Raw genomic sequence first — 57,671 nt, 5'->3', positions numbered from 1 at the left:
TCGGCTTTTGATGCCGGAATGTGTATGGATGTCGGCAAAGACGACACTCTGTTCTGGTTCACGGATATGGGCTGGATGATGGGGCCTTTCCTCGTGTATGGCGGTCTCGTAAACGGAGCATCCATCGTCATGTTCGAAGGTACTCCGGACTACCCTGAGCCGGATCGTCTGTGGGAACTTGTGGAACGTTATAAAGTGACACATCTCGGCATTTCTCCGACGCTTGTAAGGGGAATGATGAAGCACGGAGAATCATGGATCGAGCGCCATGACCTCTCTTCCCTTGAAGTGATCGGCTCTACCGGTGAGCCGTGGAACCCCGAACCTTGGCATTGGCTATATAAGCACGTCGGCAAGAAAAGAGTACCGATCTTCAACTATTCGGGCGGTACGGAGACCTCGGGCGGTATGGTAGGAAACGTGCTCGTAAAACCGATTCAGCCCGTTACGTTCAACGCAGCCCTTCCCGGCATGGATGTGGACGTGCTTGATGACGAGGGGCATCCTGTCGTAAATGACGTAGGGGAACTCGTACTGAAGCAGCCCTGGGTAGGGATGACGAAAAGTTTCTACAAAGACGATGACCGCTACCATCGTACGTACTGGAACCGCTTCAAAGACATTTGGGTACACGGTGACTGGGCGACTGTGGATGAGAGAGGCTACTTTTTAATTTCAGGACGCTCCGACGATGTACTGAACGTAGCCGGAAAGCGCATAGGACCTTCCGAAATAGAGTCTGCACTCGTCGAACATGAAGAAGTGATTGAAGCCGGGGTGATCGGTGCCCCCCACGATATGAAAGGGGAGGAACCCGTGGCGTTCGTCGTTACGAAAGCGGGGGACTCGGAAACCCTTCTCGAAGAACTGCAGCAGCTTCTCACCGACAAGCTCGGAAAAGCTATTGCACCGAAAAAAATATATATCGTCAGTGATCTTCCGAAAACGAGAAATGCCAAAGTGATGAGACGTGCGATAAAATCAGCTTTCTTAAATCGGGATCAGGGAGATCTCAGTGCTCTTGAAAATCCTGAGACCGTGGAAGAAATCAAAAAAATAGGAGCCGCTGTCCATTAATTTCATACTTTTGCTGTGGGAGCATGACGAGAGTAAACAAAGAAAGCTGCCGGTTTTGAAACCGGCAGCTTTCTTATTTATTCGTCGTCTTTCGCTTTTCCGATGTTTTCCTGGACTTTTCCTTTAGCTTTATTCTTCTGCCCTTCCTGTTGAAGTTCAGAATCCTCTTTGGCATTGCCTATCTGATCTTTCGCTTCCCCTTTCACTTTATTGACAGCGCCTTTCACCTTATCACTCATACCTTTTTTATCTGCCATAATGCGCCTCCTGATAATAATTTATTACAATTCTTTTCCCACTAAACTATGAAGTAAAACTGCGACACTTTATTTTCCCATTCCAAAAGTATTTTCGATGTCTTCTTTATACGCATAGGTGAAAAGCAGGGAGACGAGGATACCTCCTCCTATAAGATTACCTATACTCGCAGGTATAAGATTGAAGAAAATATACTCATACCATGTGTACTGATCCATAGAAAGTATTCCCATACTGAAATACCCCATATTGGCCGCGCTGTGCTGGAAATTACCCGCTACGAATAATACGACCGGCAAAGTGGTCCCCAGTATTTTACCGGTTATGTCACGCGCTGACGTCGTCAAAAAGGCGGCCATACCTATCAGCCAGTTGGCCAGTACTCCTGAGACGAGAATTTCAAACCATCCCTTCACTCCGTAATCAAGAAACTTCATTTTCTTATCTACATATACGGCCAGTTCCGAATAGAAAGGGTCGGAAAGTGAACCGGACATCTGTATAAGAAGGCCTACCGCAAAGGCTCCAATCATATTACCGAGATAAGTCGCCAGCCAGAACTTATAAATATTGACTTTCATTAACCCTTTTTTGTTGAAAAGATAGGAGGGCAACAGGACGTTCACTTCTGTAAACAGAACCGCTCCTGAAATGAACACCATCGCATACCCGGCTGCAAATCCCAAGCCGGACATTAAATAGAAAAGCCCCTCCGCCTGGATATCGATCGCCAGCAGAATAGAAAAGACAGCTCCGAACGTCATGAACGACCCGGCCGTCAGAGCAAGCAGAAACTGCGCCCGCGGCTTTTTGTTCAGGTGATCTCTCCCCTTCTCCCCAAACTCATCAACGATTTGAGAAGGTATATAAAATTGCCGTCCCGGGCGGTCAATTTCCTCTTCGGAAGCGTTCGTCTGTCTGTTCTCTTTCTCTTCTTTCTCTTTAATGCTCTCATTCTCTTTCATCTTCCTTCACCCCCCGATGCCCGACTTTTCCCGTTTCCCGCTTTTATTAACCATATATCAAAAATAAAGACGATGGTGGAGCCCCTGACTTCCAATAGAAAAGCCTCCCTCTTTACTGTTATGAGAGGGAGGCTGAATATCTTTTTTCGTTACACGGGGTACACCCCATGTTTTCTTTCTGTGAAGACCGTGTTTTTCGATTCATACATATCGAACCTGGTCATGAGCTCGTTCCGGAGGTTATCCGGCTGCACAATATCATCGATCACCATCTCGGATGCAAGACGGTAAATATCGATATTCTCTTTATATTCTTCATGCTTCTCTTTAGTGAAGGCCGGGCGCTCTTCTTCCGGAAGTTCCGCAATTTTATTAGCATACACTGCATTCACAGCAGCTTCCGGACCCATTACTGCAATTTGTGCACTCGGCAGGGCCAGACACGCATCAGGTTCGAACGCCGGACCGGCCATTGCATACAGGCCGGCGCCGTAAGCTTTACGTACAATGACTGATATTTTAGGAACCGTAGCTTCGCTCATCGCCGCCAGCATTTTCGCTCCGTGACGGATAATACCGGCCTGTTCTACCCGAGTACCGATCATAAATCCCGGTATATCCGCAAGGAACAGGAGCGGAATGTTGAAAGCGTCACAAAGCTGCATAAATTTAGCCGCTTTGTCGGCGGAATCAGGGAAAAGCACGCCCCCTTTGGCCCTCGGCTGATTTGCTATAACGCCGACGGATTTTCCTCCGATGCGGGCCAGTCCCGTGATCAGTTCAGGTGCAAATTTTTTCTTAATTTCGAGGAAAGAGTCTTCATCAATCAGCCTGTCCACCAGCTGGTACATGTCAAACGGAGCATTCTGGTTCTCAGGAATCAGCTCGTTGATCGATTTTTCGAAAGAAGCCGGGTCAACACTATCTTTCACACCTGGTTTCTGTCTGAAATTGGAAGGGAAATAGCTCAAGTATTTCCGTGCGAATCGGATCGCTTCCTCTTCGCTCTCCGCCAGAACGTCTCCACACCCGGAGACGGAACAGTGCATGTTTGCACCACCCATTTCCTCGAGCGTCACTTTCTCTCCGATAACTTTTTCTGCCATCCGCGGAGAACCGAGATACATGGAAGCATTTTTATCCACCATTACTACGATATCGCAAAAGGCGGGTATGTAAGCTCCTCCGGCAGCGGACGGACCGAACAGCAGGCATATTTGCGGCACACGGCCGGACATTTTGATCTGATTATGAAAGATACGTCCCGCTCCTCTTCGATTCGGGAACATTTCCACCTGATCGGTAATTCTCGCCCCTGCGGAGTCCACGAGGTAAAGCATCGGCAGCTCAAGCTTCAGTGCCGTTTCCTGTATCCGGATGATTTTTTCTACGGTTCTCGCTCCCCATGATCCGGCTTTTACTGTGGAATCGTTAGCCATGACGCACACTTTTTCACCGTTAATACGACCGATACCGGTCACGACTCCGTCCGCCGGCAGCCCTTCGTCCTGATTGTTGGCGAAAAATGCGTCTTCCACGTCAATATTGTCATCAAACAGTTGTTCCAGACGTTCCCGTACGAACATTTTCCCTTTCTCTTTGTTCTTTTCGTGATATTTCTCCAGGCCGCCTGAGGCTATTTTTTCTTCCGCTTCTTTTAATCTCTGATCCATGGCCATACAAATTCCTCCTTATTCTCCTCGATACACAGGCTTTCTTTTCTCAGCGAAAGCTGTAAGTCCTTCCAGACGATCTTTCGTAGGAATCGTTTTTCTGTAGCTCTTCTGTTCAATATACAAGCCTGCTTCAAGATTCGTCTCCATTCCCCGGTCGATAGCTTTTTTTGCTTCCCGCACTGCCACCGGGCCGTTCCCCGCGATAGTCCTGGCAAGATCTTCCGCTTCTTCCATAAGGACGTCCGGGTCGTGAATATACTCTGCAATCCCGAGGGCGTAAGCCCGGTCCGCATCTACGGGCCTTGCGGTATATATGAGCGACTTAGCCTGCCCTTTTCCTATCAGACGGGAAAGACGCTGAGTTCCTCCGGCTCCGGGTATAATAGCGAGGGATGTTTCGGTCAGACCGACCCGGGCCGATGAACTGATCATTCGAAGATCACAGGCAAGAGCCATTTCAAGACCGCCGCCGAAAGCTGCCCCATTAAGTACTGCTATGACGGGTACCGGCAGTTCCTCGATCATCCGGACCGTTTCCCCTATCTTCTTGACCGTTCCTGTCACCTCTTCATCGCTCATCCCTTTTCTTTCTTTCAGATCAGCTCCCGCACAAAATGCTTTCGTACCATTTCCCGTCAACAGAACGACGCGAATATTATCATCTCTGTTCACTTTCCGAAGCGCACGCTGCAGTTCATCGAGAAGTTCTCGGGAGAGTGAATTGGCAGCCTCCGGACGATTCAGTGATAGCAGAGCTATATGGTCTTCAATACGCTCTATCGTTACGGTTTTATCCATCATTTCGCCCTCCTTGTCTGTTTCTGATCTGCATCTGATGGCTTGGCAGTTCTTTTGATATTCTGGACTGGATGAACGTCGCCGCCTCTGCCAGTTTCTCCTGATTAACCCCGGTCTCTATCCCCATCTCTTCAAGCATATGGACGAGGTCATCCGTTGCGAGATTTCCGCTGGCTCCATCTGCATAAGGACAGCCGCCAAGGCCTCCCAGTGCTGCGTCGAATTTCGTAATACCCCGTTCGAGCGATATAAGAACGTTGGCTAACGCCATTCCCGACGTATTATGGAAATGCATTGCTACTTTTGAAAAAGGAACATTTTCCTCCATCTGCTTAAGAAATTCATCCACCTGCTTCGGATTGGCGACACCGATTGTATCGCCGAGGGACAACTCATCAATGCCCATTTGAAATAACCGGGTGCTTACCTCAAAAACATGTGAAGGAGCGATCTTTCCTTCATACGGGCAGCCGAACACTGTCGAGACATAGCCCCGTACCGTTTTTCCGGCCGCCTTCGCTTCCGACACTACTTCTTCAAGAACCGGGTACGTTTCTTCGATCGTTTTATTTATGTTCTTTTTATTATGAGTTTCACTGGCAGACATAAACACACTGACCTCATCCACATCCGTATCAATCGCGTTTTCAAGTCCTTTTTTGTTCGGCACGAGAGCTGCATAGGTAATACCGGGAGTGCGGGTAATGCCTTCCGCTACTTCACGGGCATCCTTCAGCTGAGGAATCCATTTTGGATGTACAAATGAGGAAAATTCGATGTAATCAAGTCCTGATTGTGATAAAAGGTTGATCCAGTCAATTTTGTCTTCTGTAGCGATCTTTTCCTCTTCGTTCTGCAGGCCGTCTCTCGGCCCCACTTCCCTGATTGTTACTTTTTCGGGCATTTCAAACATCCAACCCCCCCCTATTCCAGTACCGCCAGCACGTCGCCTTCATTCACGAAGTCACCTTCCGCGACTTTGATTTCTTTCACTTTCCCGCCTTTTTCAGCCGGAATGGGAATTTCCATTTTCATAGATTCAAGGATTGCGACATCGTCTCCTTCGTTAACCTCTGCACCTTCTGCTACGTTCATTTTCCATACGTTTCCTGCCATTGAAGCTTTGATTTCCATGTTATTGTCCTCCTTTATAATATTTTTCAACAAATGCGGTCGTAGTATCTCCGGCTCTGTACCTTTCGTGCCGGACCACTTTTTGAAGCATAGGTATGTTCGTTTTGATTCCTTCGATCCGGAACTCATCCAGAGCGTCCGTCATTCTCTCTATCGCCTGCTCCCGGTCACGGCCTGTCGTGATCAGCTTGGCTATCAGAGGATCATAATAAGGTGTTACTTCCGATGAGCCATGAACGGCCGTCTCCAGGCGGACACCTTCCCCTTTCGGAAAGACGGCCGTAGTAATGGTACCCGGGGATGGGAAAAACCGTTCCGGATCTTCTGCATAAATACGTACTTCTATCGCATGACCGGAAATAGCCAGGTCGTTTTGTGAAACGGCAAGCTTCTCTCCGCTTGCTATCCTCAGCTGCTCTTCCACAAGATCAAGGCCGGTGATCTCTTCTGTAACCGGATGCTCCACCTGCAGACGTGTATTCATTTCAAGAAAGTAGAAATTCTCTTCCTCGTCCACGAGAAATTCGATAGTACCGGCATTTACATACCCGAGAGCCTGTACCGCTTTCAGACCGGCTTCCCCCATCTTCTGTCTGGTTTTTTCCGACAGGACCGGAGAGGGCGCTTCTTCCACCACTTTCTGATGCCGGCGCTGAATTGAGCATTCCCGTTCAAAAAGGTGCACAGCGTTCCCGTGGGCGTCAGCCAGCACCTGTATTTCCACGTGACGCGGTTCTTCGATCAGTTTTTCGATAAACATAGTACCGTTACCGAAAAATGTTGCAGCCCGCTTCTGATTCCCTTCAAAAGCTTTCTCGAGTTCTTCCGGAGAATGAGCAGCCTGCATGCCGATGCCTCCTCCACCTGCGGAAGCTTTCAGCATAACCGGATACCCGTACTCCCCGGCGGTCTTTTTCGCTTCCTCCGTGTCTTCCACAGCTTCTTCCGTGCCGGGGATAACGGGGACGCCCGCTTTCTTCATTTCCTTACGGGCAGCGATTTTATCGCCCATTTTCCCCATGACGTCAGCACCGGGGCCGATAAAGACGAGACCGGCTTCCTTCGTCTTGAGAGCGAAATCGGGATTTTCACTTAAAAGACCGTAGCCGGGGTGGATAGCTTCCGCCCCGCTGCTTTTTGCGACTTCGATAATCTTCTCCATATTCATGTAGGAATCCTTTACGGGAGGCTTGCCGATCTCATAAGCCTCATCTGCCTCTGCGACAAAATTTGCATCAGCATCAGCTTCCGAATAAACGGCCACTGTCGAAATTCCGAGCCGTTTACAGGTTCTTATTACACGCGAGGCGATCTCCCCCCGGTTGGCAACCAGTACTTTTTTGAACATCTCGAATCTCCTTTCTTCCTTAACGTCCGATCATATCGACGGCAGCTTCTCTCAGCTTGAATTTCTGTATTTTACCGCTCGCGGTCATCGGGTATTCGTCGGTGAAGTAGATATACGCCGGGATTTTATGTTTGGAAATTTCCCCTTCAAAGAAAGCCCTTATATCTTTCTCGGACACTTCCGAATCCTCTTTCGGAATAATCCAGGCCATGATTTCTTCGCCGTATGTCGCGTCCGGAATTCCCACAACCTGCACGTCGAGCACATCCGGATGCTGATAAAGGAACTCCTCGATTTCTCTCGGGTAAATATTTTCTCCCCCGCGGATAATCATATCCTTCATGCGTCCGGTGATTTCCACGTACCCGTTTTCATCCATTTCGGCTATGTCACCGGTATGGAGCCAGCCGTCCGGATCGATAGCTGTTTCCGTTGACTCTTCGTCTTTGTAGTAACCTTCCATCACGAGATAGCCTCTTGTACATAGCTCCCCGGGCATCCCGCGCTCCGCTTCTTCTCCGGTGGCAGGTTCGACGACTTTCACTTCCACGTTGGGGTGTGCCCTTCCTACACTTTTCACCCGCAAATCAATCGGATCGTCAGGTCTCGTCTGGGTTATGACCGGGGAAGACTCCGTCTGACCGTATGCAATAGTTATCTCTTCGACGCCCATTTCGTTAATGACACTCTTCATCACTTCCATCGGGCAGGTCGATCCGGCCATAATACCGGTACGCAGTGTATCCGGTTTCAGATTTTCGAACTCCGGATGGTTGAGCTCGGCGATGAACATCGTCGGTACACCGTGAAGAGCTGTGCACGCTTCGTCTTTCACTGCCTGAAGAACGAGTTTCGGTTCAAATTGTTCGATGACTATCATCGTCGCCCCTTTTGCGACAGTGGCCGTCGTCCCCATGACACAGCCAAAGCAGTGGAAAAACGGCACCGGGATACACAAACGGTCTTCGTCCGTCATGTTCATACAGTCTGCTACCTGATTGGCATTATTTACAATATTATAATGACTCAGCATAACCCCTTTCGGAAAACCGGTAGTTCCGGAAGTGTACTGCATATTGATTACATCTTTGTAAGAAAGAGTGGCCTCTCGTTCCCGAAGCTCCTCCTCTTTCACTTCTTCTCCTTTGGCAATGAGGTCCTCCCATGTGTAACAGCCGGGATATTCCTCATCTCCAAGCACAATTACATTCCGAAGAGCCGGAAGTTTCTCACTGTGAAGGTTACCTTTCTCCGAATGATCGAGTTCCGGGCAGATTTCCCTTAGAATGTCGACATAGGAAGTTCCTTTATACGACTCAGCCATGATCAGTGTTTCGGAATCAGACTGCTTCAGCAGGTATTCGAGTTCCTTCGCCTTATAACTCGTGTTCACTGTTACAAGCACGCCGCCCATTTTACCCGAAGCAAATTGGGAAGCCAGCCACTCCGGTTTGTTGTCGGACCATACCGCAAAGTGATCCCCCTTGCCGGTACCGAGAGCCATCAAGCCTTTAGCCACCTGATCGGTCCACTCATCCAGGTCTTTATAGGAACCCCTAAGCCCTCTTTCCGGAAAAACAAACGCTTCTTTTTGCGGCGTTTTGTTCGCTTTTTCTCTCAACAATTCACCCATAGTCACTTGCAGTAAGCTCATCCAATCCCTCCTTCGTTATATTCAGCAACCGAGCTGGCGAGCTATGACCATCCGCTGTATTTCAGAAGTACCTTCACCTATTTCGAGAAGTTTTGCATCACGCAGGAACCGTTCCACTTCAAACTCTCTCATGTAGCCGTATCCTCCGTGGATCTGTATCGCCTGGTTTGCAGAACGGAAGGCTGTCTCCGATGCAAACAGTTTTGCATAAGCGGATTCCTTCGTGAACGGCTTCCCTTCGTCTTTCAGCCACGCCGCTTTCAGTACCATGTTCCGGGCCAGTTCGACTTCCATCGCCATATCAGCCAGCTTGAACTGAATCGCCTGGAATTTTGAAATCGGCTCGCCGAACTGTTTCCTTTCCTTCGCATAAGCAAGCGCTCGATCAAGAGAAGCCTGTGCAATACCGACAGCAAGTGCAGCTATGGAAATACGGCCTCCGTCCAGTGTGTGAAGGAACTGACCAAATCCTTTTTTCGGGTCTCCGAGGATGTTCTCTTTCGGAACTTTTACATCTTCCAGTACAATCTCCGACGTGTTCGAGCCGCGCACGCCCATTTTGTCGTAATCGCTTCGAATCGTCATTCCGGGAGTATCTTTAGGAACGATGAATGCAGAAATAATATTTTTACCGTCTTCTCTTTTACCGGCCTGGGCTGTAATAGTTATGGATCTCGCATATTCAGCGTTCGTAATCCAGGACTTCTCCCCGTTCAGAACGTAGTGATCCCCTTCGAGAACCGCTTTCGTCTGTGTACCGCCCGCATCCGACCCGGCGTTCGGTTCAGTGAGACCGAAAGAAGCGAGCCCCTCACCTTTTGCAAGAGGGACCAGAAATTCCTGTTTCTGCTCTTCCGTACCGAAGTAGTACAGGGGACTGGCACCGAGAGATACAGCTGCCGCATAACTCAGACCGGTAGATCCGCACACACGTCCTATTTCTTCCACCGCCAGCGCATAAGTTACCGTGTCGCCGCCGCTTCCTCCGTATTCTTCGGGGAACGGGATGCCGAGCAGCCCAAGCTCTCCCATCTCTTTGAAGAGGTCCACCGGAAATTCGGAATTTTTATCAATATCTATTGCCCGGGGCGCTATCTTTTCTTCCGCAAAATCACGAACCATTTTCCTCGTCATTTCCTGTTCTTTCGTCAACTCAAAATTCATCAGCTTCCTCCTTTTATCTCCCAAGACCGACTGGTTGGTCTGTATAGGGTGCACCTTTATGAAATCGCTTACTTTTCACCGTAAAAAAAAGGGGGCCTCTGCTCCACCCCGGATACACCTTCGTGACCCGGCAGAAGAAAGTGAAGTACCAGATCCGTGAACACTTCAGCTATCTCTTCAATCGTATGGCTTCCCTCTCTCCGGTACCACTTATTCAGCCAGTTGACCATACCGAGAATAGCCATACCGGTGATTTCCGGAGGGAGTTCGTGACGGAATTCTCCTTCTTCCTGTCCTCTTTTTACAACGGCGATAACCTTATCCTTGAACTGGTCCCGTTTCCTGTTGATTTCGTCTTCAAAGGTTTCATCGACGTAGTTACTTTCCTGGTAGAATACTGTGATATGGGACTGGTATAAGTCAAACACGTGCACAAACGAACGGATAATTTCCTGTATCTGCTCCACAGGGGACTGGTGCGTTTCAGTAGCTGCTTCGGCTTCTTTCAGCACATATGTAATGAACGTGTCGTGAATGACGAACAGCAGCTCATCCTTGGATTGAAAATGGTGGTAGAAGCCGCCTTTGCTTGTTCCCGCCTCTTTTACAATCTGATTGACACTGACGCGGTGGAAGCCTTGAGCATCGAACAACTCAAGAGCTGTCTGAATGATTTCTTCCCTTAACTTCTGCATACACCATCCCCTTCGTAATGAATGTACGTTCATCTTATCATATAATTAGAAAATTACAAAATATGTGTAAAAACCTTTTTCTTTTGTACTTTACAGCCTTCCGCACAAGTAACGGCATCTATTTCATTGTTTCCTTCTACCGAATACAGGGAATGCTGCATTTTTAGAGGAGGAAAAATATGCAGAAACGAACACTTGGAAAGAGCAATGTAGAAGCCACCCGGATTGCCCTGGGTACGTGGGCAATCGGAGGTTCCGGCTGGGGAGGTACGGATGAACAGGAGTCCATCCGGACAATCAGAACAGCTATCGATAAAGGAATAACGATGATTGACACTGCCCCCGCTTATGGTGAAGGCCTTTCTGAAGAACTGGTCGGAAAAGCGGTCAGGGAATCCGGAAAAAGCCGGGAAGACCTCGTTATCGCCACCAAGGCGGGCATCAACTTCGAAGGCGGAGCTTCCCGCGACTCAAGGCCCGGAAACCTTGAGAATGAATTGAACCGAAGTCTTCAACTGCTGCAGACGGATTACATCGACGTTTATCAGATTCACTGGCCGGATACGGATGAACCGATTGAAAATACTGCGAAAAAAATGAAAGAATTTTTCGATGAAGGGAAAATCCGGGCAATCGGAGTCAGCAACTTCAGCCCCGAACAAATGGATGAGTGGCAGAAATATGCTCCTATCCATACGTCGCAGATGCACTTGAACATGTTACAAAGATACCTGATCGACTGGTTCGAGTATTGTAATAAACACGATATCGCAACGCTCTCATGGGGTTCACTTGCTCACGGTATGCTTACCGGCAAGTTTACAAAAGACGCCGAGTTTCCCGAAGGAGACCTGAGAAGCAACATCGAACTGTTCCAGGGAAACCGTTTCCCTGCGTTTCTCGATGCCGTGGAGGAACTGAGGGACTTTGCGGATGAGCGGAATCTTGACCTCATCCAGCTTGCCGTACGCTGGCTGATGGATCATGAACCCGGCGCTGATTTCGTTCTCTGGGGTGCAAGGAAACCTTCCCAGCTTGAAGGTGTACAAAAAGCGGATGAAGCAGAGCTGTCCAGTGAAGATCTGCAGGAGATTGATAACATTCTGTATAACCATGTCAGCGACCTGAACAATGGGAACCTGAATGAGTACGGACCGCCGCTTCGTTCCGAAAAATAATAATCAAATATGCGACAGGCTGTGCGAAATATCCGCACAGCCTGTTTTTTGTTTAACAAGAAAAGCTTCATTTTAAAATGGTTATTGCTTTTTATATCAGCTAATGATATATTTCATTTAACGATATATCATTAGCTGATATGAAAGGAGAAGAATATGGCCAGAAGAAAAAGTCTCAGTGATAGAGAATTAACGGATACCTCTTTTTTTATCCTTCTCTCCCTGACCGAACCGAAACATGGATATTTAATTATGCAGGAAATCGAAAAAATGACAGAAGGTGCTGTCAGTATCGGCCCCGCTTCTCTGTACACCACTATAAGGAAACTTTCGGAAGCAGGTCTGATCAGACCTGCACCCGGTGCCGAAACAAAAAAGAAAACGTATCTCATTACCACAGAAGGGAAAAATCTCCTGAACGAAGATATAGCCAGACGAGAAAGGATTATCCGGACTGCTAAAGATTATTTAAGTGAAAGGGAGGATGCAGAATGAAAAATAAAAAATACATCAGTTCAGGCGGCCTTGCTTTTGAGGAAGAAAAAGATATGCGTAAACTGGAGAAATACGCAGCTGAAGGATGGAAAGTCGAAGGTTTTTATCTGCTCGGTTATAAACTGAAAAAGAGTGAACCCGCCGAAAAAATTTATGCAATAGACTATTGCAACAAACCGGACGAAGAGTATTTTTCATACTTCAGAGAAGGCGGGTGGGAGTACGTCGCCAGTCAGTCCGATTATATTCACTTGTTTACGGCAGCTCACGGAACTACCCCTTTGTACACAGACAAAGCGACGGAAATTGATAAATATGAAGCTGAACAGCGGATGACCGGGAAAGCTGCCCTGCCGATGCTTATTATAGAAATGTTGTTACTGACGGGTGCTTTCGGCGATTTCAGCTTTATAGCCCCGTTTATGAGTAAAGTTTTTCTTGCATTATGTTTCATCCTGTCGGTGCCTCTCGTGTTCACGGGGCTGCCATGGTTCGGCTATACGTACAGATTGTTCAAATTACGGCATTCGAGATAACCGGCAACATTAAACAACCTCCTTCTGCAGCAGTAATTGTGCAGAAGGAGGTTGAGTTTATTCACTTCACTTCCATACCGAGAGCTATTTTAATATGGGCGAAGTGATGCTCTTCGTGCCAGGAAAGTTTTGCAACTTTGGTAGCTACCGTAATTTTACCGGTATCTTCATGTATGAAATAACGTTGCAGCTGATCTTCTGTGAGAGTGTGGCCAAGGGTTACGATCCGCTTATTCATCCCTTCAAGCATTCTTATGGAAGGCTCCACAGGAAGTGAATTGTCCGCAAGTTCCAGCCACTTCTCCTGATCGAATCCCGGTACTGTAGGGGCGTCATCAGTCAGTGCAAGTTTTAATCTCTGGTACATATTCAGCTGGGAATCCGCTATATGATGAACGAGCTGGCGGACGGTGAAACTCCCTTCGCGATACGTTTTCGAAAGTTCCTCCTCACTCAGATTGTCCACTGTGTCTCTCAGTCTGTCCGTATAGGTTTCGATCTCATTCAGCCACGTTCTTACATCTTCAAGTGTCACCTGATCCGGCACCTGCAATTCGCCGATCGGAAATTTTACATTCATGTTCATTCTCCTTTCTTTATACCGAAATCATTGTGTGAAAGCATACTACATCAATGACCGTTCATACACAACTTCCCCGCTTACGAGATTCACCGCATCCACACTCATTGTAAGCACTTCACCCGACTCCTCTTTTTTCGCTCCCCATAATCGTATATCACTGTTGAGATCGTCATCCTGATAAGTTATTTTCACGGTACGAATATCCCCGTCACTGCGCTGCTTCAACTGTATGATACATTCCTTGAAAAACAGCGTTTCTTTCTGTTGCGTGAGTATATAGTCATTAAGCATCTGTTCCAGTTCAGGAAAATCGATACCGTTATTTTGCAATCCTTCATTTTCGAATTCTTTCACATCTGTAAAATGATGCAACATTTTAGCTTCGTTTTCCACGCTACCCCTCCAGTATCTTCGAATTATACTACCTGTTTCCCTTTAAACGCCTCCGGAAAACGACGTTGCTTTTGAAAGTTCCGTCTTTCCTTGTAGTTTGTGCCTTCTCTTCAGGAGGAATATAATAATCAAGGAGGGGTTATCTTTGAACAATTCAATTCCAGAACTTACATTGCGGGATGGTATGACACTGCCGGCGTTGGGGTTCGGCACATACCGCCTGAACGGAAATGACGGAGCTGTCTCCATCCAAAGCGCTATTGACATGGGGTATCGCCTGATTGATACTGCATATAATTACGAGAACGAAGGAACGGTAGGAGAAGCAGTACGCCGGAGCAGCGTTCCAAGAGACGAACTCAGAATTACATCCAAACTTCCGGGGCGTTATCACGAGTACAATAAAGCTGTCGCTTCCATTCAGGAATCTCTTTACCGGGCCGGTCTTGAGTACTACGATCTCTACCTGATCCACTGGCCCAATCCGGAACAGAGAAAATACACGGAAGCATGGCAGGCGCTGATTGACGCTAAGAAGTGGGGGCTCGTGCGCTCCATTGGAGTCTGCAATTTTCTTCCGGATCACCTGGAGCAATTAATGCGGGAGACGGACGTCACTCCGTCCATTAACCAGATAGAACTTCATCCTTTTTTCAATCAGAGGGATCAGCTTGCCTATCATAAAGAAAAAGGTATCCAGACACAGTCCTGGAGCCCGCTCGCCCGTGTGACCAACATTCTGGGAAATGAGACGATACAATCCATTGCATCCCGTCATAAAAAAAGTGTGTCCCAGATTATTCTAAGGTGGCATTATCAGTTGGGGACACTCCCCATACCGAAATCCTCTTCCCCCGAAAGACAGCGTGAAAATATGAACATCTTTGATTTTGCGCTGGAGGAAGCGGAAATAAGAATTATGAATGAACTTACAAGAAGAGATGGCAGACTGAACGGGCAGAACCCTGCTGACTACGAAGAGTTTTTAAACAATTTCGAACCTTCATTTCCCTTGCACAACAGAGTTTCACAGCTCCCGGTACAGGGAAGCTGGATAGCATCAGGCCATCAGACGGAGGGTAACCATGGAAGAATTAACGGTTTCAATTATCATTCCTGCTTTTAACGAAGGAAATAATATAAACAGGATTCACAAAGAACTAAAAAAAGAATTTAGTTCTCTTCGGTATGATTTTGAGATAATATTCGTCGATGACGGCAGTAAAGATGATACACTTGCGAGAGTGCGTACGCTCGCATCGGAGTGTCCGGAGGTGAAATATCTTTCTTTCAGCCGGAACTTCGGTAAAGAGCCTGCTCTTATTGCCGGTCTTCAGCATGCCAAAGGGGGATCGGTCATTATTATGGACGCCGACCTTCAGCACCCCCCTTCCCTTATTCCCGAACTTATGGAAGGATTTGAGGAAGGCTTTCAGCAGGTCGTCGCCAGGCGGAACAGAGTAAAGGAATCCAAAGTACGTTCCTCCCTCAGTTCCCTTTACTATAAACTAGTCAATAAACTGGCCCAGGTGGACCTGGTTGACGGTGAAGGAGATTTTCGTCTTCTCGGCAGACAGGCAGTCGATGCCATTCTCGCTCTAAGTGAAGGGAATCGCTTTTCCAAGGGGTTGTTTTCCTGGATCGGTTTTGATAAAAAGGTAGTTAAATTCGATAACGTACAGCGTGATGAAGGGAATTCCACCTGGTCCCTCGTTGACCTGTTTGAATACGGTATAGAGGGAGTGCTGTCCTTTAACCAGCGGCCTCTCCGTCTCGTGTTTTACGCAGGGTTTTTCATCATGGGCCTGAGCCTTGTTTATATTCTGATCATGTTCGGCCTCATCCTCTCACGGGGGGTGGAAGTCCCCGGATACTTCACCACTATCTCCTCCATCCTGTTTCTCGGAGGGGTACAATTAATAAGTCTTGGGGTAATAGGGGAATATGTCGGAAGAATTTATATGGAAACGAAGAGACGTCCCCATTACCTGATCAAGGAAAGTAACACAGAAAGGGAGACCTATGAAGAAATGGAATAATGAATTCACCCGCTTCGTTCTCGTGGGCGGTCTGAACACAGCAAACTATTATATATTTTATCTGCTATTCTATAACGTACTGGAGCTTTATTATTTAATCTCCCACATACTCGCTTTTTTCATCAGTATGGTAATTTCTTTCTTCCTGAATGTGTATTTTACATACGGAGTAAAGCCGACCATTTCAAAGTTTTTACTGTTCCCTTTCACTCAGTTCGTTAACATGTCGGTTTCGTCACTTCTTGTTTTCGTGTTTGTCGACCTGTTCGGTTGGAATGGCAACATCGCACCTCTGGTTGCTGTGTTCTTTACAGTGCCGATCACATTCGTAGTAACCGGGAAAATTTTAAAAAGGTAGGTCAAAGGTAAGCATGACAAAAAAACAGCTGATCACGTTAGTAACCTTCAGTCTTGTCATTTCGGCACTGGCTCACGGCTTCTTTTTATATCAGTGGAGCGAAGGCCACTACATGGTAGGGCCGAATGACGGCCTGTCACAGATGGTCCCTTTTAAACAGATGCTTTACGAACAGTTCACCGGCGGGGATTTTTTCTACTCCTATCAATTCGGTCTGGGAGGAGATGTATACAGCCAGCTCGCTTATTATTTCAGCGTAAATCTTTTCTTCTATTTGACGGTGTCTGTTGTATTCCTGTTGGAAACATTTTCCGTCATCAGTGAACCGGACGTTTTGTTCTGGGCTCAGAGTGCCGTCTTTTTAAGTGTAATCAGAATGAGTTTCGTGATAATAACCACCACTTTTGTATTTCGTTACTTCACGGGCAAACTGGTTCCTTCTTTCGTGGGAGCTGTTTTTTTTGCCACTGCCGCGAAGTATTTTCAGCACGTCACATACTGGGAATTTTTCGGCGATGCTTTCCTCTGGCTCCCTCTGCTTATACTGGGGGCGGAGAAAGTCATCAGGGAAAACCGGCCCGGCTGGCTGATCACTGCGACAGCTGTATCCTTTTTCGACAATTTCTATTTCGCTTATATCAACGGGTTCTTTATAGTCATCTACATTCTTCTCAGGTGGCTGCTTCCTCTTCGTAAAAAAGAGTTGCCGAAATTCAGCCAGATCAAAGTCTACATAATGGCTGTGTTGCTCGGATTCGGCATAGGCTCTGCAGGTTTCGTTCCGGCAGTGAGGAGTTTTCTTCAAAACGTGCGTCCTCCCTATACCGATGAAATACCGCTGATTGAGAGCACTACGAATATTCTGTATGACAGCCTGTATTTAATGGTGCCTGCGTTATTTGTTCTAATGCTCGTATTAAGGCCCCTTTATAAAAATAAAAATTTCCGGTTCTTTGCGGTATTGGGTCTCATTATAATCGTCCTTCACTACATTCCGTATGCAGCCAGCTTCTTCAACGGTCTTTCTGCTCCGCAGCACCGCTATGAATATCTGGCCGCATTTGCAATCGGCGGGGCGATAGCCAGCGGTCTTCCCGAACTGCGGCGCATCAAAGGAAAGGAACTTCTTACAGGAGGGGCGTTTACAGCTGTATTATACGTGCTCTTTCTCGTAACGGATCACGGGCTTGCCTGGCCGGATGAATGGGCACTTCTTTTCCTGACGTGGGCAGGGTTTACTGTGCTTGCGGCTTTCGCAACGACCCGATATGGAAAAAAAGGATTCTTTTTTCTCATCATCGGGACGATTACATTTCAGCTGCTTTCCATGAATATGTATCAATGGGACAAACTATACACTGGAGGAGAAGTGTACAAGAGTTCAAAAGACTATATTACGAGCGAAGACTACAGAGGGAAAGAACAGCGGGAATTGATTGAACGGACGATGAAAGACGCCGGATTCTCCCGAATAAGCTGGATGGCAGACGGCAGGTACAACACACCGCTTATCCAGGATTTTTACGGGACGAGTGCATATTCAAGCATTTTGAACGGAAATTTATTGAATTACTATTATCATGATTTGGAAATTGATATGAAAAAAGAAAGCGTGAGCCGCTATGCCGGTTTCGGGGACCGGGCGAACCTGCACAGCCTGTGGCAGGGGGACTACTTTATGTACGAAAAAGATAGTGTGAAAAACGTTCCTTATGGTTTCAAGCCTGCTTCCGAGAGCGACAATTACATTATTTACAAAAACACGAACAGCCTTCCATTCGTACAGACTTCCGGAACTATTTACAGTGAAGAAGATCTCGAGGAAAGTCACCCTCTTGCGCGTGAAGCAGCAATGATCGATGGCATGGTAATAGAGGGAGCAAACAGCACTGCCGCCTCCCCTCCTGTCCGGAACAATTATATCGACAGTACGGAAATCACCACTTCAGGAGCCACTTACAACAATGACACACTTCACGTTCAGGAAAAAGAAGGCGGTATCGATTTAACTCTACCGGATTCCGTCATGAATTCCGATGCAGAAGATATTTACGTTTCTTTTTATCTTCTTAACAACGATGAAGAAGCGCCGTGGTTCGCCCTTTATGTGAACGACTTCCGGACGTCTCGCAAATCGGAGGATTCCATCTACAAAACGGACGTGAACGATATCACCATCCGTGTGCCAAAAGAAAAAGAAATATCGATTCGCATGCGCAAGGGAGAATATACTCTCAAAGACCTAGAAGTATACGCTGAAGATTATCAGAAACTGGAAGAAGCCGCAGCAAAAGAGAAGCCGGGGAATGTCGAAATAGACGATAACCATATCACTATAGACTCCCTGGACGTGGACGAAAAAGGCTATCTTTCCATCCCCGTCCCTTACGAGGAAGGGTGGTCCGTAAAAGTGGATGGAGAGAAAAGAGAAACCGTCCAGGCCAATTACGCCATGACCGGGACTGCTCTCAAACCGGGAGATGAGATAGTTGAATTCACTTATCGTCCCCCTTACTTCGATCTGCTGATTATCCTTTCCCTCATTTCTGCAGCAGCAAGCATAGGCTGGTTATTCATAAGAAGGAGAAAGATATAAGAACTCCCCGTTTAGTTTGAGCGGGGAGTTCTTTCGACTCTTTCCTTCCCTTCACAAGCTATTTTTGCTAACGAAGGGCACATTTTCCCCGTAAACGTGACCTTCATCGCAACTTTCCTGTCGTGAAGGTCAGGATAAGAGATTTCACCTTACCTTCAATCTGATCCGGCTTCCCTAAAGGAACGAAAAAAGGATACCGGTCAGAACGGCACACAATTCTTCCTGCTTCCAGCTAAAAATACAAAAAACCGGACTGGTAGGTCCGGTTCTTTCGTGTGCTATATTCTGCTTTTATTCGTTCCCGTTATTATCATTGGTCTCATCTTTCTTTTCTTTCTCCTGCTTTTCTTTCTTCTCGGCCCGTTCCTCCTTGAGCTGAAAATACGCTTCGGCCACGCGGGCACCGATGTGATAGTTCGGGGATACATCTGCCCCGGAATCAAGGTTAGGTACGATGACCGAAAAAGCGATCTCCGGATTCTCGGAGGGAGCGTATCCTACGAATGCTTTGTTCGTAAGCTCTACCCGGCGGGTGCCGTCCCCGGAGGAATTTTCCAGGTATTTGTCTGTCTCCGCGGTACCCGTCTTACCGGAGATGTCGTACTGTCTGTAACGGGCGCTGTTAAAAACGCTCGAAGCGGTACCTCCGGGAGTCTGCGTAACCATTTTGAACCCTTTCTGGACCCTTTCAATGTAGTCGGCATCCATGTGGAGACTGTTTTTGACATTCGGGGAGAAATCTTTGTAGATATCCCCGAGTTCTTTACCGGAACTTGTCGGTTCGTGGATGGAAGTGACGAAACGCGGCTGCATGCGGTATCCTCCATTAGCAATTGTGGAGACATACTGATTCAACTGCATCGCAGTATAACTGCTGTACTGTCCGATCGCTGAACGCATTACATCCGAGCCTGTAGGATCGCTGCCTTCAAGCCCCGTCGCTTCATAAGGAAAATCTATGCCGGTGGGCACACCGAGTCCAAACTGGTGGAAGTTGTATCGGATCAGCCGGTTCGCTTTCTCCTCATCCATCCTTAGCGGCTGGTTCGGCTTATAGTAGTAGTCTCCAAGACGCATAGCGATGTTATACATATAAACGTTGGATGAACGCTGCAGAGCCTGAAGATCATTCACGTTACCGAGTCTGGAATACGAACCCATATCTTCGGAATCAGGGAATTCGAGCGGCCGGTCCCGGATCGTCGTACCCGGGTCGATGACGCCTTCTTCGAGACCTGTGAGCACTGTGGCTCCCTTCACTACTGAACCGGGAAGATAAGCATTATAGACGCCCTGATGGGAAGAATCCGTGAATTTCTCTTCGTCTCCGGAAGGGCTTTTATTAACGGACTGCCCCGAAACCGCTAAAATCTCCCCTGTGTCCGGTTTCGATACTACAGCTACGGCATTTTCCAGATAAGAATTACCTGGTACAGCTTTCGCAAGCTCTTCTTTTACGATTTCATTTACACGCTTCTGGTATTCCATATCGATAGAAAGCACAAGATCTTTTCCGCTCTTTCCTTCGCGGATCACTTCGGTATCTACGACATTATTATTCCGGTCCGTCGTATGTCTTACTTTTTCTTTCACTCCCCGCAGTACTTCTTCATACTGCTGTTCAAGTCCTCTTGTACCTACGCGGTCATTACGGCTGTACCCGAGAGCGAGGAATTTTTCCAGTTTTTCACGAGGGACGCCCTGTTCACGGGTGGAAATGTTTCCAAGATAGCTTTTGAACACTTCTCCGTTCGGGTAACGGCGTTCCCAGTCCGAAGCCACGTTGATACCCGGGAGAGACGGGAGATGCTCTGCCACCCGGGAATATTCTTTTTCTGATATATTTTCATCTTTCACGACATGTGGTGCGAGAGCGTACGCTTTATTCAGTTCTTTATTGATGGCGATCACCTGCAGGGTTTCCCCTTTATAACTCTCCACATCCTCTTCCGTGATGGCTGCCAGCTGAGCCTGGTAGACCTCACCCGAGTCGAGACCCTCCATATCCTTATCCTCTATCCGCTCTTTAACCACGTCCGGGTTTTTCAGGAAAAAATATTCTTTCTTGTCTCTGAGGCGTATCCCTTTAGTATCAAGTTCGATATACTCGCTTAATTTTTTCGCCAGTTTCAGTTTGTCCTTTCCCTGAACCCCTTTTGGAGGAGTATATGTAATCGAATATTTGGAATCGTTCTCGACTACAATTTCCCCGTTTCTGTCGTACATCTCCCCGCGTGGCACCGGGGTATTGGTGGTTACGTTTTCCGTTCGGTCGATCTGATCCTGTGCCGATTCTCCGCTGAGAATCTGTATCACACCGAGCTGCAGGATAAGAACGGCGAACAGTGTAAAAACAACTAGAAATATGATGTTCAGACGGAATGATAAATGCTTTTTCTCTTTTTTACTCACGTATATATTTCCTTCTTTCCATGGGAGACTTTTTCCGTATCTGTATAGTACAGAAGGTCCGGCAGAAGCACTTCCCTGCTTCTGTTACCTGTTGTATCCACAACATATCTATCTGTCCTTCATTTTATCACGGAAGCCGATATTTTTCTTCCCGATTCCCTTTATTTCTTCTGTCCCGGTCACTGTTCAAACAAAAAAACAGGCAGCGGGATGGTCGTTTCCATCCCGCTGCCTGTTAAATAAAGCTACGTTTTCTTGAAGTATACGAATACTATCCCTGCATAAACCAGGAGCATGGCCGTTATAAGACCCATAGCTTCAACTACATCTGTACGATTATAGTGCCCTGACTGATCCAACAGAAAATAGAGTGGCCAGGATATGTAGGCAATCACTCCGATCCACATATAAAACTTCTTTCCTTCCATAACTCTTTCCCTCCTTCATCTACCGTTGCGGGAGTTATCAGCTTTATAAACCTTCCAATAAGTACCGGACACCTTGAATCAGCCATTTCCCTGTCAATACCATCCCCCGGATAAAGACGAGAATCAGCTCCGGAATCGACAATACGAGCTCGGCAAAGAAACGGCCGGAGGCACGAATGAACTTTCTCATCTTCTCAACAAGTCCTTCTGTGTTTGTCATATGAACTCCGCCTTTCCCACTTTAAGAAATACATACGAAGAGTAACTTAAAAAGTTTCAACGCCTGTTTCCGGCTCAACTTATTACTCTTCCTTTCCAGGTGGAGCTGCGAAGGAAAAACGTGCGTATGACCGAGCAGGTAAACAGACTGATGAAAAACAGGAAGTGAATCGGAAAAATCAGAGCATCCCGAAAACGGAAGTTCCCAATATCCCTCCAGAAACGGTACATCCATCCTGTCACAAAAGAATAGCCGATTACAGAAGCAGGTCCTGTTTTTTTCATTCTTGTAAGGAAAGAAACGACAGAAGAAATCCACACAGCGTTCCACAATGTCATCCGTAAAGAAGCGGAAGCTGCCCCTGAAGCGAAGCTTTTGGACCATCCGGCTGCCACTTCTTTCATATCTGCCTGATACATACGCATTGACAGAACCCCTTTTCCACTATAAGCGTGAACCGGAGCTCCCAGTGTTCCGGCTCTCCGTGAAAAAGCAAGATGCTCGGTGACCTCCCCTTTTATTGCCTCATGCCCTCCCAGCTGATGATACATGGCGGCCGGGAGCGCAAGGCAGGGACCGAACCCGCCCTGCACTCCTGTCTTTCTGCGCCCGATTTTTGTAATTCCTGTAGAAGCATAGACTACGGAATGAAAAACGGCCGAGAGTTTCTCGGGGAAGGACTTCATTACGTGATAGGGGTGAACGGTAAGCAACGCCTGCTTCTCTTCCACAAATCCCGTAATTTTCTCCATCCCTCCCTTCTCGAGCCACGTATCAGCATCAAGAAAGATCAGCGTGTCACCTGAAGCTTCCTTTGCACCGTTATGACAGGCCCATGATTTGCCCATCCAGCCTTCAGGGAGTTCAGGAGCGCGTATAACCTTCGCACCCGACTGTTCGGCAATCATTGACGTATTATCCGTCGATCCGTCATCAACTACTATCACTTCTCCCTGATCCGGCAGAGTCGGCAATAATCTTTTCAGGTTATGTTCCTCATCCCGGGCAGGTATTATAGCAGTGAAATTCTTCTTCCCCTGTTTCTGACGTTCAGGAAAAGAGACCCGGTGTCTGAACAGTCCCGCTGTCGTGAGCATTGCTGCAATCATCCAAAACATAAACACCCTCCTGTTCCGATGCAATCTTACCTTTCTCCTTCCCTTTAATTGATGTATATATGCTTACGACTGAAGAAATCAGGGTAAGGTAAAAAGAATACAGACAAAAAAGGCGGGATGAAGATGATGAAGAAAGCCGTAGCCACGACTATGCGACTTTTTCCGAACAAAGAAAGAAAACAGACGATGGTACCCTCTGAAGAAGTCGGTGACCGCAAAGATTTTCTCATCGATACTGAAATAACAGCCTCGGAGATCTCTATCTACTATCCGGCCATACATGAATACGACCCGCTTCCTGTGTACATAAATCTGCACGGTGGCGCATTCATCATGAGCGACAAAGACATGGATGACGCCTATTGCCGTCATATAGCCAACCATTCCCACTGTGCCGTCGTGAACATCAATTACCCGAAAGCTCCGGAATACCCTTTTCCATTACCACTGGAACAAATTTATGAAATCTGGCACTGGCTAAAGAGATACGCCCCTTCCTTATTTCTGGATGCCGATCGATTTGCGGTAGGAGGACAGAGTTCGGGCGGTAACCTCGCGGCAGCTCTATGTCTCTACCTGAAAGAAAAGGAAGAGGAACAACCGGTGCTGCAGATGCTCGCCTATCCGATGCTCGATTTCGTCACGTCCCATGCAGACAAACCGGAACCGGACAAGAACCGCGCCAAATTTCCGCAGGCTGCTCATTTTCTGAACGAATCCTACATTCCGGATCCCGGGGAAATGGGAAATCCTCTCGCATCACCCGTGTACGCCCGTGATCTTGAAGGCCTCCCTCCGGCGCTTATCCTTATTCCTGAATATGATGCTTTCAACCCTGAAGGAAAAAGATACGCCGCCAACTTATCTCAGGCCGGGGTTATGGTGAATCTGCATGAGTTCGAAGATTGCTATCATGCTTTTACGCATCTCGGTCCGGAACAGAAAGCCGAAGAAGCCTGGTCTCTCATTGAAAACAGGCTCGCCCTCGCCTTTTACGGCACCCGCTGACGTTTAATATTCCACGATCCGTGGTATACTGACTGTAATCATATGTAGGAAGGCAGGGGGACATTTGTGCAGAAACAGGATTTACCAATAGAAGAAATAGATAAAGCCGTTCCGGGGGATATTGTCGCATTTGAACGGGGCAATGAAACCTGGAAGGGTAAAGTAATCCCTTCCGGATGTACAAATTCTGTCGTCGTCGACCTCAGTATCATGGAGGAACTACCCGACAGAGATGTGGATTCTCACCTTACTTGTATCAACCACAGGAAATATACAATACTGAGTCGGGAAAGTCAGACCTGACTAAACAAACTCTGCTCCACTTATAACCAAAGTGGAGCAGAGTTTTTACGTGTTGTATTTTTTCATGAATCGGGAATCAATGAAGTGTTTCAGTGTAAAGCACCACTTCCCGTGTATCATCACATTGCCATAGGTCAGCAGACCCTGACGATTTCCAGTAGACAGGATTGCCATGTACTTTTCCGGCGGTTGAAAAGCAAGAAGTTCTTCGCTTCCGGTATGACGCTTGAGGTTCTCCCACAGTACAGGGGCTTCTTTTATCGCAAATACCCCGTTTTTCGGAATTCCTCCTTCTTCTAAAGTAACGCAGTCTCCGGCTCCGTAAATGAAAGGGTATTCGGGATTTCTTAAATATTTATCCACGAAGAGAAACCCTTTCGCGTCCACCTTCAAATTCGATTGTTCAAACAAGGAAGGTGCTTCCGCCCCTGAAAGCCACAACACACCCGAATGATGGACGTGACGTCCGCTGTCCGTCTGGAGAAACTCTCTTCCTATCTCTTCCACGCGCTCCCCTTTAATGATGGAAAGCCCTTTTCTCCGGGCCAGCTTTTCTGTCCGTCTGGAGGTTTTCGAACCGAATTCCTCCAGCAGATTTCCGGAGTCGATAAGCGTGACCCGCTGATGAGGCTGATGATTTTTTCTCCATGCGAGCATGGAGAGTGCGAGTTCCACCCCTGCTGCGCCTCCCCCGACCACTACAGGTGCAGGAGAACCCTTCAGTTCATCAATATTTTCAGTAAACACGTAGTTCGGTTTTACCGAATACACTTTTTCTGTCGGTTCCGGTATCTGTTTTACCCGGGAACCGACGTCGAAAGAAATGAGATCAAATGGATAGCCGCACTCGTCGAGGACGACTTCTTTTTTCACAGGATCCACCTCCGCTACCTCTCCTTTTATAAAGGAAGCACCGGCTTTGATGGATAATTCCTCGAGATTGATTGTGATATCTGACGCCGCATAGATCCCTTCCGTATAACCGGAAAACATTCCCGAGTAATACTGATGCACGGAAGGGGATATCATCGTCACCTCAAAACCGGGGTTTTCTTTTTGAAGTGCCTTTAGAATATATATGTGGGCGTGACCTCCTCCAATAAGCAGCAGCTTCTTCACAGGAACCACTTCAGATACCTGCGGGACAGTACGGGGGCTATGCCCGAAAACAGCTTTAGTCTCCAGTATTGACCGGAAACGGCCTCCAGAGCAGCCGGGTGGTTCGGATACGGATAGACCATGTCAGAGAGCTCTTTTATGTGTCCCCCTCTGTTCATGACGGCGATGACCGGCTGCATCCAGTCTCCAGCTCCCCTGCCAATGGCGTGGGCTCCGATAATTTTCCCCTTCCGATCCGTTATGATTTTTACAAACCCTTCGGTTGCATGCTCCGCTACGAACCGGTCCACTTCATTGAGACGGGTTTCGTACACGTATGCTTCCTCCACTTCTTCCCTGGTTTTACCCAGATGGAAAATTTCCGGGGTCGTGTACGTATTCCAGGGCATCGTTTCGTAGGACATTTTTCTTTTCAAAGAATAAAGAGCGTTCTGCACCACCAGCTTTCCATGTTCACCGGCTACGTGTGTAAAAGGCATATGGCCGGTTACATCACCGATGGCAAACACGTGGGGGTTCCCGGTCCTCATCGTGTCATCCACGTGAACAAACCCCTTATCGTCCAGAAACACTCCTGTTTCCGTCAGATTCATCCCTTCCGTATTCGGCTTTCTGCCTGCAGCGAGGAACAGTTTATCCGTCTCCAGTGACTGTTCTTTTCCATTTTTCGTGTAATAGACTTTCTTTCCGCCGTCGCTCACCTTTTCTACACGGGCTTCCGTAATAAACGTTATTTCCCGGGAAAGAATCTCCATCGCTTTATCTCTTATGGAAGGGTCCTCCTTTTTCAAAATGGTGCTCCCGCCTTCCAGCACAGTAACGTCACAACCGAGACGCGCAAAAGCCTGGGCGATTTCCAGCCCGACGGGACCGGCACCTATGAAAGTAAGGGAACGGGGCAGCTCGGTCTGCTGGAACACTGTTTCATTCGTCCAGTAATCTGCGGTTTCCAGACCCTCTATAGGAGGTTTGTTGACTGAGGAACCTGTAGCAATGACGATTTTTTTCGCTTCCAGGATAGTCCCCCCCACTTCCAGTCGCCTGTCCCCGAGAAATTCGGGTGATCCTTTGTAAACATCCACCCCCATCGTCTCGAACCGTTCTTTGCTGTCCGATTCCTGAACCGTCTCCACAGACCGGTTCACTCTCTCCATTATTTTTCCGAGATCCACCTCTCCGGAAGCCTCAACTCCCGCATAGGAATTATTACGTGCTGCATGAATTTCGTTCGCAGCTTCTATCAGAGCTTTTGAGGGCACACAGCCATAGTGTAGACAGTCCCCGCCGAGGGATTCCCTTTTCTCGATAAGAGCCGTTTTCGCACCAAGAGAGGCCGCCCCTGAGGCTACAGTCAGACCTCCTGCGCCACCGCCGATAATTATAATGTCATACATAGATATCTCATCCTTCCTTTAAATCTTTCTGCTACCGCAATATTCTTTTTGCTTCGAAGAGACGCTGCATTCCAGTAAAAGTCTCCACTGCAAAGTAGAGAAGTGTAATAAATAAAAGCCATTGCGGCAGAAGAATCATAAGGCTGAACAACACGAATCCTTCCGTTCGCTCCGCTACCCCTGCCTGATAATAAAACGACTTCATCCCCTGCTTTTCCGACACAGTCCCGACTGTGAGAAACACAGTCATGGAAAAGATGATGGAAACACTGAGAAGCAGGAGCGGCCACAGCACTTCCGCGTGCACGTAAGCGATGGCCAGAATGATGCCTATTTCAACAATACGGTCGAACGTTACGTCCAGTACCGTTCCAAAAGGGGAAGTCGTGGTCCGGCGCGCCATTGTGCCATCGACGGCATCCAGAAAACCCGAAAGCCATAAAAATAATACTGCCGCCCACGGGGCCCCGGCTATGTACCAGACAGCAGCACCTATACCTGTAAGGAAGGCAAGGACGGTTATTTGATCAGCCGTTCTTCCTTTCTTCAGGAACCAGTCGGCTGAATGCTCAATGAAAGGTTCTGCGTACTTCCTTGCGTGAGTATCAAGCATTTTCGTCCCTCTCTTTCCCGTCGGGCAGTCCTGCCCAGCGCCGTACTTTGTTTCTTAAAAAATAAATAATGATCATCAAAATGAGAGCACTGCCCGCCACTATACCCAGCAGCACGGGATCTCCGTTCAAAAGACTTGCGCCGACTGTAACATACATAAACGTCCCCGGGATGATTCCTATCATTGTTGCACTCAGATAAGAACGAAAACGAATGTTGAACCACCCTGACAGATAACTCAGCATTCCGAACCCTATCAAAGGTACAAGTCTCAGAACAAGCACGAATAAAAACCCCTGTTTTCTGACGATAGCCTGAAGTCGTGCCGTCGATTCAATATGTCTGAGGCTGGCAATTTTCTCACCAAGGACCTTCCCGACAAGATACCCGGCAGCAGCTGCTCCCGTTGCCCCCAGCCAGATAAACAGCACACCCGGCCATATCCCGTAAGTGATCCCCGCACTGAGGGAGAGCACGGAAGCGGGAAAGAAAACGAAGGGAGTCAAAATATAAAGAAGAATGAACAAAAGCGGAGCAGCCCATCCAAAAGAAATAACGAATTCCTTAATCTCCGAAGGTCCTATTTGCCAGCGGCTGTTCACCCACAAAAATAAACAGACGAACACCAGCGCCACTATGGCCGTGCGTAATTTCCGCTTCATCTTTCCTCCCGGTTCTGCTGGAACGTGCGGATATTTGAGGCGTCTGTACTTACATATACATTTTCACCTGTATGGAAATCATCAGGAGCAGGAAGCATGATATGTTCCTTCTCATCATCGAGAAAAATTTCCATGAAACGGTACCCTTTTACAAAGCGTGCACCTTCGATGATCCCTCTCCATTGAACTTTCTCCTCTATTTCTATGCGCTCAATGCTGAGGTTCCGCTTCGGAATGAATCTCGTTTCGTCAATGACCCATGCATCACCGAAGAATCTGGCTACTTCAGAAGTTTGCGGGCTTTCATACACTTTTTCGGGAGAGCCGATCTGTTCGAACGTCCCCTCACGGAATACCCCGATGACGTCCCCCACCTGCATCGCTTCGTCCTGGTCATGTGTGACAAATACGGCTGTAATGTTTTTTTCTTTCAATAACCGTCTCACCCATCGCCTCATTTCTTCCCGCAATTTCCGATCGAGACTCGAAAACGGTTCGTCAAGCAGGAGCAGTTTGGGAGATAGAATGAGACCTCTGGCCAGAGCGACGCGCTGCTTCTGACCTCCGGAGAGCTCACGGGGATATCGATTTTCATATTCAGGAAGTCCCACAATATTAAGAAAATCATCGATGCGCTTACGTTTTTCTTTTTTGCTTATATCCAGAAATTTAAGTCCGTAACCTACGTTTTCCCTTATTGTCATATGAGGAAAAAGAAGAGGCTCCTGAAAAACGAGACTGACCGGCCGTTCGTTCGCTTTCTTATGAGTCATATCGTCTCCGTCAATGGAAATCTCTCCAGCAGAAAAAGTTTCCAGACCCGCGAGACAGCGGAGAAGAGTGGTTTTTCCGCCTCCTGAAGGTCCTACGACACTGAATATCTCTCCTTCGTTCACTGAAAACGAAACGTCTTTCAGAACCTCCCCGGCATCGAAATATTTCGTTGCATCGCGGATCTCTATCATTTTATTCAAAACAGTTCCCTCCTCCCGGATTTTCTAGGGTACGGTAACAATCGGAACGCTGCGCCTGCAGTTATATAAAAAAGAAGGGGGAGGACGGCGAACCAGATAGAAAATGCCGCAATCAGCGTGGTATCGGCAGAATCCAGAAAAGGAAAATAAACCATCGCTAGAGTGACAACAGTACCGCCCCCGATAATAGAAGTAATAACATACTGGCTCAGACTGATGACGAAGGTGAGAAATATTACGCTCTGCACGGAAGGTTTCAGAAGCGGCAATTCAATATCGAAGAATGTTCTTCCGGCAGACGCACCGAGTGTTTCCGCCTGTTCCTGCATCCTTCTTCCGAGACTCACATAGCCATTCCGGAAAATCCTGATGCTGTAGGGAGCCGTCGGGACCAGATGAATGAGTATTACTCCGAGGGCTGTGTCAGCCAGCCCGATCCGTATCATAGCGATGTGAACCCCGAAAGTGATGGCAAGGATCGGTACGAGCAGAGGCATAACGAATAAGGTGTCCACCGCTGTTTTTCCTTGAAATGTATATAACGCCAGTGCCTTACCGGCGCTCATTCCCACTGCGATATTAATTACCGTTACGAAAAAGCCGATTATCAGAGAAGTGCCCGTAGCTTCCAGAAGCCTTGCTGTTTCAAACAGCCCTCTCCAGCCATACAGGGAAAATTCCGTCCAGCTTCCGGGTGATGTGAAACTTTGGAGAATCAGAATCCCTACAGGGGAAATTATAAATAACATAACGATGATCCAGAATAAGATTTTCTTCATACCTTCACAGTCCCTCAGTAATATTTCGGCGCATTTTGTTTATGAAATGAAACAACAGTAAGGAGATCACCCCTATTACTGTCGTCAAAAATACCATCGCTGCGAAAGCGAGCGGCCGCTCACTCCAGTCGCCGGAGTAAAACCAGTCGAAGGTAAGAATAGAAAGCATCTCCGGGAAAGTGGCTCCCACAAGCGCAGGGACTTCATAAGCACCGAACGTGAAAGCGAAAATGATGATTCCCGTTTCAATAAGAACCGGAGTGACAAACGGAAGCTCTGCATCGCGTATTTTAGAAAACCAGGAGCCACCGAGTGTTTCCGTTAAATCGTCATATAAACGATTTCTGGTCAGGTACACAGGCAACAACATCAAAATGACGAACGGAATCTCCTTTCCCATGTACGTAAGAATAATTCCGATACCTTCCGGGTCATTGGCGTATGCACGGTTCCCGGGCAGTAAACCGCTGACGAGGCCCCCTTCCTGAAAAAGAAGAAGAACCAGGTAGGCCCACACGAAATGAGGGAAAACCATCGGGAGCCATACCGTCAGTCTGCCTCCGGTACGTTCAAGCATCGGGACGAATGCTCTCGTGAAGAACCATCCGATAAGCAGGGAAAGGAAGGTCGAAGCTGCCGCTACCCATAAACTGTACAGAAAAGAGAGAAGAAAATCGGAGTGTGAAAACAGACGGACATAAACTTGACCGGTCAGCTTCCCATCCGGATAAACACTCAACCGGAAGGCAGACCATAGTCCGTACAATGGAAGGAGCAGGAACAGAAGAGCGGGGGTCAGCAGCAGCCACGGCTTTATTCTAGCGGACAACTTCATCTTCCCACGTCTCCGTAATCCACTCGACATATTCCGTATCCAGTTCAGGGAGATACGTTCCCTCCAGTTTCTCTGCAGCCGGCACTGTTTCTCCCCGGTCGAGTTCTTCAAATCGCTGTTTCATCTCTCCGGGAAGCTTATCCGTATCGATGGTTGTATTATCTCCCCACGAAGAAGGCTTCATTTTCTGCAGCTGTGCCTCCGGGGAGAGGAGGAAGTTGATAGCCGTTACAGCTCCCGGCACATTGGTACTGTTATAAGGAATAGAGAGGAAGTGTGTGTTGCCGAGCGACCCGGAATCCATCACGTATGTATCGGTGGATTCGGGAAAGACTCCATCATTTATGAGATGTTCACTTCTCGCTTCGTTGTACCCTAACGTCATAGATACTTTCCCTTCACTATACAAACGATCCAGCTCACTTAACGAGGCAGGGTAATATTCTCCCTTCCTGTACAGATCTGGCTCCCATTCTTTCAACTTTTGCCACATTCCATCTGCGGCTCTCTCTGCATCATTGCGGCTGAAAGCTCCTTCCGCTAAATCTTCGGGGTTCCCGGCCCCTGCAAGCATCATCTGCCTCAAAAATGCGTTACCGGTGAAGTCGGAAGGGTGAGGATATGTAAATTCTCCCGGATTTTCTTTCACCCATTTGCTCAGTTCTTTATAGGTTCTCGGCGGATCATCCACTTTCGCCCTATCGTACTGCAGAGCGAATTGGACTCTCCCCCAGGGGGCCTCCATTCCTTCTGTAGCTGTTCCGAAGTCGTGGGAATAATCGTCCCGATCATAGTATTCGTTGAAATTGGGCAGTTTTTCCGTAAATGCTCCGTAAAGCAGCTCGTTATTTTTGGCATTACGGAAATTCTCGCCGTTCAGCCACAGAAGATCCACCGTCCCTTCTTTCTTGCCAGCCTCACGTTCTGTTCTCAGTTTCTGTAAAATATCTGCGGTGGCCATCGGTGTTCTTGTAAGACTGATACCGAACTTCTCCTGAAGACGGGGGGCGACCCATTCATCAATGTAAGTGTTGATGCCGTCATCGCCACCCCACATGAACAGTCGTACCTCCGTACCGTCGGCCGCATCTTTGATTTCTTCAAAATTCCGGTTCGCGATGGTGCTACCTTTCTCCTCCGTATCCGTAGCACCGGCACACCCGGACAGGATGATCATTACGGCAATGATCCCTATTTTCATCTTCTCACCCTTTCCACATTACCTCCATTTTACCCTATCCCCGGTGGAACGAACACTCTGAAAGGTCCTTATGTAAGAAAGCTTACATTTCCCGGGGAGTTGTCTTGAAAGTGTAACCGGAATCCCCCCTCTCAATCATCGACAGATTTCAGAACGGCCCGTACAGGGCTGCCATCCGCTTCCTCGAGTGCCAGGGGAAGAGCGCTTAAATCGTATAGTCCAGATTCCACCTCCCGAAGATCGGCATTCTCCAGAATATGCACTCCGTTTGAAAACAGAGCATGGTGAGCGTCAAGCGTTTCACTGTCCATCGGGTCGACAGATGGAACATCGACCCCGACGAGACGAATGTTTTTTTCTTTAAAGAACTCAGCCACTTCCGGCTTCAGATAAGGAATCTCCTCCGGAAAAATCGTGGAATCAGGAAAGGCATCCGTCTTTATCAATACCCGTCCCACATTTTCGAGATCTGTATCTTCAAAAGCCTCTGCACCGATTGCCTCAAAGCCCCGGCAGTCCACGACTTTCGTTCTGCCAATATAAACGTTGATATCCAGATCATTCACACGTTTCCCTTCATTGTCGAAGTGAAAGGGGGCGTCAATGTGCGTACCCGTATGTACACTCATCGTGATCTCTCCGATGTTTACGGAACCACTCTCCTTTTTAGTCACCGTCCTGCGATACGAATAAGGAGTATCCTCCGGCCACGTGGAGATATGGGCGTTCAATGGTCGTGAAATATCAATCCATCCCATGTCGACACCTCCTAAGCGATAATATCACGTTCATTTTTGAACGCTTTGTACTTCTCTTCTTCCATGATCTCTTTCAATTTAGTCACTGTCTGAAAGCAGTCTTCAAACGTATTATATAGGGCTGTCGGAGCAAGACGGATTCCGTTTGGTTTTCTGAAGTCCGGTATGACACCTTCCGCTTTAAGAGCTTTCGCAATTCTTGCAGCTTCGGGATGTTCAAGATACACATGACCTCCCCTCCTGCTTTCTTCCCTCGGATTAGCGATGACGAAATCCCATGATGACAGCCGCGAGTCGATCTGTTCCATCAGATACCCGGTCAATTTCAGCGATCTGCCACGGAGGGCTTCCATTCCCGCCTCCTCGAACATTTCAAGGGAGCCTAGCAGCGGAGCCGCACTTAAGACATGCGGAGTACCGAGCTGATAGGCTCCGCTGTCTGCCGCTTTGACATACGTATGCTCCATATCGAACTGCCTGTTTTTATCAGAACCGAACCATCCCGTAAGGCCTGGAGTTTTTGAAAAATGCTCCCTGTTAATATATAAACCGCCGACACTTCCCGGTCCTGCATTAACATATTTATAATTGCACCAGAAAGCGAAGTCCACTCCCCACTCCGACAGTCTGTGAGGAAGCGCACCAATGGAATGGCTTAAATCAAAACCGATTGTAATTCCGCGCTCGTGAGCAGCAGCGGTCAGCTTTTCCATGTCCAGCACCTGACCGCTGCGGTATAACACACTCGGCAGAATAACAAGCGAGATATCCCCGATCATCGCCTGGATAATGGTATCCTCATCGACCGTATGCCCGTCCGTACTCTCTGCCAGAACGAGGTGGGACTCATCATACCCTTTCAGCGCAAGCTGACTTTGAAGTGCATAGATGTCCGTCGGAAAAGCTAGTGCATCCGCAAGTATTTTCGTTCGTTCCCCCTCCGGACGGTAGAATGTAGCTGTCAGCTGATGAAGATTGGAGGTCGTCGATCCCGTCACCGTCACTTCTTCGGGAGAGGCGCCGACGAGTGGTGCCAGACGGGTTCCCAGTCTTTCCGAGAGCGTGAACCACGGGTATTCCCCTTCCGTCCATCCGTCAATTCCATGTTTCTTCCAGCTGTCCATTATTTCTTTGACTGCTTTTTCGGCCCGTATGGACATAAGTCCAAGCGAGTTCCCGTCCATGTATATTTTTCCTTCAGGAAAGTAAAACTCGTCGCGAAATGTGATTTCTTCCATTTTTCTTCCCCCCCCTGCTTTTTTCACGTCATAGAAAAAAGAAGATGATGAGTGCAATCAACACAATACTTACATCCATGACTATCCCGAGGATGCCACAAACCATTCCTGTTACGGCGTACCACCGCTTCGGATTATCATAAGAAATGGATTTCAGCGCCGGCCGTGCGTATGCGACAGCAAAAATTCCGAGCAGCCAGCCTATAAGCGGCACAGGCAGAGAAATCAGTCCGAGAACCATTGACGTTACAGCCTTTGATTCATGAATTTCTTTCACTATTACACCTTCTTCTCCAGTACAGTCTCTTTTATTCTCCGCTTCGCAAATCGGGCGGCAGTTCTTACTTTTTTCCCTTAACCGGACGTTTCAGGGCTTCCAGATCTTCTTCAGTCGACATAATCTTCTGGTTCATCATTTCGGATGCATCTGCTACTCCCTGGTTATAGAATGGAACCGCCAATTCTTCGGCAAAAAAGTGGAGCCAGTTCTCTGCAGCGAGCTCCCCGATTTCTTCTCCGTGCTCTTCATATATGTAGTACCGTATCCGTTCCTTCATCTCCTGTTTAAAGCCACGTGGTATTTCCAATCGGTTCCCCCCTAATCAAAATTATGATCACTCTCCGAAAGGCCGGGCCGATAGTTACACGAACCTTCTTTATCTTCTCCCGGCCCATCGCAGATCATAAGAATACCAAACACCCCGGGGTGCCGGTGACATCCGTCCTCAAAAAGCGCAAGTTTTCAGATTATCCGTTCCTTCTGCGGAAAAGAGCCATCGCTCCCTCCCTCTCCAGAGGTAAATGTTTCATTCTGACTTTCCTCATCTCTTCCGGCTTCTGCAACTCTTCATATATTTCGCCGCCTTTGGAAAGTCCAGTCTTTTCCGCTTCTTCTTTTGATTCCGCAAAATAGATATTCTGTATACCGGCATACCTCATCATAGCGTAACACATAGGGCACGGTTCCCCGCTTGCATACATCGTACAGTCAGACAGATCGAGTCTGCCAAGGTTCTCCTCGACCTCTCTGACAGCGATCATTTCGGCATGTCCGCTGGCATCGTTTCGGAGATGAAGCTCATTCACTCCTTCACCAAGCACTTCCCCGTTTCTTTCAATAACGGCTCCGAAGGGCTGTCCTCCTTCCTCTACGTTTTTTCTGGCAAGTTCAACTGCTCTGTCCATGTATTGATTCATGTTCCCACTCTCCCTTTACAGATGTATTACCATTCTTCGTACGTTTCGCCCCCGCCTTTATCCCACCATGTCTCCGGCTGCATATATTTTTCCCGGATCATTTTAAGGACTTCCTCCTTTTCGTTTTCATCCAGTTTCTCGAGGTCCGCTAATATTTTTTCTTTCCTGTCCATTGTTACACCTCCTGTGTGTGTCTGTCTGTTTATCATACCGTTACGGGGGTTATAACCAATATACCCTTTTGCTCTTTCACCTATGCTCCCGTTCATTTCTCAATAAAAAACTCCTTCTGCTATTATCGCAAAAGGAGTCCGATTTTTTAACTTTTTTCAGTCGGTTATCGCCCGTTCTTCCTTAATTTCTTCAATAGACCATGCTTTATTATAAGTCGAATGCTTCTCCAGTCTCGAAACCACGATTTCCGCCTCCGCGTACGTGCTGAATTTCTTCGTATCCGTCCGTCCAGAAGATGTAAGTTCTTTTCTGACTCCGTTCTCTGTGAAAGTAACTTTATACATCAGGCTTTCATCTCCTAACTGCGGTCCTATGCCCGCACTCACAGCATTCGTTTCATCGCCAGCAGAAGAGGGGGTCTGGATATTATTCCCCGCTTTTCCCGCTGCGTCTGCCCCGTCCCCCGGCTCCTCCATTTGATATTAAAGATGTTTCCTTATACAATTAGTCATATCAACTCAACCTTAAGAAGAGTGGGGACTGCATATGGAAAATCAAGAAAAACCTAAAGCACTTATTGTAATCTTCGGAGCTACCGGGGACCTGGCCAAAAGAAAACTTTTCCCTTCTATTTATCGCCTGTATCAGAATGGAAAAATTGGTGAAGATTTCGCTGTAGTTGGAATCGGACGCCGCTCCTGGAGCAACGAGCTGTTCCACACGAACGTACGAAACTCTCTTGGAGACGATGTTTCCGGGAAGGAAGCGGAAGCATTTGTGTCCCATTTCTACTACCATCCATTCGATGTATCGGATTCGTCTTCATATGAAAATCTCGGTACACTGCTTAACAATCTCGAGTCCGAATACCGTACGGAAGGTAATCGTATCTTTTATCTTGCGATGGCCCCTCAGTTCTTCGGCACGATTGCAAATAACCTGAAAAAACATAACCTGAAAAGCGAAACGGGATGGTCACGTCTCGTTATCGAAAAACCGTTCGGTCACGATTTCGAATCGGCAAGACAGCTGAACGATCAGATCACTTCGGCTTTTGACGAAAAACAGATATATCGGATCGATCACTATCTCGGAAAAGAAATGGTCAAAAATATAGAAGTGATCCGCTTCGCCAACGGCATTTTCGAACATTTGTGGAATAATCGTTTCATCGCAAACGTACAGATCACATCCAGTGAATCGCTTGGCGTGGAAGACCGGGCGAATTATTATGACTTGTCCGGAGCTACGAGAGATATGGTCCAGAACCATATGCTTCAGATGGTTACTCTGCTGGCCATGGAACCTCCGATCAATCTGAACCCTGAAGAGATACGGTCGGAAAAGATCAAAATTTTACGTGCCCTGCGTTCCGTGGACGAAAACAATATCGACGACTATTTTGTACGCGGGCAGTACGGTCCTGGCAAAATGCACGGCAGGAAACTTCGTGGCTATCAGGAGGAAGCGGAAGAACTGCAGAATTCCGATACTGAAACGTACGTCGCCGGTAAAATCATGATCGATAATTACAGGTGGGCAGGTGTCCCTTTTTATATAAGAACAGGGAAACGCCTCGCGGAAAAGTGCACGAAGATAGTCGTGGAGTTCGAAGATATCCCTCTCAATCTGTACCAGGAAGAGCAAAGCGAAAAGTCTCCCAATCTGCTGGTGATCAATATCCAGCCGAACGAAGGGGTGACCTTGTACCTCAATGCGAAAAAACCTGGGGTAAGCTCATACTCGGAACCGATAAAACTGTCTTACACGCACGAAGCCGTCAACAGTGTAAACACCCCCGAAGCCTATGAGAAATTACTTCACGACTGTATGATCGGGGACACTACGAACTTCTCGCACTGGGACGAAGTGTCCCTTTCCTGGAAATTCGTGGACCGGATTTTAAACAGGTGGTCCAAAGAAGAACCGGACTTCCCGAACTATGCCGCCGGTTCAATGGGACCGGAAGAAGCGGATAAACTTCTTAAAAACGACGGCTTCCACTGGTGGCCGGTGAATAACGAAGAGGAGTGAGGAATTTGGCTATATACGACGTCTCTATGACCATCCGTGAAGGGATGAAGGTCTACAAAGATAAAGAAGAGAAGCAGCCGAACATTACGACCAGCACGAACGGACACGTTACGGAATCACGGATAGATATGGATCTGCACACAGGAACCCACGTGGATTCCCCTCTCCATATGATCAACGATGGGGAAACGATGGAGACGATAGCTGTGGAGGATCTGGTAGGTACAGTTAAAGTTTTCGACCTTTCAGAGGCTGGAGACAGCATAGATAAATCGGACGTAGAACCACTTGATATAAATAAAGGGGATTTTGTACTGTTCAAAACAAAGAACTCCTACCACGAAGGGGACGACTTTGATTTTGATTTCACCTACGTTACCGGTGAAGCAGCGGAATTCCTGGCAGAAAAAGGTATCAGGGGTGTAGGAGTCGACGGTCTCGGCATTGAGCGCAGCCAGCCGGACCACCCTACCCACCGGACACTGTTCACTCACCGCATTATCATCATTGAAGGTCTTCGGTTAAAAGAAGTGTCTGAAGGGAGCTATTTCATGATGGCAGCTCCTTTAAAAATCGAAGGTACAGACGCCTCTCCTGCCCGTATTCTGCTTATGGATGATTAAATAAAAAAGAGCCGGACCTTCCTGAAAATGGAAGGTCCGGCTCTTTTTATGCTGCCCGCGACAGTTTCCTCTTTTTGCTGCCCCCAAGTACCTGAACGACGATCACTCCGGCCAGCGCCACTGCCCCTCCTATGAGTGACAGACCGCTCGGCCATTCCCCAAGCCATAACCATGCTGTAATTACCGCCACGGCAGGTTCCAGGTACATCATACTCGTCACTTTACTGGCATCCCCGAGGGATAAAGCGGTAGACCATGTGACGTAAGCGATCGCGGCTGGAAAAATCCCTGCATAAACGGCAGAAGCGTTCGCCTCTGCCGTTGCTTGTGTCACCGTGTCCACTACTCCCGGAGAAAATATCAGGAAGGGGATAGTGCCTGCCCAGCTGAAATAAGCTACAAGTTCGACCGGTTTATACTTACGCAGAAAAGGCTTTTGCCCTGCAAAAAAAACAGAAGTAGCTATGACGGATATAAGAACATAAACTGCTCCGACAGATATAGAAAAGCCTTCCGCAGTACCGAGAGTAATGAGTACAATCCCCGTAAAACCGATTCCCATTCCTGTCCAGCCTATACCTCCAAGCTTCTCTTTCAGAAAAAACACGGCTATGATGGCAGTCACGATCGGCGCAGCTCCGATCATCATACCTACAGCTCCGGCGGATACCGTCATCTCTCCGAAAGTGATACCGGCATGATACACGCTTATACCGATAAAGCCAAGCAGTGCAAGCAGAGGAATATCCTTCCTGTCCGGCACCCTGATTTTTTTGCCGGGCAGCAGAGCCACGAACACAAAAGCAAGAGATGCCACACTGTAGCGGACGAGGATCAGGTGTCCCGGCGTGTAACCTCCGAGTAAAGACGCCCGGATAGCTGCGAATGTGGAGCCCCAGAGAAGAATTGTTACGAAAGCCAGTATCCACACTTTTCGGCTCATCCGGATCCCCCCTTTTTTTGCTATAGTCCTTACTATGTTAGAGCATTTCTCCCCAAAGAGCAAAACTTCTCTTCTATTAAACCTGTCCTCTCTGCTCCTCTGAACGGAAGAACAAGTAAATAATAAATTTTTTCATCTGCAGAAAAAAACGAGACCGGGCACAGGGCCCGGTCTCATCTGTACAAGTAAGATTTAAAAGACTCTTACTGTTATTCATCTTTACGATTTTTATCTTTGTTCATCAATTCTTCAAGTGCTTCAAGAATTTCGTTTTTGGAGTATTTATCCTCTTTTCCATCTTCCGAAGTATTATCCTCAGTGTCATTCTTTTCTTCAGATACAGGAAGCTGATCGGCAGTGCGTTCTTCTTTATCTTCTCCTGAATTCAGGAAATGAGCATTTGTGCTTTCTTTTCTTTCCTGATGATCCTCTTCAAGGAAATCACGTTTGTACACGACTCCTCCGTCCGGTGTCATATACTTCTTGTTCATGTCACGCGTAGATTTATCAAAGAACGTATAAATGACCGGGATGACGAACAGAGTGAGCAGAGTACTGCTTACAAGACCGCCGATAATGACGATCCCCATCGGCTGAATCGTCGCTGAACCTTCCCCTATGCCAAGAGCAAGCGGAAAGACCCCGAGGATCGTAGTAATACTGGTAATCAGGATCGGACGTGTCCGGTCTTTTACGCCGGTAACCAGCGATTCTATGACATTCATTCCTCTGGCTCTCTGCTGGTTGACGTAATCAACAAGTACGATTGCGTTATTGACCACAATACCCCCAAGCACCACTACACCTATGAGAGCCATCGCACTGATCGGTTTCTGGGTTACTGTAAGGGAGAGCATAACCCCGATAACGAGCAGCGGTACTGTGAACATAATGATAAATGGATGTTTGAATGATTCGAACTGGGCACTCATCACGAGATAGATGAAGACCAGTCCGAGTACGAAAGCCAGGGTGACATCTGCAATCAGATCGTTCACAAGTTCCTGGTCTCCCCCTACAACGAATTCAGCTTCCTCGGCCAATTCAATATCATCGATGGTGGATTCGACTACTTCTGAGACATCACTCAAATCATTCGACGGGTTGAACCTTACCGTAAAGTCGGCGCTACGTACCTGATCGGCACGATTTATGACGCTTGGAGCCCCGCCTTCCTCAATATTCGCCACATCCGAAAGCTTGACGTAGCCGCCCTGGCCGTCAGCGATCGTAATGTTTTTAAAGTTCTCCCGACTGTTCAATACATCCCCTTTATATTGAACGCTTATTTCATACGTATCCTCAGAGTCCGTCGTTATGGATCCTGCATTTGTGCCACTGGTAGCGGAACGGATGGACTGTGCTACCTGAGCGGGAGCCATACCGTTCTCTCTTGCAGCTTCTTTATCCACCGTAGCCTGCAGTTCCGTCACGGAGTCTTCTTCGGAACTTGTGACTTCTTCGATAATGCTGTCATCTTCCAGTTCATTGATAAGTTCCTTGCTCGTTTCTTTCAAACGGCTTACGTTCGGATCTTCAATAGTAAAGGAATACGTATTCGGTTCTCCTCCAAGACCTGAAGATGCGGCGTTGGTCATCTTAATATCTGCGGAGTCATCAGTCTCTTCTGCTGTTCCTTCGAATTCACTGATGAACTCTGCAGTGGACATATCCCGTTTCTCCTGCCCTTTCAAAGAGACGAATATTTCGGCTATATTACTTTCCGAGCCACCACCCATGCTCGCGCCCTGAGCGGTTGCTCCAATCGTGCTCATATAGTTAGCCACTATTTCTTCATTGGCCAGTTCATCTTCGATCTTCTTAACCGTCTCTTCTGTACGGCTGAGACTCGTTCCCTCTTCATGCTCCACTTTTATCATAGCCATGCCTTCATCGTTCGTAGGAAGGAATTCTACTCCTGTGGTTGTAAGACCAAGTGCTCCGGCGATAAGAGTGGCAGCAGTGATAAGCAGAACTAGAGCTCTTCGTTTCAAGGACCAGCGGGAGGCTTTTTCTATTCCTCTCATAAAGCGGGAATTCTTCCGCTTGTCTTCTTCTATGACTCTCGGAGCTTTCAGAATACGACTTGCAATCATCGGTACTACCGTCAGTGCAACGAACAGGGAAGCGAACAGACTGAACGAAACAGCTATGGAAAGCGGAGCAAACAAGTCACCGGCTATTCCTGAAATGAACACTACCGGCAGGAATATGGAGACGGTGGTCAATGTCGAAGCGGTAATAGCCCCGGCTACTTCCCGCGTCCCTTCAGACGCTGCTTCCCTCGGCGTTTTACCCATCGCCAGATGACGATAAATATTTTCCACGACGACGATGGCATTATCGACCAGCATACCTATGCCGAGAGCAAGACCCCCGAGCGTCATCATGTTAAGACTGATGTTCGTAAAGAAAAACAGTGCAAACGTCACTATAATGGAAAATGGTATGGCGATACCTATGATCAGTGGCGTTTTCAAGTTACGGAGAAAAGCGAACAGTACGAGCATAGCGAGAATACCACCACTTACAAGTGCGGTGATTACACTATTGATCGAAGCCTGAACGAACTCTCCCTCGTCATAAATACTGACAACCTGAAGATCGGAGTATTCATCTTCTTTCAAAAGCTTATCAATTTCATCATTGACGGCAGTAGAAAGCTGAGCCGTGTTGGCATCGGATTCCTGTGTAACTTCGAACTGAATCGCAGGTTTCTCATCGACCCGTGTGATGACGTTCTGTTCTTCCGGACTCAAGGATACGTCCGCGACGTCATCAAGTACTACGTTTCCACCGTCCCCTGTCTGTCCTACGGTTATCTGTCGCAGTTCATCGGTGGAAGTCAGTTCACTCAGTACTCTTGTAGAGATAGTTTCCTGCTTGTCTTCATTTACAATGACGCCCCCTGGCACCGTAGCCTGTTGAGAACGTATAGCCTGCACGACAGCATCCTGATTCAGCGTGTTATCCTGTAACGCCTGCTGATCCAATCTTACCTGAAACTGCTCAGTTACCGTACCTGTTTCAGAAACATCAGCGACACCATCCACTCTTGAAAGTTCCTGATTCAGATCGGCTGCCGAATCCTGGAAATCGATAACTTCGTCTCCGCCCGAAGATACGGCGAGTTGCATACTCGGAAGTGCGGACGGATCGAATTTAAGAAATGTAGGAGATCCGGCTTCCTCAGGGAGATCCGCCTGGTTCATGGTGGATACGATTTCCGTTTCTATATCGTCAAGATTCGTCCCTGACGAAAATTCCATAATAAGTATGGCAGCCCCTTCTATGGACTGGGACGTTAAACTTTCAAGCCCTGAGGTGTCCGAAAGTTCCCCTTCAAGTTCTTTCGTTACATCACTCAGCACTTCCTCAGGTCCTGCTCCGGGGTAACTTGCTGTAACCGCCGCCGCAGGGGCCTCCACGTCAGGGAAAAGCTTGATCGGCAGTCGTGACAGGGAGACCGCCCCAAGTATCAGTAGTACGAGCATAATGACGATTGTAAATTTCGGTCGCCTTATTGATAAGTTCCAAAGTTTCATATTGCACGTGCTCCTCTCTATCTTCTCATTTATAAACAGAAAAATTGTCGAATTAAGGATGATTTGTCCCTCGGTTTTATGACTGTACAGTCATACAATATAAATGACTCTCTGGTCATTTTCAAGGAATAACTCTTATTTCACGAAACGTTCACACAAAAGAAAATCATATTTACAGTTCAGATTTTTTCAGTTAAAGATGACACTTCAAACTTCCTTAAACGTTTCAATCCCCGTAAAACATTTCAATAATAACAATTTGACCAACCAGTCATAAAAAAATCACAATCGACTGGAACGTCAATTGCGATTTTTATTGCTTTCTTTTTTTTCTTCGGCTTCCTGCTTTTTCTCCTCAGCGGCTTTCTGTTCTTTCTCCTGACTCTCTTTTTTCGCCTCTGCGGCTTCTTTCTTCGCTTCTGCTGCTTCCTTCGTTCCATCCTGTGAACTTCTGTCATCTTCCGATCGGCTTTCTTTTTTCTCTTGGGCCGCCTCTTTCTTCTCTTCCTGTGCTTCTTTCTTCTCTTCTTTCGCTTCTTTCTTCTCTTCCTGCGCACTTTTCAGCTGATTATAGCGCTGCCGCTGCCGATACCCGTAAGCTGCTGAAAGAACGACCTCTTCGTTTTCCAGAGCAGAACCGAGAGCGCCGATGATCGTAGCAATACTGGTAGCCGTCCATGCAATATAGAAATAATTAATATACCCCACGTCGGGTGAGACCTGTGACTCCAGCATACCCATTGGTATCAAAACGATAACTGCGATAGAAAACAGTACGAACAGCAGGCCATAGTACATGAGCACTGTCAAAAACAGAGTCGAAATCGTAGCCAGGTTGTACAGCTTTCTTAAATAGTCCTTCGTCCCTTTACGTTTAGCCTCCCACAACTGGTGGGCAAGCGTTATCCAAAGCACCATGGCCGTAATGGCTACGACGGACACCATAACCATCCGCCATATACCGTAATGATTGCTCAACATCCATAATGTAGGAAAAACAAGGGCGTACGCACCGGTAGCAAAAGCTACGACAATTAACTTCATAAAAGAAGGAAACATCGCCCAGGGCCGGTTCGCCCGGATCATTCCTGCCAGTATTCTCAATGCTCCGACCCATTTCGATCTGACTGTGAACCGGACATCTATGTTCGACTCTTCTTCATCCGGAGTTTCCCTCTGGATGGGGGAAAGGCGGTCAAGGAATCGTTTTCCGACAAGCTTCTTGGAGTCTTTGTTCTTAAGTTCGTGATGTTCTCCGTAATCTTCCTGATCTTTCTGCTGAATACGTTTTTCGGCTTGCTCTCTATCCTCATCGGACGTACCGTAGTACATTTCGTTGATAAGCTGCACCGTCGATTCACGTATACGCTTAATGAGGGGAGTGACCCCGAGAGCCGGTATACTTAACAGAGCAGTATTCTGTTCCACATACGCTTCCGCTACGATCGCTTTCTTTCTTTTGAATAATGGTAAATCCGTAAGGGATATAACGTAATCCCATTCATGTTCTTTCTTTTTATCGAAAGTAGCTCCGAGAATCTCCGAGGAATTTTCGGTGGCCCCTGTGAGGGCATCAGTTTCATATTCCACTTCCCATTCGACGCGGTCGTCCACGTAGTAACTGAGCAAATCAGGAAGGGCGTGGCTCAAACCTTCACTGATACGTTTAGCGTATCCCGGCGCTGTGATCAGCCCGACTCTGAATTTTTTATTACTCACGAATTCTTCCCCCCCTTCTCATTTATGATGACAATATTATTAAATATAACCGAATATCTTCTCTTTAAACCGTGAATTTTGCTCCTATGGTAACTCACTCCCTATTTTTAGAGAAAAGCAGCCTGCAGAATGCGTAAGTTTAAGTAAAATGATTGCACTGTCCTGTTCCCGGGTTCTCTTATCATTAGTCGCGTTCACTGATGTAATCGATAAGCGTTTCTAACAGTACGGGCATTTCTTGAAAAGCATTTTTCTTATGCAGTCGTTCCGTGCGTTTATGGGCGTCTTTTCCGTAAGGCCCCAGATTCATTACCGGCGCTTTCAGCTTCTCCATATCTTCAAACGGAATGGTATAACGCTCTCCCCACACAGGTGAGTTACGTTCAAATGCTTTCCATCCTTCCGTCTCCCCGTTGTAGTTCACATAGCTCAAGTCGGAGATGCCGTTAAAATAGTGTACTTGAGTAACAGTAAGGTCAAAGGCCTCTTTTGCTTTCTGCTGAATTACGTCCACTGCTCCCATCACCACCGGGTCCTCTGACGAATTGACAGCAGGATAATAAGGAGTAGCGAAAAGCAGAATAATGACCGGCCCCAGTTCCTGGCAGTGCAGAATAAGCTTATCCACAATACGTACGGCCACTTCCCGGTCATCCTCTTCTTCTTTCTCCATCACTTCTTTAATATATATCCGGATGATGTCTTTTCCGAGTTTTCTTTCGGCATAATGCAGAAGCTCCCGGTACTCCATCACTTGCACATCTCCGAGCGGCTGTACGTCTTCCCGCCGGCACACTTCTCCGTATGAGCTGTTGCAGGCTTCCGCTGCTTCTTCGGCAGTTTTCCGGAATAGTTCAAAAATATCCTTCGCCGAACGTTTAAACAGGAATGCATTAAACAGTACCTGAGCACGATACGGTGTCTGAGTCGAGTATCCCGTGCCCATCAGATCTTTCTGACGTAAAGATATCGGTAACGGAGTGCTCTCCCCCATTTCAGTTTCACGAAATTCGGGATTCCACTCCATTTTCTGCGTTAAAAACGTCGCCATATAATTAGCAGTCAGACCGCTCATCGGATTCCCGACGTGCGTTTCTTTTCCATATAATAATGCAGCAGGCATGATTTTTCCGATAGAACCCGAATACATATAAAAATGATCGTCTCCAAGTTCCTGAAAAGTAGGCTCGCTGTTCAGAAACAGAGTTATATCGAGGTCATACCGTTGCTGTGTATCGCGGATGGCAGGCACTGCTTCTCTCATACCTGCAGAGTCCACTTCCTCATCCGGTACCGTCACAAGCATAATATTCACCGGCCATTTTTCCTCGCTTGCTCTGGCAATAATACTCATATGCAGAGCGAGTCCCATCTTCATGTCCATCACTCCGCGACCAAACAGATACTCTCCGGATTCAAGATCCTTCCTCGCTTCTCCAGGAAGTTCCTCTTTATAATCATGAAGAATCTCCGTAAGCCGTTGAGGGTGGAAAGCCAGATTCTCCAGGTGACCGTAATCCTCCGTATTCACCGTATCAAAGTGGCTGAGGAGAACGATAGTACGGCGGGACCTCCCTGATAAATACAAGGCATTGACCCCTTCACGTCCGTCCGGCGTTTTGAAGAACGTCAAATTTCGGCTGTTTTCCCGAAAGTAAGGAACGTTTGTCAATTTATTCATCAGATGATGGGGGAATATCCTTTCCCCTTCCGTCCAGGAGCGACTCTGCCAGCTTACCAGTTCCGTAAGAAGCTGTTCGAGTTCTTCCGGTGTCTGCCATTGGGCCATACTGCAATTCCTCCTCTTTTTTCCAATATGTATCGTCTAATGTAGTGTAAATTAGAGAGAAAGGTTTGTAAACGAAGTCTTTCAACATGAGAAAGCGATAATCCTCCGTTAACATTTGAATACATATAAGATATGATTGACCATGGAGGAGGTGTTCGCCGTGGAACGGAACATACGTGATTTATTAATACTTATCGCCGGCAGTTTTATACTTTCTATCGGCATCAACTATTTCGTCATACCGAACCAGCTTTCCGAAGGTGGGGTATTCGGTATAACCATCGTTACTTATTATCTGTTCGAATGGTCACCCGGTATCGTGAACTTCGTCCTGAATACTACTCTCGTCGCTATAGGGTACCGATACTTCACGAAAAGAACTATCATTTATACGATTATCGCAATTATACTGAACTCCATGTTCCTTATTATCACTGAAGGATGGGGAGAGGCGATGGATGACCGCCTCCTCGCGGCTCTGTTTGCAGGGCTGGCCGTGGGTCTCGGTATCGGCATGATTTTCCGGGCCGGCGGAACAACCGGAGGCACAACGATTCTTGCAAATATGATGAATAAGCTGCTCGGCACAAGTGTAGGGTCGGCCATGCTCGGTCTTGATATTCTTGTTATTGCGGGAAGCGCATTCGTCATCGGTCGGGAAAGAGCTATGTATACTCTTATTTCCGTATATATCGGTGCTAAAATCATCGATATGCTTATCGAAGGTGCGGAGGAAAGAAGTGCCGTTATGATTATCTCCGAGAAAAACATAGAACTGCTGAACGCAATCCTCGTCCAGATGTCCCGGGGTGTAACCGTAATGGAAGCAGAAGGAGGGTATACCCGGGAGAACCGTGACATCCTTTACCTCGTCATAAACAAGAGGGAAATCGTCCAGCTGAGAAAGCTCGTGGAGGACATCGATGCTGATGCCTACGTAACGGTACACCGGGTACAGGAAGTATTCAGAAGTGGATATAAAGGCAGAAAAGCCTGAGTAAACGTACATTTAAAAAAGTCCGGAGATATTCAAACATCTCCGGACTTACCTCTATATTATTAAGCTTTTACCCATTCAGGAACCATTTCTACGTCAGCCGCTTCCAGTGTAGTAAATACAGGGCAGCGACGATCCACTTTCTTCTGGAGCTCCCGTACCCGTTCCTCTGTTTCGCTCGTGCGTACTTTAGCATGCACGGTGACTTTTTTGAAATAAGGACGGACTCCTTCTTCTCCCATCATGCCGCGTGGGTCCATTTCTCCGTCGATTTCGAAATCTATCCCCTGAAGATCGAATTCCATTTCTTTTGCGACAAAATTGGCGATGGCGTTTTCACACCCTGCAAGCGAAGCGAGCAGTGTACCAAGCGGGTTGGCACCTTCGTCCGTACCTCCCATGTTCGCCGGTTCATCGATAACTACGTTATGCCCTTCCGACTCCGCTTTCGTATTCATACCTTTTGAGATTGCTGTAACCAATTCATGTTTCTCGGCCATGAAAAATCATCCTCCTGTTTTAGTAGTCATACCAGGTGCGCCGGTATAAAACAGACTTTATCACAGCATTTATCCGATAAACAAAAGACTGGTTCGGAGATGTAAGCCAGCTTACATTTCCCCCATTCCATTAAGCCCAAGTTCTTCATCAATCTTACGGATCATGAACTCCGTCGATTTTTTTGACGTTTCCAGCCAGGAAATCCTTTCTTCGTTCTCTTCTTTGATTTCCTTCAGCAGTTCAAGGCTTTCCGTCAAATCTGTTTTTACGTCTTCCTCCATATCTTCTTCTGTCCATTCCCTCAATCTTTCTATCTGTATATCTCTCAATTTCTGTCCTCTCCGATATTCTTTTCTGAGCGTTTGTAATTCTCTGGTCGTATCATCGAGATCCCTTCTCAATGTACGCTTCCAGTCTTCCAGATACTCTTTTGTTTCCATTACGGGCTTCCTCCTCCGGTGTTCTGCTGTAAGTTACTCAAATTCTCCAGTATATACTTATTTTATCATTAACAAGAACCCCTCTGCCTGCACAGGGGGTTCTTGTCGCACTATGACGGTCAGGTACTACCGGACAGTTCTCAGAAGTTCATAAGCTTCTTTATCCGATTCGGCTTTCAACAGCTGCTCCCGGTAGCTTTCATCCATCAGTTTTCTGGATAGCATCTGCAGTATTTTCAAGTGATCTTCTCCCTCCCGACCTTTCGGCACGGCGATCATAAAAATAAGTTTTGCTTCTTCTCCATCGGCACTGTTCCAGTCGACACCGTTGCTCTGCCTTCCAAACACTACGGCCGGCTCATTTACTGCTTCTGATTTTCCGTGAGGGATGGCGATTCCCATACCGAGACCGGTACTGCTCTGTTCTTCCCTCGCTATAATAGCTTCCCGGAATTCCGCCTTTGAACTCAACAACCCGGCTTTATCAAGCATATCGATCATTTCATCAACGACTGATTCCTTCTTATCTCCTTCGAGAGAAATAGTTGCGAGCCCGGGAGTCATAATATCCTCCAGCTGATGGATCGGTTTGTTTTCATTCCGGCTGGTCGCTGTTTTCTGATCTCCGCTCCCTGCATCAGCCTCTGTAATATCCGAGGATTCTTCTTCCGGGATATCTGTTTCAACAGCCACGTCTTTCTTCAGGAAGTTTATCAGCAGGGCTGTCACTATCGTACCTGCGATAATAGCTACAAAGAACATCAGCACGTTATTGACGGCTCCCAGTATGGCTACGATCGGCCCGCCATGAGCCACACGGTCTCCGACTCCGGAGAGCATAGCTATCACGGACCCTGTCATCGACCCTGCGACAATACTCGGAATGACGCGGAGCGGATCCTGGGCTGCGAAAGGTATAGCTCCTTCGGTAATACCGAAGAAACCCATGGTAAAGGACGCTTTTCCGGTTTCCCGTTCGGCCTGATGATATTTTTTCTTATTCATAAATGTCGCCAGTCCCATACCGAGCGGCGGGATGGCAATAGCTGCGGCGATAGGGCCCATTATTTCATAGTTCCCTTCACTGATCATTGCAGCTCCGAAAAGAAACGCGACTTTGTTGAAAGGTCCACCCATATCTACGGCAATCATGGCACCCAAAATCAGAGCGAGTACTATGGAACTTGCTCCCTGCATTCCTTCTAGCCACTGAGTCAGCCCTTCGAAAATACCTGCTACCGGCGCCCCGATGACAAGAATGAAAAGGACTCCGACAATCAGTGATGCAAGAATCGGGATGAAAATAATAGGCATGACAGGCTGTACAGATTTAGGAACTTTAATCTTTTTAATACCGAGTGCTACATACCCTGCAAGGAAACCGGCAAGAATACCTCCGAGAAATCCTGCTCCCGCCTCACTTCCATAAAAACTTCCGTTCGCTGCAATGTACCCTCCGATCATACCGGGGGCAAGGCCGGGACGATCTGCAATACTTACAGCTATAAATCCGGCGAGTATAGGTACCATAAAGCTGAATGAAGCCGCTCCGATATTTTCAATCTGTTTCCAGAAAGAATCCTCGGGCACCTGCAGTCCTCCCGGAGTCTGATCGCCTCCGAAGGCTAGAGCGATGGCGATCAGCAGCCCACCCACCACGATAAACGGAATCATGTACGATACGCCGTTCATCAGATGTTTGTAGACCGGGTTCTCTTTATCTTTCTTTTTCGCTTTCACTGTTTCCGCATCAGGCATCGCGCCTTTATACACAGGTACGTCACCTTTCATAACGCGTTCGATAAGACTCTTCGGCTCACGTATTCCCTTTTGTACACCGACCACTAATAGCGGCTTGCCTCCAAACCGTTCCTTCGATACTTCTTTATCACTGGCGATGATGATACCGTCTGCTTCAGCTATATCTTTCTTCGTCAATTCGTTTTCCACTCCGATGGAGCCCTGTGTTTCCACTTTAATATCTATGCCGAGTTCTTCTCCGGCTTTCTGGAGATTTTCGGCTGCCATATACGTATGCGCTATCCCGACAGGGCATGCTGTTACCGCAAGTACTTTCATATCTTTTCCTCCTCTGATCGAGTTCTGTCTTTATTATAAATGCGCAATACTAAAAAATAATCACCCCTTTTACCGGTACTGCGGTAAAGAGAGCGATTATTTTAATACATCTTCTACCATTTCGAATGTTGTTGCGTTTTTCAGCTGTTCCAGCAGATGCGTTTCTGCTCCCAGCCTGGAGATCATGTTCATAAGCGGTTTCATACTTTCCCGGTCTTTTTTGGAAATAGCCAGAAGAAAAACGACAGATACCTTCTCTTTTCTCCATAACACCGGTTCTTTGAAGATTGCAAGAGAAACTGAAGATTGATAAACTTCTTCAGGCGGGGCGTGGGGGATGGCTATGCCATTCCCTATCTCTGTCGCAGACATCTTCTCCCTCATCACCGCTTTCGCAGGAAACTGTGCCGATACCTTTCCTTTTTGAACCAGTTTTCTTCCCAGTTCTTCTATTAACTCGTAGCGGTGAACCGGTTCAATTCTCAATTCTATCTCCCCTTCTTCGAGCCAGGCGTTTATGGAAGGCGAATCTATCGCTCCTGTTTCCTCCACGTGAAGGAACCGGTCTATTTTTCTGCGATCCTCCGCCTTCAATAAAGGGGATATCACTACTACCGGAAGACGGGGCTCTTCAAGTTCCCTCGTAGATATAATGAAATCAACGTGATGATCAGTAATGATCCTCTCCAGTTCCCCCATTCCAATACTTCCGACGACCTCCATACCCTGATAGGATTGTTCAAGTTTCGCTTGCAAAAGATGAGACATTCCGATACCAAGTTCGCAAACGATCACCACTTTTTTTCTCGAATCCCGCTTTTTGTTCAGTCTTTCCAACGAAGCCTGGAAATGCAGCACGAGATAGGCAGCTTCATCTTCCGGAATAGAAAGGGAGTGACGTTTATTCACTTCTTCCAGCCCCATGACAACCATACTGAACATATAAGGATACATATTTTTGATTTCCTCAAGCATCGGATTCCTTATGGTCAGACCATTGGCGACACGGTGTACAGCAGAAGGGAGATGTACATGAAGCCCTTCCTCCAGAATGTCGTCCTGGCCGAAAGGTACCATAGTCATAATCTGCAGCTGATTTGTCAACTGTGCTCCAAGTTCATGTACCAGGCTGTCGATGTGCTCATCTTTTTTAAGTGAATCTCCTGCAGAATAGCTGAGTAGATGGAGAGTAAAGTACACTTTCTCCGATACCGGAAGAGCCACCTTCAGTTGGTCATTGATTCTTTCGGCCAGCTCTTCTGTCATGGTATACTCCCGGGTCCCTCTCACCCGGCCCACTTCATCATTTTTCATCAGGATTGCAGAGGACTGCCTCACCCTTTTTAATATGATCAGAAGGTGAATTAAAAGGTTCTCCTGTTTATCCGAAGAAATTTTCCAATTCCAATTATCCATAAGGTCAGAAATCTTCTTATTGACGTATGTCACTTCGTGATCCGGAAATAACATCAGAAGCGAGCGGGGCGTGCCCGATTGACGGGAGCTCAGTTCATATAAATGGGCAAGAGCATTTCTCCTGCTGAGTTCCTCCCCTGTGACAGTCACTCCGCGTCGCTGCCTGGATATCAGTTCAATATTATAAGAGATAAGCCAGTCGGAAATGATAGACAAGTCTTTTTTGATTTCTTTCACGGAAACGAAGAATTCTCTGGTCAACCTGCTGACAGTGAGCGGATTCTTTTCCACTAACAAACGGTACCCAATCTCCTGACGACGTTTTGTGTCTTTGTCGGAACCGGTGTGCAACAGCTTAAAAATACGTTCTCTTTCTTCTCCCCCGACTGACACCTGGACACCGGCCCCCGGCTTCCTGATCAATTGTGCGCGGGAATGTGTTTCAAGAAACAGACCGACTTCTTTCAAATCATTGCGAATCGTCTTCCCCGAACAGCCAAGTTCACCTGCCAGAGTCTTTATATATGTAAAATTACCCGATTGAAGTAACAGTTTGCGTAATAGATTTATTTGCCTGTCGTTCATCTCGCATCAGCCTCCACTACTGACAGGGGTCTCTTCCATTCTATCCGAAACGAAAGGGGTGTCAACTTTCGATACATAATAAAAAACTCCCCGGATATTGTTCCGGAGAGCCTTTCATACAAAATCCTAACAGAATGTATCTTTCGGTTTCGGCACCGAAAGACCGAAGAACGGGCGCAGGAATAACGCGACGAATGTACCGGCGAGTGCCAGTATCCCCCATATATATCCGTGCAGACTGAAGGACGCAATACCGCCGAAATAAGCTCCGATATTACACCCGAATGCAAGACGTGCCCCGTACCCGAGCATAAGACCACCGATGACTGATGCCATGAAATTCCGCAGCGTAATTCGCGTGAACCGGAACAGACCTCCTGCAGCGGAAGCAAGGAACGCCCCGAGGATAACTCCCAGATTCAACACTGTAGTAGAATCTGCAAATATAGAGGACTGGAGCACTTCGGCGTTGGCCCCCTGCCAGTATCCCCAACTGCTTACATCAATACCGAAGAACATGGCCACTTTTGACCCCCATAAGGCGAAAGCACTGGTTACGCCCCAAGGAGATCCGCGCGTCATAAGTGTAAGAGCGTTAAGAACCGCAAGTATAATTGCAGCGGCGAACAACGGCCACGACCCTCTGAGGATACGCTTCCATCCTCTGACTGAAGGTACAGGGGCCTGTTTAGGCGGACGTTTTTTCTTCTCCACCCAGAGAGTAATCAGTGCTACTAACCCGAATATCGCAAGAGACAGCACCCATGCTCCTCCGTAACCGAGCCCGGTCGAAGTCGCCAGGGTGACCGGTTCAAATGAAGGCATCTCTTCGGTCCAGAAAGGAAGATGATAAGCTCCGACGGTGGAACCTATGATGAAGAACAGAAGGGTGACAAACATAATCGATCTGCCGCCACCGACAGCGTAAAGCGTGCCCGAAGCACAGCCGCCCCCCAGCTGCATTCCTATTCCAAACATAAAAGCCCCTACGAACAGACTCACTCCGACAGGAGAAACATAACCTGACACTTCTCCTCCGAAAAAAGATACTCCAAAAGCGAGTATAGGAGCGAATAGTGTAACGGCGACCGCAAGCATTACCATGTGAGACCTGAGCGCTTCCCCGTTTCCGACAGCCATTAGTTTACGGAAAGCGGAAGTGAAACCGAACCTTGCGTGGAACAGTGTGTAGCCGAGCCCCAACCCGATAAGCAGAAGAATCGGCTGGGAAATCGCCTGAGTAGCAAAGAGATAAATGAGTAAAGCTGTCCCCACTGCTGCACCCCCGGCTATAAGCTTTTTTTGAGGGCTGTCCAGTGCTCTTTTTTCCTTTTCCACAGGTTCTTTAACTTCTTCGACAGGCTGTACTTTTACGTTCATTTATAAAACATCCTTTACTGATTAATTTACTTGGTTTTATCACTATAAATTATAACCGCTTATAAATCAAGGGATTGCCCCATCGCTTTCTAATCTTCAGTGCTTCCTTTATCTGTTCCTGCATCATTCATGATAAAATAATGTATTATCTATTGATGACAAAGAGAGTCTGTTATGAATAAATTACGTTTACTGTCGGAAATCAGCCTTTTCGAAGAAATGCCGGATCATAAATTAAAAGAAATAGACATGATCACACAAATGACCACGGTGAAAAAAGGTACATTAATCTACACGCCGGACACCCCTGTGGAAGTGCTGTATTTCCTGAAACAGGGACAAGTTCGTCTTTACCGGGTGAATGAGGAAGGTAAACAGTTCACTATAGATGTGCTCGTTGATGGAAATCTCTTCGGAGAGACTTCTTCTCTCAGTCTTTCGGACGACTCCACTTATGCGGAAGCAATGACAGATTCCTATATATGCATCGTAAAGCAGGAAAATATGGGAGCGTTTCTTGAAGACAACCCTGCTACCGCCCTTCGACTTATCAGTCTGTTAACCGAACGATTGAAAGAACTCCAGAATTTCTCTGAAAAAATGGCTCTTTCCGACGTGAAGCACAGACCCCTCTACCTTCTTCTTATCTTAAGCGAGAAGACCGGGCATCGTCAGGGCGAATGGCAGTCAGTGGAAGCGGAGCTCACCCATAAAGATCTGGCCCACATGGTGGGGTCGACAAGAGAAACCATCAGTTCAACTATAAGTACATTAAAAAAAGAAGGATATCTTCACGGGAAGACGCCCTTCTCTGTGCATGCAGCGAAAGCCGAAGCTTTTCTGGCTCACAAAACTTTATAAATCTTAGCCTATTTCCACTCGAGGAGCCCTTTCAGGTTGTCGTACTCCACCTCAGGCTGGATATCGAATTCTTCTCTCTGAAGTCCTTTCCGGTTTATCCAGGCGGTATGGAACCCGTAGCTTGAAGCGCCCGTAATGTCCCAGGGGTTGGAAGACATAAAGAGAATATCCTCCTTCTCGAGCCCGAGTTCCTGCTGAGCATAATAATAAGCTGCAGGAACCGGTTTATACTGCTTAACGCCGTCCGCGCTCAATACCTCATCGATGTGTCCACTGATATCCGAACGACCCACAAGCGGGTCTATCATGCCGGGCGAGCCATTTGAAAAGACGACAAGCCTTTTGTCGTTCAGCTGTGACAGAACTTCTTCCACTTCTTCGAAAAGCTCCAGATTCAGATATGCTTCCATTAAAGCTTGTTCCGATTCTTCTGTGAGCTGCGCTCCGTTCGCTTTGCAGGCGTATCTGAGAGATTCCCGCGTTATCTGGTCGAAAGGCTCATACCGTTCCATCAACTGTCTTAAGAAAAAGTAATTCAGCTGTTTCTCTCTCTACGTTGTACTGATTGCGTCCCCTTTTTCCGGGAACCATTTATTACACTCCTCTTTGACCGAATACACGTCAAAGAGAGTACCATACGCGTCGAACACAAATACTTTTACCATAATCGTTGCCTCCTTGAACAATTTCTTGCCGTACTTCCCTCCGGCAACGAAAAGAAAACATAAGAAAACACGACTACTATTCACTAATCTGTTATGTTACAATAACCAAAATAGATATCCGGGAGGGGTTTTCAGTGGCAGTAAGAAGGAAAGCATTTCCCCAGCAAGAAGGTGACGCAGGTGTCGAACTTCCTAAAAACCTGGTGGAAAAAGCAGGATTCTCTGAAGAAGACGTTCTGGATATAGGCATTGAGAATGGAAAAATCGTTCTGAAACCGAAGGAAAAAGAGCGCTAAGTACCGGAAAACAATGCAGGTCCCATCGTAATAAAGACGCTGATTTGCTTGAGAATCATTCACAAGTACGCTATACTGGAAACAGATTATATTATGAGGGGAAGGAAGAGTTGTACCTCTTCCTTCCGGTTAGGTTTATGAAGACTTTCGCTTGTCCGAGCGGAGGTCTTCTTCTTTTTTTGACCTTTTTCTGGATCGAACTCTTTTCCTGAAGTCGACGAGTGCCGTTAACAGGTTAATGATCGCAGCGGCCAAAAACACCCATTCCGTCATAACCCTCACCCCCTTTCTGAAAGGGGCTGTTTATATCATAACACAGCAGAGTGTATATGAGAACACATGTTCTCATTATTAAGAAAATCCATTCTGAATTCATTACTCTTTTTGCAATTGTCTGTTCCTGTTATTAAAAACATAAGTTCCGCCCATTAAATTCTGCGTCTGGAAATACGGTCGCCCTGCGTTGTAACAATAACACCCGCGATGACTGTAAGTGCTCCGCCGACCTGAGTGAAAGTCACATCCTCACCGAGCCACACAGCCGCTCCGGCCATCGTAAATACCGGCAGCAGATTCAGAAATATAGAAGATTTGGAAGCTCCCACTTTATCAACGGCCGAATTGTACATAGAGATCGCAAGGAACGACGGAAACACACCCAGATAGAGAATTCCAGCCATATTACCTGCATCGAACACAGGAACACCGAGGATAATCCACTCCAAAATTACGACAGGCAGCAGTACTAATACTGAAAGACCGCTCATCACGAGAAGAGCTCCGTAATTCGGAAAAAGCGGCATATACTGTTTTACAAAAATAGAATAAATCGCCCACGTGGCGATAGCTCCTATCATGATCGCATCCCCAATATTCCACTCTATGGCGGCTAACTGAAAGATGTTTCCATCCATTACTACCCACATTGCCCCCAAAAGCGAAACGAATACTCCGAGCCACTGGATTTTGTATATTTTTTCTTTTAATATGTAAGCACTCAGAATAACTGTTACGACAGGTATAATCGTTTCAAGAACCGAGACGTTGGTTGAGGTCGTAAACTGGAGCGATGCATATATAAAGGTATTAAAAAAAGTAATACCTGTGAGAGTCATAATAAGAAAAGGCTTTTTGTACTTAAAAAAAGTTTCTTTATACTGACGGGCCGAGCGCAGACCGATAGGTAACAGAACGATAAAAGCGACGACAAGACGCAGGAAGGCTATAGTATAGGGAGGTAGATCATTAATGGCCTTACCGATTATAATATTCCCCGAAAACATGATTACGACGAGAATCAACAAAAAATAAGGCATCAGTGAATCTCCTTCACACGTCCCACCTGGCCATCTTCAAGACGTACTTTGATACCGTGCGGATGCTCGGGAGACTTTGTAAGAATATCTTTCACCACTCCCTCCGTAAGGGCTCCGGAGCGCTGATCTTTTTTCAACACGATAGATACTTTCTGACCTGCTTTTATATCTTTTCTCATTTTTCCTGCCATATATATCACCCCTTTTCTATTACACTTTAACACATTTCAGCTGCCTTGAATTCAAGAGTTTGGTATACTTTAAATCAGAGGTGAAAGAAATGAATTTAGCATCCATTCGCGACAAGCTTACAGAGCACACCCCTCACTATATCGGACGGGCCAGGCCCGTCAACTTCTCGGTCCTCCTCCCTCTCGTAGAGAAAGAAGGAGAACTTCACGTCGTATTCGAAGTCCGGTCTTTTCATATGCGGCGTCAGCCGGGAGAGGTGTGTTTCCCCGGAGGGATGGCAGATGAGGAGGACGACCACCTCAAAGATACTGCTATAAGAGAAACGTGTGAAGAACTCGGCACCCGGCCGGAAGAAGTTACAGATATATGGAAAATCGGTACTTTATTCTCTCCATTCGGTCCAAAAATTCACGCTTACGCAGGGTTTCTCAAGAGAGAAGAAAAGTTCACCGAGAACCCGGCCGAAGTTCATGAATCGTTTACTGTCCCTCTATCTTACTTCCTGAAGAATGACCCGGTCGTACATTATATAGATATAGAGGTACATCCAAGAGAGGGCTTTCCCTACGAAGATATTGCGAATGGGAAAACCTATGAGTGGCAGACAGTTCCTTATGAAGAGAACTTTTACTATTTCGAAGATAAAGTGATCTGGGGGCTTACCGCTCAGATTCTGAAAGATTTCGTTTCCATCATTAAAGAAAAACATGATAATTCTCTTTAAGAAAGATAAAGGAACCTTACCGTCTTATTGGCGGGAAGGTTCCTTTATGTCTTTTATTTAGGCTCTACAATATTTGTTGGGGTATCAGAAAAATTCAGCATAAAAAAAACACACAAGCTCCTTTATCTTTTACACTTGAATTGACGAGACCCAAGAAAAAGATAGGAGTTGTGTGTATATATGCATT

General features: G+C 47.2%; 59 protein-coding genes and 1 pseudogene (1 of these 60 running past the window's edge). 16 read left to right on the top strand and 44 right to left on the bottom strand.

Annotated features, from left to right (window positions below):
- Positions 1-1,077, top strand: the 3' portion of a protein-coding gene (locus CKW00_RS02645; protein ID WP_095821248.1) for an AMP-binding protein. Its footprint begins 867 nt before the window's first position; only the last 1,077 of its 1,944 coding nucleotides appear in the window; its start codon lies off the left edge, out of view; it ends in the stop codon at positions 1,075-1,077.
- A gap of 77 nt (positions 1,078-1,154) precedes the next feature.
- Here the strand turns inward: CKW00_RS02645 and CKW00_RS02640 are convergent, their stop codons facing one another.
- From CKW00_RS02640 to CKW00_RS02595, 10 genes are all read right to left on the bottom strand, one after another.
- The gene (locus CKW00_RS02640; protein ID WP_095821247.1) at positions 1,155-1,334 is read right to left on the bottom strand and encodes a CsbD family protein; all 180 of its coding nucleotides are present in this window, start codon (positions 1,332-1,334) and stop codon (positions 1,155-1,157) included.
- A gap of 69 nt (positions 1,335-1,403) precedes the next feature.
- Positions 1,404-2,300 carry a formate/nitrite transporter family protein gene (locus CKW00_RS02635; protein ID WP_095821246.1) on the bottom strand — a complete coding sequence of 299 codons (897 nt, stop codon included), beginning with the start codon at positions 2,298-2,300 and terminating at the stop codon, positions 1,404-1,406.
- 149 nt (positions 2,301-2,449) lie between these two features.
- The gene (locus tag CKW00_RS02630) at positions 2,450-3,979 is read right to left on the bottom strand and encodes an acyl-CoA carboxylase subunit beta (RefSeq protein ID WP_095821245.1); all 1,530 of its coding nucleotides are present in this window, start codon (positions 3,977-3,979) and stop codon (positions 2,450-2,452) included.
- Positions 3,980-3,991: 12 nt separating this feature from the next.
- Positions 3,992-4,774: an enoyl-CoA hydratase gene (locus CKW00_RS02625; RefSeq protein WP_095821244.1), complete on the bottom strand. Its 783-nt coding sequence runs from the start codon at positions 4,772-4,774 to the stop codon at positions 3,992-3,994.
- Positions 4,767-5,687: a hydroxymethylglutaryl-CoA lyase gene (locus tag CKW00_RS02620; protein ID WP_095821243.1), complete on the bottom strand. Its 921-nt coding sequence runs from the start codon at positions 5,685-5,687 to the stop codon at positions 4,767-4,769. The genes CKW00_RS02625 and CKW00_RS02620 overlap by 8 nt, the downstream gene beginning before the upstream one ends.
- An 11-nt stretch (positions 5,688-5,698) precedes the next feature.
- The gene (locus tag CKW00_RS02615) at positions 5,699-5,908 is read right to left on the bottom strand and encodes an acetyl-CoA carboxylase biotin carboxyl carrier protein subunit (RefSeq protein ID WP_008592412.1); all 210 of its coding nucleotides are present in this window, start codon (positions 5,906-5,908) and stop codon (positions 5,699-5,701) included.
- A 1-nt stretch (position 5,909) separates the two neighbouring features.
- Entirely contained in the window at positions 5,910-7,256 is a 1,347-nt protein-coding gene (locus CKW00_RS02610; RefSeq protein ID WP_095821242.1) for an acetyl-CoA carboxylase biotin carboxylase subunit, read from the bottom strand.
- Between the two features lie 19 nt (positions 7,257-7,275).
- A complete protein-coding gene (locus CKW00_RS02605) occupies positions 7,276-8,910 on the bottom strand; it encodes an AMP-binding protein (protein WP_095821241.1) in 1,635 nt (544 codons plus the stop codon).
- Between the two features lie 21 nt (positions 8,911-8,931).
- Positions 8,932-10,074, bottom strand: coding sequence for an acyl-CoA dehydrogenase (locus CKW00_RS02600; RefSeq protein WP_095821240.1), 1,143 nt, complete (start codon positions 10,072-10,074; stop codon positions 8,932-8,934).
- 68 nt (positions 10,075-10,142) lie between these two features.
- Positions 10,143-10,769 (bottom strand): TetR/AcrR family transcriptional regulator, encoded by a 627-nt coding sequence (locus tag CKW00_RS02595; protein ID WP_095821239.1) that lies wholly within the window; start codon positions 10,767-10,769, stop codon positions 10,143-10,145.
- Between the two features lie 179 nt (positions 10,770-10,948).
- Between CKW00_RS02595 and CKW00_RS02590 the strand changes: the two genes are divergently transcribed.
- From CKW00_RS02590 to CKW00_RS02580, 3 genes are all read left to right on the top strand, one after another.
- Positions 10,949-11,947 carry an aldo/keto reductase gene (locus CKW00_RS02590; protein ID WP_095821238.1) on the top strand — a complete coding sequence of 333 codons (999 nt, stop codon included), beginning with the start codon at positions 10,949-10,951 and terminating at the stop codon, positions 11,945-11,947.
- A gap of 156 nt (positions 11,948-12,103) precedes the next feature.
- Complete coding sequence (locus tag CKW00_RS02585) at positions 12,104-12,442, top strand: PadR family transcriptional regulator (RefSeq protein WP_095821237.1); 339 nt, start codon at positions 12,104-12,106, stop codon at positions 12,440-12,442.
- On the top strand, positions 12,439-12,978 hold the full coding sequence (locus CKW00_RS02580) for a DUF2812 domain-containing protein (RefSeq protein WP_095821236.1): 540 nt from the start codon (positions 12,439-12,441) through the stop codon (positions 12,976-12,978). Before CKW00_RS02585 ends, CKW00_RS02580 begins: the two co-directional genes overlap by 4 nt.
- A 61-nt stretch (positions 12,979-13,039) precedes the next feature.
- Here CKW00_RS02580 and CKW00_RS02575 read toward each other — a convergent pair whose 3' ends face one another.
- Positions 13,040-13,558, bottom strand: a complete 519-nt coding sequence (locus CKW00_RS02575) for a YfiT family bacillithiol transferase (RefSeq protein WP_095821235.1) — start codon at positions 13,556-13,558, stop codon at positions 13,040-13,042.
- 45 nt (positions 13,559-13,603) lie between these two features.
- Positions 13,604-13,954, bottom strand: coding sequence for a hypothetical protein (locus tag CKW00_RS02570; protein WP_095821234.1), 351 nt, complete (start codon positions 13,952-13,954; stop codon positions 13,604-13,606).
- 145 nt (positions 13,955-14,099) lie between these two features.
- On the opposite strand from CKW00_RS02570, the pseudogene CKW00_RS02565 reads away from it, so the two are divergent.
- From CKW00_RS02565 to CKW00_RS02550, 4 genes and pseudogenes are all read left to right on the top strand, one after another.
- Positions 14,100-14,939: pseudogene (locus CKW00_RS02565) on the top strand (aldo/keto reductase); the annotation flags it as partial.
- A 100-nt stretch (positions 14,940-15,039) separates the two neighbouring features.
- Positions 15,040-15,993 carry a glycosyltransferase family 2 protein gene (locus CKW00_RS02560; protein ID WP_095821233.1) on the top strand — a complete coding sequence of 318 codons (954 nt, stop codon included), beginning with the start codon at positions 15,040-15,042 and terminating at the stop codon, positions 15,991-15,993.
- Positions 15,977-16,351, top strand: a complete 375-nt coding sequence (locus tag CKW00_RS02555) for a GtrA family protein (protein WP_095821232.1) — start codon at positions 15,977-15,979, stop codon at positions 16,349-16,351. The genes CKW00_RS02560 and CKW00_RS02555 overlap by 17 nt, the downstream gene beginning before the upstream one ends.
- A gap of 13 nt (positions 16,352-16,364) precedes the next feature.
- Positions 16,365-18,947 (top strand): YfhO family protein, encoded by a 2,583-nt coding sequence (locus tag CKW00_RS02550; RefSeq protein WP_095821231.1) that lies wholly within the window; start codon positions 16,365-16,367, stop codon positions 18,945-18,947.
- 291 nt (positions 18,948-19,238) lie between these two features.
- Here the strand turns inward: CKW00_RS02550 and CKW00_RS02545 are convergent, their stop codons facing one another.
- The 4 genes from CKW00_RS02545 to CKW00_RS02535 form a co-directional block, all read right to left on the bottom strand.
- Entirely contained in the window at positions 19,239-21,359 is a 2,121-nt protein-coding gene (locus tag CKW00_RS02545) for a peptidoglycan D,D-transpeptidase FtsI family protein (protein ID WP_095821230.1), read from the bottom strand.
- Between the two features lie 245 nt (positions 21,360-21,604).
- A complete protein-coding gene (locus CKW00_RS02540) occupies positions 21,605-21,787 on the bottom strand; it encodes a hypothetical protein (RefSeq protein WP_095821229.1) in 183 nt (60 codons plus the stop codon).
- Between the two features lie 43 nt (positions 21,788-21,830).
- Positions 21,831-22,007, bottom strand: a complete 177-nt coding sequence (locus CKW00_RS13645) for a hypothetical protein (protein ID WP_158221264.1) — start codon at positions 22,005-22,007, stop codon at positions 21,831-21,833.
- A gap of 74 nt (positions 22,008-22,081) precedes the next feature.
- Complete coding sequence (locus tag CKW00_RS02535; RefSeq protein ID WP_095821228.1) at positions 22,082-23,125, bottom strand: glycosyltransferase; 1,044 nt, start codon at positions 23,123-23,125, stop codon at positions 22,082-22,084.
- 117 nt (positions 23,126-23,242) lie between these two features.
- Here CKW00_RS02535 and CKW00_RS02530 point away from each other — a divergent pair, with 117 nt between their 5' ends.
- Positions 23,243-24,133, top strand: a complete 891-nt coding sequence (locus tag CKW00_RS02530) for an alpha/beta hydrolase (protein WP_332889026.1) — start codon at positions 23,243-23,245, stop codon at positions 24,131-24,133.
- Between the two features lie 66 nt (positions 24,134-24,199).
- A complete protein-coding gene (locus tag CKW00_RS02525) occupies positions 24,200-24,436 on the top strand; it encodes a YkvS family protein (RefSeq protein WP_095821226.1) in 237 nt (78 codons plus the stop codon).
- Between the two features lie 45 nt (positions 24,437-24,481).
- Here the strand turns inward: CKW00_RS02525 and CKW00_RS02520 are convergent, their stop codons facing one another.
- The 15 genes from CKW00_RS02520 to CKW00_RS02450 form a co-directional block, all read right to left on the bottom strand.
- The gene (locus CKW00_RS02520; RefSeq protein ID WP_158221263.1) at positions 24,482-25,555 is read right to left on the bottom strand and encodes an FAD-dependent oxidoreductase; all 1,074 of its coding nucleotides are present in this window, start codon (positions 25,553-25,555) and stop codon (positions 24,482-24,484) included.
- The gene (locus CKW00_RS02515) at positions 25,552-26,949 is read right to left on the bottom strand and encodes a dihydrolipoyl dehydrogenase family protein (RefSeq protein ID WP_095821224.1); all 1,398 of its coding nucleotides are present in this window, start codon (positions 26,947-26,949) and stop codon (positions 25,552-25,554) included. The genes CKW00_RS02520 and CKW00_RS02515 overlap by 4 nt, the downstream gene beginning before the upstream one ends.
- Before the next feature lie 31 nt (positions 26,950-26,980).
- Positions 26,981-27,562: a CDP-alcohol phosphatidyltransferase family protein gene (locus tag CKW00_RS02510; RefSeq protein WP_095821223.1), complete on the bottom strand. Its 582-nt coding sequence runs from the start codon at positions 27,560-27,562 to the stop codon at positions 26,981-26,983.
- Positions 27,555-28,223, bottom strand: a complete 669-nt coding sequence (locus CKW00_RS02505; RefSeq protein ID WP_095821222.1) for a TVP38/TMEM64 family protein — start codon at positions 28,221-28,223, stop codon at positions 27,555-27,557. The genes CKW00_RS02510 and CKW00_RS02505 overlap by 8 nt, the downstream gene beginning before the upstream one ends.
- A complete protein-coding gene (locus CKW00_RS02500) occupies positions 28,220-29,188 on the bottom strand; it encodes an ABC transporter ATP-binding protein (RefSeq protein WP_233129697.1) in 969 nt (322 codons plus the stop codon). The genes CKW00_RS02505 and CKW00_RS02500 overlap by 4 nt, the downstream gene beginning before the upstream one ends.
- 5 nt (positions 29,189-29,193) lie before the next feature.
- Complete coding sequence (locus CKW00_RS02495) at positions 29,194-29,976, bottom strand: ABC transporter permease (protein ID WP_095821220.1); 783 nt, start codon at positions 29,974-29,976, stop codon at positions 29,194-29,196.
- Positions 29,977-29,980: 4 nt separating this feature from the next.
- Entirely contained in the window at positions 29,981-30,811 is an 831-nt protein-coding gene (locus CKW00_RS02490) for an ABC transporter permease (protein WP_095821219.1), read from the bottom strand.
- Complete coding sequence (locus CKW00_RS02485) at positions 30,795-32,012, bottom strand: ABC transporter substrate-binding protein (protein ID WP_095821218.1); 1,218 nt, start codon at positions 32,010-32,012, stop codon at positions 30,795-30,797. Before CKW00_RS02485 ends, CKW00_RS02490 begins: the two co-directional genes overlap by 17 nt.
- Positions 32,013-32,143: 131 nt before the next feature.
- Positions 32,144-32,770 (bottom strand): arylformamidase, encoded by a 627-nt coding sequence (gene kynB / locus CKW00_RS02480; protein WP_095821217.1) that lies wholly within the window; start codon positions 32,768-32,770, stop codon positions 32,144-32,146.
- A gap of 11 nt (positions 32,771-32,781) precedes the next feature.
- Complete coding sequence (gene kynU / locus CKW00_RS02475; protein WP_095821216.1) at positions 32,782-34,008, bottom strand: kynureninase; 1,227 nt, start codon at positions 34,006-34,008, stop codon at positions 32,782-32,784.
- 28 nt (positions 34,009-34,036) lie between these two features.
- The gene (locus CKW00_RS02470) at positions 34,037-34,285 is read right to left on the bottom strand and encodes a hypothetical protein (RefSeq protein WP_040609337.1); all 249 of its coding nucleotides are present in this window, start codon (positions 34,283-34,285) and stop codon (positions 34,037-34,039) included.
- A gap of 64 nt (positions 34,286-34,349) precedes the next feature.
- A complete protein-coding gene (locus CKW00_RS02465; protein WP_233129692.1) occupies positions 34,350-34,595 on the bottom strand; it encodes a DUF2164 domain-containing protein in 246 nt (81 codons plus the stop codon).
- 160 nt (positions 34,596-34,755) lie between these two features.
- Complete coding sequence (locus CKW00_RS02460; protein WP_095821215.1) at positions 34,756-35,205, bottom strand: nucleoside deaminase; 450 nt, start codon at positions 35,203-35,205, stop codon at positions 34,756-34,758.
- A 26-nt stretch (positions 35,206-35,231) separates the two neighbouring features.
- Positions 35,232-35,378 carry a hypothetical protein gene (locus CKW00_RS13640; protein ID WP_158221262.1) on the bottom strand — a complete coding sequence of 49 codons (147 nt, stop codon included), beginning with the start codon at positions 35,376-35,378 and terminating at the stop codon, positions 35,232-35,234.
- Between the two features lie 156 nt (positions 35,379-35,534).
- Positions 35,535-35,855, bottom strand: a complete 321-nt coding sequence (locus CKW00_RS02450) for a hypothetical protein (protein WP_095821213.1) — start codon at positions 35,853-35,855, stop codon at positions 35,535-35,537.
- Positions 35,856-35,925: 70 nt separating this feature from the next.
- Here CKW00_RS02450 and zwf point away from each other — a divergent pair, with 70 nt between their 5' ends.
- Positions 35,926-37,413 carry a glucose-6-phosphate dehydrogenase gene (gene zwf / locus CKW00_RS02445; RefSeq protein ID WP_095821212.1) on the top strand — a complete coding sequence of 496 codons (1,488 nt, stop codon included), beginning with the start codon at positions 35,926-35,928 and terminating at the stop codon, positions 37,411-37,413.
- A gap of 5 nt (positions 37,414-37,418) precedes the next feature.
- On the top strand, positions 37,419-38,036 hold the full coding sequence (locus tag CKW00_RS02440) for a cyclase family protein (RefSeq protein ID WP_095821211.1): 618 nt from the start codon (positions 37,419-37,421) through the stop codon (positions 38,034-38,036).
- Positions 38,037-38,082: 46 nt separating this feature from the next.
- On the opposite strand, the gene CKW00_RS02435 is transcribed toward CKW00_RS02440, so the two are convergent.
- The 4 genes from CKW00_RS02435 to CKW00_RS02420 form a co-directional block, all read right to left on the bottom strand.
- Entirely contained in the window at positions 38,083-38,979 is an 897-nt protein-coding gene (locus CKW00_RS02435; protein ID WP_095821210.1) for a DMT family transporter, read from the bottom strand.
- Between the two features lie 209 nt (positions 38,980-39,188).
- Complete coding sequence (locus CKW00_RS02430) at positions 39,189-42,524, bottom strand: efflux RND transporter permease subunit (RefSeq protein ID WP_095821209.1); 3,336 nt, start codon at positions 42,522-42,524, stop codon at positions 39,189-39,191.
- A 300-nt stretch (positions 42,525-42,824) separates the two neighbouring features.
- The gene (locus CKW00_RS02425) at positions 42,825-44,243 is read right to left on the bottom strand and encodes an MFS transporter (RefSeq protein ID WP_095821208.1); all 1,419 of its coding nucleotides are present in this window, start codon (positions 44,241-44,243) and stop codon (positions 42,825-42,827) included.
- Positions 44,244-44,427: 184 nt separating this feature from the next.
- A complete protein-coding gene (locus tag CKW00_RS02420) occupies positions 44,428-46,032 on the bottom strand; it encodes a M20/M25/M40 family metallo-hydrolase (RefSeq protein ID WP_095821207.1) in 1,605 nt (534 codons plus the stop codon).
- 160 nt (positions 46,033-46,192) lie between these two features.
- Here CKW00_RS02420 and CKW00_RS02415 point away from each other — a divergent pair, with 160 nt between their 5' ends.
- Positions 46,193-47,029, top strand: a complete 837-nt coding sequence (locus tag CKW00_RS02415) for a YitT family protein (RefSeq protein ID WP_095821206.1) — start codon at positions 46,193-46,195, stop codon at positions 47,027-47,029.
- A gap of 62 nt (positions 47,030-47,091) precedes the next feature.
- On the opposite strand, the gene CKW00_RS02410 is transcribed toward CKW00_RS02415, so the two are convergent.
- The 5 genes from CKW00_RS02410 to CKW00_RS02390 all read right to left on the bottom strand — a co-directional run bounded on the left by CKW00_RS02410 (position 47,092) and on the right by CKW00_RS02390 (position 53,430).
- Positions 47,092-47,529, bottom strand: a complete 438-nt coding sequence (locus CKW00_RS02410; RefSeq protein ID WP_095821205.1) for an OsmC family protein — start codon at positions 47,527-47,529, stop codon at positions 47,092-47,094.
- A 111-nt stretch (positions 47,530-47,640) separates the two neighbouring features.
- Positions 47,641-47,970: a hypothetical protein gene (locus CKW00_RS02405; RefSeq protein ID WP_095821204.1), complete on the bottom strand. Its 330-nt coding sequence runs from the start codon at positions 47,968-47,970 to the stop codon at positions 47,641-47,643.
- A gap of 126 nt (positions 47,971-48,096) precedes the next feature.
- Positions 48,097-50,049, bottom strand: a complete 1,953-nt coding sequence (locus tag CKW00_RS02400; RefSeq protein ID WP_095821203.1) for a fructose-specific PTS transporter subunit EIIC — start codon at positions 50,047-50,049, stop codon at positions 48,097-48,099.
- Between the two features lie 96 nt (positions 50,050-50,145).
- A complete protein-coding gene (locus CKW00_RS02395) occupies positions 50,146-52,050 on the bottom strand; it encodes a BglG family transcription antiterminator (RefSeq protein WP_095821202.1) in 1,905 nt (634 codons plus the stop codon).
- 126 nt (positions 52,051-52,176) lie between these two features.
- Entirely contained in the window at positions 52,177-53,430 is a 1,254-nt protein-coding gene (locus tag CKW00_RS02390; protein ID WP_095821201.1) for a YeeE/YedE family protein, read from the bottom strand.
- A gap of 174 nt (positions 53,431-53,604) precedes the next feature.
- Between CKW00_RS02390 and CKW00_RS02385 the strand changes: the two genes are divergently transcribed.
- Positions 53,605-54,291: a Crp/Fnr family transcriptional regulator gene (locus CKW00_RS02385; protein ID WP_095821200.1), complete on the top strand. Its 687-nt coding sequence runs from the start codon at positions 53,605-53,607 to the stop codon at positions 54,289-54,291.
- Positions 54,292-54,299: 8 nt separating this feature from the next.
- Here CKW00_RS02385 and CKW00_RS02380 read toward each other — a convergent pair whose 3' ends face one another.
- Positions 54,300-54,830, bottom strand: coding sequence for a haloacid dehalogenase type II (locus tag CKW00_RS02380; protein WP_332889032.1), 531 nt, complete (start codon positions 54,828-54,830; stop codon positions 54,300-54,302).
- 260 nt (positions 54,831-55,090) lie between these two features.
- On the opposite strand from CKW00_RS02380, the gene CKW00_RS13555 reads away from it, so the two are divergent.
- Positions 55,091-55,252, top strand: coding sequence for an AbrB/MazE/SpoVT family DNA-binding domain-containing protein (locus tag CKW00_RS13555; RefSeq protein ID WP_143544215.1), 162 nt, complete (start codon positions 55,091-55,093; stop codon positions 55,250-55,252).
- A 135-nt stretch (positions 55,253-55,387) separates the two neighbouring features.
- On the opposite strand, the gene CKW00_RS13635 is transcribed toward CKW00_RS13555, so the two are convergent.
- From CKW00_RS13635 to CKW00_RS02370, 3 genes are all read right to left on the bottom strand, one after another.
- Complete coding sequence (locus CKW00_RS13635; protein WP_156330876.1) at positions 55,388-55,525, bottom strand: hypothetical protein; 138 nt, start codon at positions 55,523-55,525, stop codon at positions 55,388-55,390.
- A 155-nt stretch (positions 55,526-55,680) separates the two neighbouring features.
- Positions 55,681-56,568 (bottom strand): DMT family transporter, encoded by an 888-nt coding sequence (locus CKW00_RS02375; RefSeq protein ID WP_095821199.1) that lies wholly within the window; start codon positions 56,566-56,568, stop codon positions 55,681-55,683.
- Positions 56,568-56,759: a YwbE family protein gene (locus CKW00_RS02370; RefSeq protein ID WP_008589920.1), complete on the bottom strand. Its 192-nt coding sequence runs from the start codon at positions 56,757-56,759 to the stop codon at positions 56,568-56,570. Before CKW00_RS02370 ends, CKW00_RS02375 begins: the two co-directional genes overlap by 1 nt.
- 89 nt (positions 56,760-56,848) lie before the next feature.
- Here CKW00_RS02370 and CKW00_RS02365 point away from each other — a divergent pair, with 89 nt between their 5' ends.
- A complete protein-coding gene (locus CKW00_RS02365) occupies positions 56,849-57,484 on the top strand; it encodes an NUDIX hydrolase (protein ID WP_095821198.1) in 636 nt (211 codons plus the stop codon).
- The last annotated feature ends 187 nt before the right edge of the window (positions 57,485-57,671 follow it).

It is taken from the genome of Salimicrobium humidisoli (assembly GCF_002295105.1).
GTDB classification, from domain to species: Bacteria; Bacillota; Bacilli; order Bacillales; family Halobacillaceae; genus Salimicrobium; species Salimicrobium humidisoli.
This window is presented reverse-complemented; position numbering and strand designations above follow the sequence as displayed.

Excerpts from the sequence above, each read along its gene's own strand:
- CKW00_RS02640 (WP_095821247.1), bottom strand. The coding sequence starts at position 1,334 with ATGGCAGATAAAAAAGGTATGAGTGATAAGGTGAAAGGCGCTGTCAAT.
- CKW00_RS02635 (WP_095821246.1), bottom strand. The coding sequence starts at position 2,300 with ATGAAAGAGAATGAGAGCATTAAAGAGAAAGAAGAGAAAGAGAACAGA.
- CKW00_RS02630 (WP_095821245.1), bottom strand. The coding sequence starts at position 3,979 with ATGGCCATGGATCAGAGATTAAAAGAAGCGGAAGAAAAAATAGCCTCA.
- CKW00_RS02625 (WP_095821244.1), bottom strand. The coding sequence starts at position 4,774 with ATGGATAAAACCGTAACGATAGAGCGTATTGAAGACCATATAGCTCTG.
- CKW00_RS02620 (WP_095821243.1), bottom strand. The coding sequence starts at position 5,687 with ATGTTTGAAATGCCCGAAAAAGTAACAATCAGGGAAGTGGGGCCGAGA.
- CKW00_RS02615 (WP_008592412.1), bottom strand. The coding sequence starts at position 5,908 with ATGGAAATCAAAGCTTCAATGGCAGGAAACGTATGGAAAATGAACGTA.
- CKW00_RS02610 (WP_095821242.1), bottom strand. The coding sequence starts at position 7,256 with ATGTTCAAAAAAGTACTGGTTGCCAACCGGGGGGAGATCGCCTCGCGT.
- CKW00_RS02605 (WP_095821241.1), bottom strand. The coding sequence starts at position 8,910 with ATGAGCTTACTGCAAGTGACTATGGGTGAATTGTTGAGAGAAAAAGCG.
- CKW00_RS02600 (WP_095821240.1), bottom strand. The coding sequence starts at position 10,074 with ATGAATTTTGAGTTGACGAAAGAACAGGAAATGACGAGGAAAATGGTT.
- CKW00_RS02595 (WP_095821239.1), bottom strand. The coding sequence starts at position 10,769 with ATGCAGAAGTTAAGGGAAGAAATCATTCAGACAGCTCTTGAGTTGTTC.
- CKW00_RS02590 (WP_095821238.1), top strand. The coding sequence starts at position 10,949 with ATGCAGAAACGAACACTTGGAAAGAGCAATGTAGAAGCCACCCGGATT.
- CKW00_RS02585 (WP_095821237.1), top strand. The coding sequence starts at position 12,104 with ATGGCCAGAAGAAAAAGTCTCAGTGATAGAGAATTAACGGATACCTCT.
- CKW00_RS02580 (WP_095821236.1), top strand. The coding sequence starts at position 12,439 with ATGAAAAATAAAAAATACATCAGTTCAGGCGGCCTTGCTTTTGAGGAA.
- CKW00_RS02575 (WP_095821235.1), bottom strand. The coding sequence starts at position 13,558 with ATGAATGTAAAATTTCCGATCGGCGAATTGCAGGTGCCGGATCAGGTG.
- CKW00_RS02560 (WP_095821233.1), top strand. The coding sequence starts at position 15,040 with ATGGAAGAATTAACGGTTTCAATTATCATTCCTGCTTTTAACGAAGGA.
- CKW00_RS02555 (WP_095821232.1), top strand. The coding sequence starts at position 15,977 with ATGAAGAAATGGAATAATGAATTCACCCGCTTCGTTCTCGTGGGCGGT.
- CKW00_RS02550 (WP_095821231.1), top strand. The coding sequence starts at position 16,365 with ATGACAAAAAAACAGCTGATCACGTTAGTAACCTTCAGTCTTGTCATT.
- CKW00_RS02540 (WP_095821229.1), bottom strand. The coding sequence starts at position 21,787 with ATGGAAGGAAAGAAGTTTTATATGTGGATCGGAGTGATTGCCTACATA.
- CKW00_RS13645 (WP_158221264.1), bottom strand. The coding sequence starts at position 22,007 with ATGACAAACACAGAAGGACTTGTTGAGAAGATGAGAAAGTTCATTCGT.
- CKW00_RS02535 (WP_095821228.1), bottom strand. The coding sequence starts at position 23,125 with ATGTTTTGGATGATTGCAGCAATGCTCACGACAGCGGGACTGTTCAGA.
- CKW00_RS02530 (WP_332889026.1), top strand. The coding sequence starts at position 23,243 with ATGAAGATGATGAAGAAAGCCGTAGCCACGACTATGCGACTTTTTCCG.
- CKW00_RS02515 (WP_095821224.1), bottom strand. The coding sequence starts at position 26,949 with ATGTATGACATTATAATTATCGGCGGTGGCGCAGGAGGTCTGACTGTA.
- CKW00_RS02510 (WP_095821223.1), bottom strand. The coding sequence starts at position 27,562 with ATGCTTGATACTCACGCAAGGAAGTACGCAGAACCTTTCATTGAGCAT.
- CKW00_RS02505 (WP_095821222.1), bottom strand. The coding sequence starts at position 28,223 with ATGAAGCGGAAATTACGCACGGCCATAGTGGCGCTGGTGTTCGTCTGT.
- CKW00_RS02500 (WP_233129697.1), bottom strand. The coding sequence starts at position 29,188 with ATGATAGAGATCCGCGATGCAACGAAATATTTCGATGCCGGGGAGGTT.
- CKW00_RS02495 (WP_095821220.1), bottom strand. The coding sequence starts at position 29,976 with ATGAAGAAAATCTTATTCTGGATCATCGTTATGTTATTTATAATTTCC.
- CKW00_RS02490 (WP_095821219.1), bottom strand. The coding sequence starts at position 30,811 with ATGAAGTTGTCCGCTAGAATAAAGCCGTGGCTGCTGCTGACCCCCGCT.
- CKW00_RS02485 (WP_095821218.1), bottom strand. The coding sequence starts at position 32,012 with ATGAAAATAGGGATCATTGCCGTAATGATCATCCTGTCCGGGTGTGCC.
- kynB (WP_095821217.1), bottom strand. The coding sequence starts at position 32,770 with ATGGGATGGATTGATATTTCACGACCATTGAACGCCCATATCTCCACG.
- kynU (WP_095821216.1), bottom strand. The coding sequence starts at position 34,008 with ATGGAAGAAATCACATTTCGCGACGAGTTTTACTTTCCTGAAGGAAAA.
- CKW00_RS02460 (WP_095821215.1), bottom strand. The coding sequence starts at position 35,205 with ATGAATCAATACATGGACAGAGCAGTTGAACTTGCCAGAAAAAACGTA.
- CKW00_RS13640 (WP_158221262.1), bottom strand. The coding sequence starts at position 35,378 with ATGGACAGGAAAGAAAAAATATTAGCGGACCTCGAGAAACTGGATGAA.
- CKW00_RS02450 (WP_095821213.1), bottom strand. The coding sequence starts at position 35,855 with ATGGAGGAGCCGGGGGACGGGGCAGACGCAGCGGGAAAAGCGGGGAAT.
- zwf (WP_095821212.1), top strand. The coding sequence starts at position 35,926 with ATGGAAAATCAAGAAAAACCTAAAGCACTTATTGTAATCTTCGGAGCT.
- CKW00_RS02435 (WP_095821210.1), bottom strand. The coding sequence starts at position 38,979 with ATGAGCCGAAAAGTGTGGATACTGGCTTTCGTAACAATTCTTCTCTGG.
- CKW00_RS02430 (WP_095821209.1), bottom strand. The coding sequence starts at position 42,524 with ATGAAACTTTGGAACTTATCAATAAGGCGACCGAAATTTACAATCGTC.
- CKW00_RS02420 (WP_095821207.1), bottom strand. The coding sequence starts at position 46,032 with ATGGCCCAATGGCAGACACCGGAAGAACTCGAACAGCTTCTTACGGAA.
- CKW00_RS02410 (WP_095821205.1), bottom strand. The coding sequence starts at position 47,529 with ATGGCCGAGAAACATGAATTGGTTACAGCAATCTCAAAAGGTATGAAT.
- CKW00_RS02405 (WP_095821204.1), bottom strand. The coding sequence starts at position 47,970 with ATGGAAACAAAAGAGTATCTGGAAGACTGGAAGCGTACATTGAGAAGG.
- CKW00_RS02400 (WP_095821203.1), bottom strand. The coding sequence starts at position 50,049 with ATGAAAGTACTTGCGGTAACAGCATGCCCTGTCGGGATAGCGCATACG.
- CKW00_RS02395 (WP_095821202.1), bottom strand. The coding sequence starts at position 52,050 with ATGAACGACAGGCAAATAAATCTATTACGCAAACTGTTACTTCAATCG.
- CKW00_RS02390 (WP_095821201.1), bottom strand. The coding sequence starts at position 53,430 with ATGAACGTAAAAGTACAGCCTGTCGAAGAAGTTAAAGAACCTGTGGAA.
- CKW00_RS02385 (WP_095821200.1), top strand. The coding sequence starts at position 53,605 with ATGAATAAATTACGTTTACTGTCGGAAATCAGCCTTTTCGAAGAAATG.
- CKW00_RS13635 (WP_156330876.1), bottom strand. The coding sequence starts at position 55,525 with ATGACGGAATGGGTGTTTTTGGCCGCTGCGATCATTAACCTGTTAACG.
- CKW00_RS02375 (WP_095821199.1), bottom strand. The coding sequence starts at position 56,568 with ATGCCTTATTTTTTGTTGATTCTCGTCGTAATCATGTTTTCGGGGAAT.
- CKW00_RS02370 (WP_008589920.1), bottom strand. The coding sequence starts at position 56,759 with ATGGCAGGAAAAATGAGAAAAGATATAAAAGCAGGTCAGAAAGTATCT.
- CKW00_RS02365 (WP_095821198.1), top strand. The coding sequence starts at position 56,849 with ATGAATTTAGCATCCATTCGCGACAAGCTTACAGAGCACACCCCTCAC.